General features: G+C 73.2%; 39 protein-coding genes (2 of these 39 cut by a window edge). 14 read left to right on the plus strand and 25 right to left on the minus strand.

The window, feature by feature from the left end; translation table 11 throughout:
• Window positions 1-2000 carry the 3' portion of a BTAD domain-containing putative transcriptional regulator gene (locus ACWV17_RS08175; protein WP_455359114.1) on the plus strand. The gene continues 1021 nt to the left of window position 1, outside the view, so the window shows 2000 of its 3021 coding nt (coding positions 1022-3021); its start codon lies beyond the left edge, outside the window; its stop codon occupies window positions 1998-2000.
• 65 nt (window positions 2001-2065) lie between these two features.
• Here the strand turns inward: ACWV17_RS08175 and ACWV17_RS08180 are convergent, their stop codons facing one another.
• Window positions 2066-2266, minus strand: a complete 201-nt coding sequence (locus ACWV17_RS08180) for a hypothetical protein (RefSeq protein ID WP_455353888.1) — start codon at window positions 2264-2266, stop codon at window positions 2066-2068.
• 200 nt (window positions 2267-2466) lie between these two features.
• Between ACWV17_RS08180 and ACWV17_RS08185 the strand changes: the two genes are divergently transcribed.
• From ACWV17_RS08185 to ACWV17_RS08210, 6 genes are all read left to right on the plus strand, one after another.
• On the plus strand, window positions 2467-4386 hold the full coding sequence (locus tag ACWV17_RS08185) for a BTAD domain-containing putative transcriptional regulator (RefSeq protein WP_455359115.1): 1920 nt from the start codon (window positions 2467-2469) through the stop codon (window positions 4384-4386).
• A gap of 87 nt (window positions 4387-4473) precedes the next feature.
• The gene (locus tag ACWV17_RS08190) at window positions 4474-7785 is read left to right on the plus strand and encodes a non-ribosomal peptide synthetase (RefSeq protein WP_455359116.1); all 3312 of its coding nucleotides are present in this window, start codon (window positions 4474-4476) and stop codon (window positions 7783-7785) included.
• Window positions 7782-9185 carry a serine hydroxymethyltransferase gene (locus ACWV17_RS08195; RefSeq protein WP_455359117.1) on the plus strand — a complete coding sequence of 468 codons (1404 nt, stop codon included), beginning with the start codon at window positions 7782-7784 and terminating at the stop codon, window positions 9183-9185. Before ACWV17_RS08190 ends, ACWV17_RS08195 begins: the two co-directional genes overlap by 4 nt.
• The gene (locus tag ACWV17_RS08200) at window positions 9182-9871 is read left to right on the plus strand and encodes a DUF2461 domain-containing protein (protein ID WP_455359118.1); all 690 of its coding nucleotides are present in this window, start codon (window positions 9182-9184) and stop codon (window positions 9869-9871) included. Before ACWV17_RS08195 ends, ACWV17_RS08200 begins: the two co-directional genes overlap by 4 nt.
• Window positions 9868-10962, plus strand: coding sequence for a threonine aldolase family protein (locus tag ACWV17_RS08205; protein ID WP_455359119.1), 1095 nt, complete (start codon window positions 9868-9870; stop codon window positions 10960-10962). The genes ACWV17_RS08200 and ACWV17_RS08205 overlap by 4 nt, the downstream gene beginning before the upstream one ends.
• Entirely contained in the window at window positions 10959-11540 is a 582-nt protein-coding gene (locus tag ACWV17_RS08210) for a GNAT family N-acetyltransferase (RefSeq protein WP_455353894.1), read from the plus strand. The genes ACWV17_RS08205 and ACWV17_RS08210 overlap by 4 nt, the downstream gene beginning before the upstream one ends.
• Window positions 11541-11768: 228 nt before the next feature.
• Here the strand turns inward: ACWV17_RS08210 and ACWV17_RS08215 are convergent, their stop codons facing one another.
• The 15 genes from ACWV17_RS08215 to ACWV17_RS08285 all read right to left on the minus strand — a co-directional run bounded on the left by ACWV17_RS08215 (window position 11769) and on the right by ACWV17_RS08285 (window position 37932).
• Window positions 11769-12893 carry an acyl-CoA dehydrogenase family protein gene (locus ACWV17_RS08215; protein ID WP_455359120.1) on the minus strand — a complete coding sequence of 375 codons (1125 nt, stop codon included), beginning with the start codon at window positions 12891-12893 and terminating at the stop codon, window positions 11769-11771.
• On the minus strand, window positions 12890-14080 hold the full coding sequence (locus tag ACWV17_RS08220; RefSeq protein WP_455353896.1) for an acyl-CoA dehydrogenase family protein: 1191 nt from the start codon (window positions 14078-14080) through the stop codon (window positions 12890-12892). The genes ACWV17_RS08215 and ACWV17_RS08220 overlap by 4 nt, the downstream gene beginning before the upstream one ends.
• 11 nt (window positions 14081-14091) lie before the next feature.
• Window positions 14092-15714: a condensation domain-containing protein gene (locus ACWV17_RS08225; RefSeq protein WP_455359121.1), complete on the minus strand. Its 1623-nt coding sequence runs from the start codon at window positions 15712-15714 to the stop codon at window positions 14092-14094.
• Entirely contained in the window at window positions 15714-19070 is a 3357-nt protein-coding gene (locus ACWV17_RS08230) for a non-ribosomal peptide synthetase (protein WP_455359122.1), read from the minus strand. Before ACWV17_RS08230 ends, ACWV17_RS08225 begins: the two co-directional genes overlap by 1 nt.
• Entirely contained in the window at window positions 19063-23580 is a 4518-nt protein-coding gene (locus tag ACWV17_RS08235; RefSeq protein ID WP_455359123.1) for an amino acid adenylation domain-containing protein, read from the minus strand. Before ACWV17_RS08235 ends, ACWV17_RS08230 begins: the two co-directional genes overlap by 8 nt.
• Before the next feature lie 128 nt (window positions 23581-23708).
• On the minus strand, window positions 23709-25007 hold the full coding sequence (locus ACWV17_RS08240; RefSeq protein ID WP_455359124.1) for an MFS transporter: 1299 nt from the start codon (window positions 25005-25007) through the stop codon (window positions 23709-23711).
• Window positions 25008-25097: 90 nt separating this feature from the next.
• On the minus strand, window positions 25098-26159 hold the full coding sequence (locus tag ACWV17_RS08245; protein ID WP_455359125.1) for a winged helix DNA-binding domain-containing protein: 1062 nt from the start codon (window positions 26157-26159) through the stop codon (window positions 25098-25100).
• Between the two features lie 12 nt (window positions 26160-26171).
• The gene (locus tag ACWV17_RS08250) at window positions 26172-26885 is read right to left on the minus strand and encodes a 4'-phosphopantetheinyl transferase family protein (RefSeq protein ID WP_455359126.1); all 714 of its coding nucleotides are present in this window, start codon (window positions 26883-26885) and stop codon (window positions 26172-26174) included.
• Window positions 26885-30823 carry an amino acid adenylation domain-containing protein gene (locus tag ACWV17_RS08255; RefSeq protein WP_455359127.1) on the minus strand — a complete coding sequence of 1313 codons (3939 nt, stop codon included), beginning with the start codon at window positions 30821-30823 and terminating at the stop codon, window positions 26885-26887. Before ACWV17_RS08255 ends, ACWV17_RS08250 begins: the two co-directional genes overlap by 1 nt.
• A complete protein-coding gene (locus tag ACWV17_RS08260) occupies window positions 30820-32046 on the minus strand; it encodes a cytochrome P450 (protein ID WP_455353904.1) in 1227 nt (408 codons plus the stop codon). Before ACWV17_RS08260 ends, ACWV17_RS08255 begins: the two co-directional genes overlap by 4 nt.
• A gap of 1 nt (window position 32047) precedes the next feature.
• Window positions 32048-32401, minus strand: a complete 354-nt coding sequence (locus ACWV17_RS08265) for an MbtH family protein (RefSeq protein WP_455359128.1) — start codon at window positions 32399-32401, stop codon at window positions 32048-32050.
• Window positions 32298-33053 carry a thioesterase II family protein gene (locus ACWV17_RS08270; protein ID WP_455359129.1) on the minus strand — a complete coding sequence of 252 codons (756 nt, stop codon included), beginning with the start codon at window positions 33051-33053 and terminating at the stop codon, window positions 32298-32300. The genes ACWV17_RS08265 and ACWV17_RS08270 overlap by 104 nt, the downstream gene beginning before the upstream one ends.
• A 3-nt stretch (window positions 33054-33056) precedes the next feature.
• Entirely contained in the window at window positions 33057-35300 is a 2244-nt protein-coding gene (locus ACWV17_RS08275) for an amino acid adenylation domain-containing protein (protein WP_455359130.1), read from the minus strand.
• The gene (locus tag ACWV17_RS08280; protein WP_455359212.1) at window positions 35297-36808 is read right to left on the minus strand and encodes an aldehyde dehydrogenase family protein; all 1512 of its coding nucleotides are present in this window, start codon (window positions 36806-36808) and stop codon (window positions 35297-35299) included. The genes ACWV17_RS08275 and ACWV17_RS08280 overlap by 4 nt, the downstream gene beginning before the upstream one ends.
• 185 nt (window positions 36809-36993) lie before the next feature.
• Window positions 36994-37932, minus strand: a complete 939-nt coding sequence (locus ACWV17_RS08285) for an AfsR/SARP family transcriptional regulator (RefSeq protein WP_455359131.1) — start codon at window positions 37930-37932, stop codon at window positions 36994-36996.
• Between the two features lie 241 nt (window positions 37933-38173).
• Between ACWV17_RS08285 and ACWV17_RS08290 the strand changes: the two genes are divergently transcribed.
• The 3 genes from ACWV17_RS08290 (at window position 38174) to ACWV17_RS08300 (ending at window position 41766) form a co-directional block, all read left to right on the plus strand.
• The gene (locus ACWV17_RS08290) at window positions 38174-39775 is read left to right on the plus strand and encodes a tryptophan halogenase family protein (RefSeq protein ID WP_455359132.1); all 1602 of its coding nucleotides are present in this window, start codon (window positions 38174-38176) and stop codon (window positions 39773-39775) included.
• A 97-nt stretch (window positions 39776-39872) separates the two neighbouring features.
• Window positions 39873-40508, plus strand: coding sequence for a flavin reductase family protein (locus tag ACWV17_RS08295; protein WP_455359133.1), 636 nt, complete (start codon window positions 39873-39875; stop codon window positions 40506-40508).
• Window positions 40495-41766 (plus strand): cation:proton antiporter domain-containing protein, encoded by a 1272-nt coding sequence (locus tag ACWV17_RS08300; protein ID WP_455359134.1) that lies wholly within the window; start codon window positions 40495-40497, stop codon window positions 41764-41766. Before ACWV17_RS08295 ends, ACWV17_RS08300 begins: the two co-directional genes overlap by 14 nt.
• 71 nt (window positions 41767-41837) lie before the next feature.
• Here ACWV17_RS08300 and ACWV17_RS08305 read toward each other — a convergent pair whose 3' ends face one another.
• The 4 genes from ACWV17_RS08305 to ACWV17_RS08320 form a co-directional block, all read right to left on the minus strand.
• The gene (locus ACWV17_RS08305) at window positions 41838-42431 is read right to left on the minus strand and encodes a Type-2Aa cytolytic delta-endotoxin (RefSeq protein WP_455353912.1); all 594 of its coding nucleotides are present in this window, start codon (window positions 42429-42431) and stop codon (window positions 41838-41840) included.
• Between the two features lie 83 nt (window positions 42432-42514).
• Window positions 42515-44983, minus strand: a complete 2469-nt coding sequence (locus ACWV17_RS08310; RefSeq protein ID WP_455359135.1) for a SpoIIE family protein phosphatase — start codon at window positions 44981-44983, stop codon at window positions 42515-42517.
• 2 nt (window positions 44984-44985) lie between these two features.
• On the minus strand, window positions 44986-47058 hold the full coding sequence (locus ACWV17_RS08315) for a SpoIIE family protein phosphatase (RefSeq protein WP_455353914.1): 2073 nt from the start codon (window positions 47056-47058) through the stop codon (window positions 44986-44988).
• 122 nt (window positions 47059-47180) lie between these two features.
• The gene (locus ACWV17_RS08320; protein ID WP_455359136.1) at window positions 47181-48392 is read right to left on the minus strand and encodes a saccharopine dehydrogenase family protein; all 1212 of its coding nucleotides are present in this window, start codon (window positions 48390-48392) and stop codon (window positions 47181-47183) included.
• Between the two features lie 122 nt (window positions 48393-48514).
• On the opposite strand from ACWV17_RS08320, the gene ACWV17_RS08325 reads away from it, so the two are divergent.
• Entirely contained in the window at window positions 48515-49219 is a 705-nt protein-coding gene (locus tag ACWV17_RS08325; RefSeq protein WP_455359137.1) for a TetR/AcrR family transcriptional regulator, read from the plus strand.
• A gap of 19 nt (window positions 49220-49238) precedes the next feature.
• Here the strand turns inward: ACWV17_RS08325 and ACWV17_RS08330 are convergent, their stop codons facing one another.
• Together ACWV17_RS08330 and lnt are read right to left on the minus strand one after the other, a co-directional pair.
• Complete coding sequence (locus ACWV17_RS08330) at window positions 49239-49718, minus strand: NUDIX hydrolase (RefSeq protein WP_455359138.1); 480 nt, start codon at window positions 49716-49718, stop codon at window positions 49239-49241.
• A 199-nt stretch (window positions 49719-49917) separates the two neighbouring features.
• Entirely contained in the window at window positions 49918-51570 is a 1653-nt protein-coding gene (lnt, locus tag ACWV17_RS08335; RefSeq protein ID WP_455359139.1) for an apolipoprotein N-acyltransferase, read from the minus strand.
• A 161-nt stretch (window positions 51571-51731) separates the two neighbouring features.
• Here lnt and ACWV17_RS08340 point away from each other — a divergent pair, with 161 nt between their 5' ends.
• Complete coding sequence (locus ACWV17_RS08340; protein ID WP_455359140.1) at window positions 51732-52808, plus strand: O-antigen ligase family protein; 1077 nt, start codon at window positions 51732-51734, stop codon at window positions 52806-52808.
• 81 nt (window positions 52809-52889) lie between these two features.
• On the plus strand, window positions 52890-54968 hold the full coding sequence (locus ACWV17_RS08345; protein WP_455359141.1) for a SpoIIE family protein phosphatase: 2079 nt from the start codon (window positions 52890-52892) through the stop codon (window positions 54966-54968).
• 4 nt (window positions 54969-54972) lie between these two features.
• Here the strand turns inward: ACWV17_RS08345 and ACWV17_RS08350 are convergent, their stop codons facing one another.
• Complete coding sequence (locus ACWV17_RS08350; RefSeq protein ID WP_455353921.1) at window positions 54973-55527, minus strand: hypothetical protein; 555 nt, start codon at window positions 55525-55527, stop codon at window positions 54973-54975.
• A 70-nt stretch (window positions 55528-55597) separates the two neighbouring features.
• Window positions 55598-56386, minus strand: a complete 789-nt coding sequence (locus tag ACWV17_RS08355) for a glutamate racemase (protein WP_455359142.1) — start codon at window positions 56384-56386, stop codon at window positions 55598-55600.
• A gap of 58 nt (window positions 56387-56444) precedes the next feature.
• Between ACWV17_RS08355 and ACWV17_RS08360 the strand changes: the two genes are divergently transcribed.
• Window positions 56445-57620, plus strand: a complete 1176-nt coding sequence (locus tag ACWV17_RS08360; RefSeq protein WP_455359143.1) for a glycosyltransferase — start codon at window positions 56445-56447, stop codon at window positions 57618-57620.
• Window positions 57621-57644: 24 nt separating this feature from the next.
• Here ACWV17_RS08360 and ACWV17_RS08365 read toward each other — a convergent pair whose 3' ends face one another.
• A protein-coding gene (locus ACWV17_RS08365) for a TerD family protein (protein WP_455359144.1) crosses the window boundary here: on the minus strand, window positions 57645-57671 show its 3' portion. It continues 1278 nt past the right edge of the window; the window shows 27 of its 1305 coding nt (coding positions 1279-1305); its start codon lies off the right edge, out of view — the gene reads right to left on this strand; it ends in the stop codon at window positions 57645-57647.

The following is a 57671-nucleotide window of genomic DNA, read 5'->3' on the forward strand; positions in this document are numbered from 1 at the left end:
CGGTCTCGCCGGCCGCCGTACTCGACCGGTTTCTGCGCGCGCTGGGGATGCCCGCCCCGCAGATCCCGGCGGAACCGGACGAGCGGGCCGCTCTGTTCCGCAGTCTGCTGAGTACCCGAAGAACGCTGATCGTCCTCGACAACGTGCGCGCGTTCGCCCAGCTCAGACCGCTCCTCCCGGGCGGTGGCCGCAGTGTGGTGCTGGCCACCAGCCGGGAGGCTCTCGACGACGTGACCGGCGACTACACGACGCTGCGGATCAGACTGCGGGTCCTGGCACCGCCCGAGGCGACCACCCTGCTGACGAAGATCGCCGGAGCCGACCGGTTCGGCAGTGATCCGGTGGCCGTGGAACAGCTGAGCGCGCTCTGCGACTGCCTGCCGCTCGCGCTGCGGATCGCCGGCGCGCGGCTGGCCGCCAAGCCGAATCTGAGCGTACGGAACCTGGTGGAACGCCTGCGGGACCAGCGGCGGCGGCTGGACGAACTGAGTCCCGGCGAGGGCGGGGTGCGGGCGGGCTTCCGGCTCACGTACCGGGACCTTCCCCCGGAGACGGCCCGGATGTACCGGCGGCTCGGGCTGCTGCGGACCGCCGACTTCGCCGCCTGGGCCGGCGCGGCGGTGCTCGACACCGATGTATGGCATGCGGAGGAGCTGATCGACCAGCTCGTCGACGCGCAGCTGCTCGAGGCCGTCGACACCGAGCCGGGCCGGGCCGCCCGCTACCGCTTCCAGGACCTGCTGCGGCTGTTCGCCCGGGAGCGGGCGGAGGCGGACGAGCCGGCGCAGGAGTGCGACGCGGCGCTGGAGCGCACCTTCGCCGCCTGGCTGTGGCTGGCCGAGGAGGCCCACCGGCGGATGGACGGGCGCGACTTTCCGGTCGGCCGCGCCCCGGCACCCGCGCCGCACTTCCTGCCGGGGCCGGCCGATGAGCTGCTGAGCGCGCCGCTGGACTGGTTCGAGTCCGAGCGCGCGGCCATCACGGACGTCGTCGCGCATGCGGCGGAGACCGGCCGGGCCCGGTACGCCTGGGGGCTGACCGAGAGCGCCGTACCGCACTTCGAGACCAAGAACTATCTGGAGGACTGGCAGCGCTGCGCCGAACTGGCCCTGTGCTCGGCCCGGCGCACCGGCGACCGGCCGGGCGAGGCGGTCACGCTGCGGCTGCTGGGGTCGCTCGCCATCTACCAGCGGCGGTACGAGCAGGCCGAGGGCTGGAACATCGCCGCGCTGCGGCTGCTGCGGGACACCGGTGACGTGCCCGGTGCGGCGCTGGCCCAGCGCAATCTGGCCATGTGCGCCCGGTTCCAGGGGGACTGGGACCGGGCACTGGAGTACTGCCGGGCGGCGCTGGACGGCTTCCACGCGTGCGGCGACACCGGGAACGAAGCCCATCTGCTCGGTTTCCTGGCCCAGATCGAACTGGACCGGGGCGAGGTGGAGCGGGCTCTGCCGCTGGCCGTCGAAGCCGTGGCGCTGAGCCGGCGCACCGGGTCCGTCCGTGCCGAGGCACAGGGCGTCTACCGGCTGGCCGAGGTCCGGCTGCAGGCCGGGGAACTGGACGAGGCGGCGGAATCGTTCCGGGAGGTGCTCCAGCTCACCCGCAAGGAGGGCGACCGGGTCGGCGAGGCCCACGCGCTGCGCGGGCTGGGCCAGACACAGTGGAGCCAGGGCCTGCTGTCAGCGGCGGGGGGCACGCTGCAGCAGGCCCTGGAGATCACGGAGGAGCTGGCCGACCGTTTTCTGAACGCCCGGGTGGAGACCGATCTCGGGTGTGTGGAGGCGATCGGCGGCCGGTGCGCGGCGGCGGTGGAGAGGTTCGGGCGGGCCCATGCCGCGTTCGGCGAGGTGGGGGCGCAGCCCTGGCGGGCGCGGGTGGCGCGGCTGCTCGCCGCGGTGCGTGGCGAGGGCGGCGGGTGCGGGAATGACGGCGGCGATGTGCCGCAACGTTCTTTCACCGCGGAGGAGTTGACTCTACTGCTGGCCGACCTGCCGGGCTGACCGCTCTTGGCGGCGCGTCGTGGCTGGGTGGCTGGTGTGGGTGGTGTGGGTGGGGCGCCGGGGCATCAGCCCCACGGCATGTCCCCCTGCTGACCGCCCGCGGGCGGGCCCGCCGGCTTGACGACACCCCACGGCATGTCGTCCGCGTTCGTAACCGTCGTCGCGTATGCGGAGGTTCCCGGTCCGCCGGCTGCTCCCACGAACAGACCCGCAAGCACGACCAGGCAGGCCGTGGTCGCTCTCTTCGCCGTACGAGTGCTGCGCATCTGGAATCCCCTCTTCGGTGGACCGTCATTGCCGCTGCTGCGGTACGAACGGAACAGTAGGGACGCCTCCTTTTGATTCTTTGTCCCTCCGATTTCATGCGCCGGGACCCCCGTGAAATCGTCACGATATCGAGAGAACAACGCGCTCCTCTAGCGTCGTTCGGAGATTCTTCCCATGAATCACGAACGGGGCTGCACACATGGAATTCCGAGTGCTCGGTCCAGTCGAGGTACGCCAGGACGGGCGCAGAGCCCCGCTCTCCGGGGCGAAGCTGCACACCGTGCTCGGGGCCCTCCTGCTGGCCCGCGAAGAGGTCGTTTCCGACGAACGGCTCAGCCGCCTGCTGTGGGGCTGGACCCCGCCGGCCACCGCCGGCGCCCAGCTGTACACGTATGTCTCGCGGCTGCGGAAAATCCTCGGCCAAGCGGTCCTGATCGACCGCAGGCCACCCGGATATGCCATGGCCATAGGCGATTCCACCCTGGACCTGATCGAATTCGAGCGGCTCGGCCGCGACGGCCGGGAAGCCCTGCTCGAAGGCGACTTCGAAAAAGCGGGAGATCTTTTGCGCGACGCCCTCGCGCGGTGGAACGGGTTCCCTTTCGCGAACACCACGGATTACCTCACCGACGCCGAGGCTCCTCGCCTCAACGAGGCCCGGGCGGTGACCCTGGAGCACCGGATCGCGGCGGATCTCGCGCTCGGCCGGCACGAGCAGATCACTATCGAACTCACCGGCCTGGTCGCCGAGTTCCCGCTGCGGGAGCGCATCCGCAGCCAGCTGATGACCGCCCTGTGCCGCACCGGCCGGCAGGCCGACGCCATTCATCTCTACCATCACGGCCGCGAGGTGCTCGCCGACGAGCTGGGCGTGGACCCCGGCGAGGAGCTCCAGGCCACCTATCAGGCGCTGCTCGAAGGCAGCCTCGACCGGCAGCCGGAGATCAGGACCGCCGTACGGGCGGCCGCCGCCCGCCCGGCACCGGACTCCGGCCGGCCCGCCCCCGTACCGGCGATGCTGCCTCCGGACACCGTGGACTTCACCGGCCGGGAGCGTGAGCTGGACCTGCTGTGCCGGGCTCTCACCCCGGTCGGCGGAGCCTGCGACCGGCCCCGCCGCGTCCTGGTCACCGGTATGGCGGGGCTCGGCAAGACCGCGCTCGCCGTACACGCGGCACACCGCTGCCAGCGGCACTTCCCCGACGGACAGCTGTACGCCGACCTCCGGGCGCCCGACGGCACACCGCGCCACCCCGGCCGCGTACTGGTCCATCTGCTGCGCGCGCTGGGCCGGCCGGCCGGGGCGGCCACCGCCGAGGATCTGGACGAGCTGGTCCGCCTCTACCGCGAACACACCGGCGGCCGGCGGCTGCTGATCCTGCTGGACAACGCGGCCGGGGCCGCCCAGCTCGGCCCGCTGCTGCCCAACACCCCCGAACCGGCCGTACTGATCACCGGTCGCACCGCGCTGCCCACGGTGGCCGGCGCGCACACGGTCGCCCTGGAACCGCTCTGCTCCCAGTCGTCGCTGGAACTGCTCGCCGCGGCCGCCGGGCCCGACCGCGTGACGGCCGCGCCCGGCGCGGCGTCCGTGATCGTGGAGCACTGCGCCGGGCTGCCGCTGGCCCTGCGGATCGTCGGCACCCGGATCGCCGCCCGGCCGCACTACGCGCCGGACCGGCTCGCCCGGCGGCTGGCGGATCCGGCCACCCGGCTGCGCGAGCTGCACTCGGGCGACCTGGACGTGCACACCGCGCTGCTGCTGTCCTGGCGGGCGCTGGAACCCGGGGCGCGGGAGGCGTTTCCCGTACTGGCGGGGCTGGGGGCCGAGCCGTTCCCGGCGGTGAAGGCGGCCGGGCTGCTGGAGGTGCCGGAGGGGGACGCCGAGCGGCTGCTGGAGGCGCTCGCCGATGCGGCGCTGCTGGAGGTCAGCGGCGCCGACGAGTGGGGACAGCCCTGCTACCAGTTCCACCCGCTGGTACGGCTGTTCGCCCTGTCCCTGCCCGGCCCGGCCGGCCTGCCCGGCCCGGCCGGCCTGCCCGGCTCCGGAGCCCTCCCGGCCCCCGGCGCGGACGCCGGCCCGGCGGAACGTAACCGGTGGCTAACCAGCCGCCCCTAGGTTCTGCCCGGCAGCGCGCACCTCCCGGCCCGTGGTACCGGCCCTGGCCCCGGCCCCTATTTCCCTACCTGCGAGCGGAGTTGGACCATGACCGACCTCTTGCACACCCGCGCGGACAGCGCCGCGTCCTTCCCGATGACCGAGACACAACAGGCGCTGATGATCGGGCGTGGCGAAGCCGTCGAGCTGGGCAGTATCGGCTGCTACGGCTATTTCGAGTGGGAGCGGGCTGACCTCGATCCCGAGCGCTTCAGTACGGCCTGGCGCCGGGTGGTCGCCCGCCACGACATGCTCCGCGCGGTCGGCCGCCCGGACGGTACCCAGCATGTGCCGGCCGATCCGCCCCCGTACGACATACCGGTCCTGGACCTGCGCGGTCTTCCCGAGGAGGACGCGCACAAGCAACTCGCCGAGCTGCGCGCCGAGATGAGCCATGTGGTCTTCCCGGTGGGCAGCTGGCCGCTGTTCGACCTGCGGATCATCCGGCTGCCCGGCGAGGGGAACCCCGTCCGCGTCCATCTCGGTATCGACCTCCAGGTGCTGGACGCCTCCAGCGCCTTCCAGGTGCTCTTTCCCGATCTGATCGACCTGTACGAGAACCCGGACGCCGAACTCCCCGATCCCGGCATCACGTTCGCCGAGTACGCGCACTGGCGCGCCGACGCGCTGCCGCACACCGAGGCCTTCCGCGCCGCCCGCGACTACTGGCTGGAACGCGTGCCCACCCTGCCGCCCGCCCCGTCCCTGCCGACGGCCGGCCCGCGCGAGGGCGGCGAGGTCCGCTTCGACCGGCGCGAGTACCGGCTGCCGCCCGCCGACTGGCAGCGGTTCGCCGCGCGGGCGCGCGAGGCGGGCCTGACGCCCTCGGTGCTGCTCACCGCCGCGTTCGCCGAGGTGATCCGGTGCTGGGCGGAGGAGGCCGACTTCACCCTCAACTACCCGGTCTTCCAGCGCCCTTCGGTGCACGAGGGCATCGGCGGGGTGCTCGGCGACTTCACCAACGCCGTGCTGCTGGCCGCCGACAGCTCCGGCGAGACCTTCCTGGACCGGGCGCACGCGCTGCGCGACCAGCTGGGCCGTGACATGGAGCACGGCGCGTTCAACGGGGTACGGGTGCTGCGTGAGCTGACCCGGCTGCACGGGGTGGGCGCGCAGGCCGGAATGCCCGTGGTCGTCACCAGTCTGCTCGACTACCCGGCCCGCCGCCCGGTGACCGATCTCGGCCGCGAGGTCTACTCGATCTCGCAGACGCCACAGGTCTCGCTGGACGTCCAGCTCCGCGAGCTGGCCGGCGAGTTGCGGGTCATCTGGGACTTCGTCGACGGCGCGTTCGCGCCCGGTTTCATCGACGCCGCCTTCGGGGTGTACGTGAGCCTGCTGCGGCGGCTCACCGACGACCCGGACAGCCTGCGCACCAAGCGCTTCGACCTGATCCCGCCGGCCGAGCGCGAGCTGCGCCGGCAGGTCAACGACACGGCCGGCCAGATCCCGTACACCACCCTGCACGAGCTGTTCGCCGAGCAGGTCGCGCGCACCCCCGACGCCGAGGCGGTCGTGGACGCGAAGCGCCGGCTGACCTACGCCGAACTGGCCGCCTACTCCTGGCGGATCGGGCGGATCCTGCGTGCGCACGGCGCGGCCCCCGGCGAGCTGATCGCCGTCGTCATGGAGAAGGGCTGGGAGCAGTACGCGGCGGTGTACGGCATCCTCGCCTCCGGCGCCGCCTATCTGCCGCTGGACCCCTCCGTACCGCCGGAGCGGCTGCGCCGGCTGCTCGCCGAGGCCGGTGTCGACAAGATCCTCACCCAGTCAGGTCTGGACACCCGGATCAGCTGGCCGCCCAGTGCCCGCCGCTACCGGGTGGACCGGGACTTCGAGGTCGGCGACGCCACCCGGCCCGACACCGCCCAGACCCCCGCGGATCTCGCCTACACCATCTTCACCTCCGGCTCGACGGGCGAGCCCAAGGGGGTGATGGTCGACCACATCGGTGTGGTCAACCTCGTCCGCGATGTCGCCGCGCGCTTCGGCATCGACGCGGCGGACCGGCTGCTGGCCATCTCCGGGCTGCACTTCGACGCCTCGATCTACGACGTGTTCGGTGTACTGACGCAGGGCGGCACCGTGGTGATCCCGCCGCCGTTCGAGCACGCGGAGCCGGACGTCTGGGCCGATCTGGTGGCGGCCGAGCGGGTCACCCTGTGGAACTCCGTACCCGTGCTGATGGAACTGCTCGTGGGTGAGGCGGAGGTGCGGGAGCGGCGCGGCGGCGGCCGGCCCCTGGAGTCGCTGCGGCTGTCGGTGCTCTCCGGTGACTGGATTCCGCTGACCCTGCCCGACCGGCTGCGCGCGCAGAGCCCCCGCATCCAGGTGGTGGGCTCGGGCGGCCCGACGGAGACGATCTGCTGGTCGCTGTTCCAGCCGATCGGCGAGGTGGACCCGTCCTGGACGAGCATCCCGTACGGCACACCCATCACCAACCAGCACTACTACATCGTCGACGGCACGGCGTGCGAGCGGCCCCTCGGCGTCGTCGGCGAGATGGCGGTGGCCAGTGACGTGGGCCTGGCGCTCGGCTACTGGAACGACGAGGAGCGCACCCGCAGCCGGTTCGTCAACCTGCCCGAGACCGGTGAACGGGCCTACCTGACCGGCGACCTGGGCCGCTATCTGCCGGACGGCAGTATCGAGATCCTGGGCCGGGACGACTTCCAGGTGAAGGTCCAGGGCCACCGGATCGAGCTGGGCGAGATCGAGGCGGCCCTGCGCCAGGACGAGCAGGTGGCGGCGGCCGTGGTGGTGGCCCCGGCCAGCGCCCACGGCGTCCGCCGGCTGCACGCGTTCGTGGTGCCCGAGGGCGAGGGCGACGACGCGGCCGAGCCGGTCCTGGCGCGGCTGAGTGAGCAGCTGCCCGCGTATATGGTCCCGTCCGCGCTCACCGTGCTGGAGGAACTGCCGCTCACCCGCAACGGCAAGGTCGACCGGCTGCTGCTGGCCGCCACCGCCGGACAGCAGCACTCCGCCGAGGACACCGCTCCCGCGGACGGTGACCAGGAGCCGGGCAGCGCCCTGGAACTCGTGCTGTGCGCGGCTGTCGCCGACATCCTCGGCCTCGACCGCGTGGCACCCGCCGACAACTTCTTCAAGCTCGGCGGCGATTCGCTCAGCGGCACCCGGCTGGCCGGCCTCCTCCAGGAGCTGCTGGGCGTGCCCGTGCCAGTCAAGACCGTGTTCCAGAACCCGCTGGTCCGCGAGCTGGCCGAGAAGATCGCCGCGGACGAGCAGCACGGCGACGGCGCCGTCGCTGCGGCCGAGGCGCTCAGCGAGATGGAGACGGACGACGCGGGCGCGCCGCGGAGCACGGACACACGGACCACTGACGAGAGGGGACAGTCATGAGCCTCACCCTGCCCGCGCCGGTCGCGGAGCCGTCCGACGGCGGCGCCCCGCTCGACGCCGGGGGGCCCGAGCCGGACGGGCCCGATCTGGTCGCGTTCGCCGGCGTCGCCGCCGCCAGGCTCCGGGAGGCCGACGCGTCGCTGTACGCCCTGCTCACCCGGGAGTCGGCGCGCCAGAACGACACCCTGATGATGGTCGCGGCCTCCAGCGTCGCCGACCCCTCGGTACTCGCCTGCGGGGGCAGCGCGCTCGGCAATCTCACCGCCGAGGGCTACCCCGGCGGCCGCTATCACGCCGGCTGCGGGGTGGCCGACGAGATCGAGCGGCTCGCGATCGACCGGGCCCGCGCGGCCTTCGGCGCCCAGGACGCCATCGTGCAGCCGCATTCCGGGTCCTCCGCGAACCTCGCCGTCATCACCGCGCTGCTCAGCCCGGGCGACACCCTCCTCGGTCTGGACCTCGACTGCGGGGGCCACCTCACCCATGGCTCCCCCGCCTCGGTGACCGGCCGCTACTACCGGGCCAAGGGCTACCGGGTCACCCCGGAAGGCCTCCTGGACTACGACCAGATCCGTTCCATGGCCCTCGCCCACCGGCCCAAGCTGATCGTGTGCGGCGCGAGCGCCTATCCGCGGAGCATCGACTTCGCCCGCTTCCGGGAGATCGCGGACGAGGCCAACGCCTACCTGCTCGCCGACATCTCGCACATCGCCGGCCTGGTCGCGGCGGGGCTGCACCCCAGTCCGATCGACCACGCCCATGTCACCACCACCAGCACCTACAAGCAGCTGTACGGCCCGCGCGGCGGTCTGATCCTGCTGGGCCGCGACGCCCGTAAGGCCGGTCCCGAACGCGGCACGCTGGCCGCGACGCTGCGCCGGGCCGTGTTCCCCTTCACCCAGGGCACTCCCGATCTCGCGTCGGTCGCGGCCAAGGCGCGGGCGCTGGACTTCGTGGCCGGCCCCGAGTTCGCCGAGCTCGCCAAGCGGCTGGCGGACGGCGCGCAGGCCATCGCCGAACGGCTCTCCGAGCGCGGACTGCGCCTGGTCACCGGCGGCACCGACACCCACATGGTGCTGCTCGACCTGCGGGGGACCGGACTGACCGGTGACATCGCCGAACAGGCCCTGGAATCATGCGGGATCGTGGTCAACCGCAACCGGGTACCGGGCGACACCACGCCCGTCCGGGTGACGGGCGGACTGCGGCTGGGCAGCAACACGCTGGCCGCCCGCGGGATGGACCGGAACGCCGCCGCCGCATGCGCCGACCTGGTCGGTGACGTCCTCGACGCGCTGCGCGCCGGCGCCGGAGTGCTCCCGGACGCGGTACGGGACCGGGTCCGCGCCCGGGTCTCGGAGCTGTGCGCCCGCCACCCCCTGCCGGGCTATCTGTCATGACCTTCAGCGGCTTCCCGCCCTCGGCGCTGCGCCTGTACGCGGATCTCGCGGCCGACAACACCAAGGAGGCATGGCGACTGCGCCACCGCGAGGTGTACGAGCGTGACGTACGGGCGCCGATGGACGAGCTGGCCGCCGAGCTGGGTGTCGCTTTCGGTGCGGGGGCCGGCCCGGACGGGGTGCGGGTGCTCGGCCCCGTCCGGGACACCCGGATGTCCCACGACAAGTCCCCGTACAAGACCTACCAGGGCGCCTATCTGGACCTGCTGCCCTGTCTGGGCTTCTGGCTGCACCTGGACCAGCGGGGGCTGTACGTCTCGGGGCGCTACTACCCGTACGCCGGTGAACACGTCGCCCGGTACCGTGCCGCCGTCGAGGACGAGGACGGCGGCACGGAACTGGCCGCGATCGTGGGGCGCTTGGTGAGCCACGGCTTCGTGATCGGCGGCGACCGGCTCAGGTCCCGGCCGCGCGGTGTCCCGGCGGACCATCCGCGGCTGGATCTGCTGCGACACCGCAAGATCGACGCCGGACGGTGGTACGGGCCCGGACCCGAGGTCCACACGGCGCGGGCCGGCGAGCTGGTCCGGGAGACCTGGCGGCTGGTGCGGCCGCTGCTGGACTGGTTCGCCGCGCGCGAGCTGACACCGAAGCGCCGCCCAGAAGGAGTTGACACTCCGTCATGACAGTCGAAACCGTCGATCTGCGCAGCGACACGGTCACCCGGCCGACGTCCGGGATGCGCGCGGCGATGGCGTCCGCGGAGGTCGGCGACGACCTGTTCGGCGAGGACCCTACCGTGCGCGCGCTGGAGGAGCGGCTGGCCGGCCTGTTCGGCTTCTCCGGCGCCCTGTTCGTACCGTCCGGGGTGATGGCCAACCAGATCGGCCTGCGGCTGCTGGTGGCACCGGGCGAGGAGCTGGTCTGCGACGCCGAGGCGCACATCCTGGCGCACGAGGAGGCGTCGCCCGCGCGGTACGGCGGGATCCAGACGCGTACGGTGTCGGCCGGGCGCGGTCTGGTCACGCCGGAGGCGCTGGCCGAGGTACTGCGGCCGGGGAACGCGTACACCGTCGGGACGCGCGCGGTGGAGGTCGAGCAGACCCACACCCGCGCGGGCGGCACGGTCCACCCGCTGGAAACGCTGCACGCCGTGCGCAGGCTGACCGCGGAGACGGGGGTCGCCGTCCATATGGACGGTGCCCGGATCTGGAACGCGCAGGCCGCGACCGGGACGCCTCTCGCGGAGTACGGATCGCCGGTCGCCGACTCGCTCTCCGTATGCCTGTCGAAGGGGCTCGGTGCACCGGTCGGCTCGGTGCTGCTGCTGGCGGCCGAACTCCTGCCGCAGGCCCGGAAGCTGCGGCACGGGCTGGGCGGTGGAATGCGGCAGTCCGGGATCCTCGCAGCGGCCGGTCTGTACGCCCTGGACCACCACCGGGAGCGGATCAGCGAGGACCACGCCAACGCCGCTCTGCTGGCGGCCGGGCTGCGGGACGCGGGGTACTCGGTCCGGCCGCCGGAGACCAACATCGTGCTGGTCGGAACAGCCGGCGCGCAGGACGTCGTGGCGAGGGCGGCCCGGAAGGGGGTGCTGGTGACCGCGCCAGGTCCGTCGGTGGTCCGGCTGGTCACCCATCTGGATGTAGGACGCAAGGCGTGTCAACGTGCGGTGGAGGTGCTCGTGGCGGCTATGAGTGAAGCCGGCCCCGGGATGCAACACGCCGCGGGCACGGGGCACATGGAGAAAGCGGAAGAGAGCGAAGAGGCAGCATGAGTTTAGAAGTGCGACCCGCCACGGCGGAGCGCTGGGACGATCTCCAGGCCGTTCTTCAGCCGAAGAAGAGCGCCCACACCTGCTGGTGCATGGCCTGGCGGCTGTCCACCGGTGACTACGGGCGGATGACCGCCGACGAGCGGGGCAAGCACATGCGCTCCCTCGTCGAGTCCGCGGACCCGCCGCCCGGAGTGCTGGGCTATGTGGGCGGGGAGGTGGCTGGCTGGTGCAATGTGGCACCGCGGGGGCAGCTCGACCGGCTCGCCGCCTCGAAGACGATCACGCCGGTGGACGAGCTGCCTGTGTGGTCGGTGACCTGTTTCGTCGTACGCAAGGACTTCCGCGGCCAGGGTGTCGCGTCGGGCCTGCTGGAGGGCGCGGTCGAACACGCCCGGGCGCACGGCGCGCCGGCCGTCGAGGGGTACCCCGTCGACCCGGAGGGCGGCCGGGTGAACCCGACGCTCGCGTACGTCGGAACGATGGAGATGTTCGAGCGGGCCGGCTTCCGCCGGGTGAAGAAGACGGAGGCGAAGAGCGACAAACGCCACCGCTGGGTGATGCGACGGGATCTGGCCTGACGGCCTTTCGGATCACCGGCCGGCGAAGGGGCTCCCGCACATGGCGGGAGCCCCTTCACGCCGAGCCGGGGTCCGCTCCGGCCCAGCGGTTCGGCCGGGCCGGCCTTGCCGCGTTGCCGTCGGGCCGGTCAGCGGGACCAGCACGGCGCGGCCGGCTCCGCCGAGGCGCGCCGGCTCGACGAGCTCGTCGGGCAACGGCGCCGGCCCAGCTGGGGGGGGGACCACCCCCTACGGTGTGTGCGCCGCCGTGTCCCACAGGTGGGCCGGGCGGCCGCAGCGCAGGGCTTCCCAGGCCGCGCGGCGGTAGCAGCCGGCCACCAGTCCGTCCCGTACCAGTCCCGACGCGCCGTGCAGATGGACCGCGTCCCGCGTGACGTCGAGGGTCGTCTCCGCCGTCAGCGCGATCAGCCCGGCCGCCTCGCCCGGCGTGAGGCGGCCCTCGTCGAGGTCGCGGGCGGCGTCGCCCACGGCCCACCGCACCGCGTCCAGCCGGGCCAGCAGCCCGGCGACCCGCAGCCGTGGCCCCTGGTGCTTGACCAGCGCCTGACCGAACTGCTGCCGGCCGCGGATCCGGGACACCACGGCCGTCAGTGCGGCGGCGGTGATCCCGGCCAGCAGCGAGGCCTGGTGGACCGAGGCCCGCAACCCCACCCGGGCCAGCGCCTGTTCCGCGGCGATCCCGCGCAGTACCACCGCCTCGGCCGGCACCCGCGCCTCGTCGAAGACCGCACCGGCGACCGCTCCCCCGCCGTGGTCGCGCAGCGGCCGCACCACGACCCCGGTGGCGGGCAGGTCCACGACCGCGACGCACGGCCCGTCGGGCCCGCTCGCCAGGACCAGTAGCGCGCCCGCGCCGACCCCGGCGGCGAACGGCCCGCCGGTGCCGGTCAGCAGGACGTCTCCGGTCGCCGGGTCCGGTTTCCAGGTGAGCCCCGGCGGAACGGCACCCCTCGGGTCCGGCAGCCGGCCCGGCACCGCGAGCGGATGCTCACCCGCCCGTACCCGGTCGAGCAGTACGTCGACCGCCTCCGGCGCGGAGGGCCCCAGACCGGAGAGCAGATCCAGCGCGAGCAGCGTGTCGGGCAGCGGTACGGGCTGCATCGCGTTGCCCGCCTCCTCGCAGACCATCGCGAGGACCGCCTGGCCGAGGTCGAGCCCGTCCTTGTCGATGGGCAGCGCGAACTCCCACGCGCCGACCTGCGTCAGCGCCTCCCAGGCACCGGCCGGCGTGTCCCCGTCGACCTCCAGGCCCTGGCGTACGGTGAGCCGCAGCTGCCGGAAGAGGGAGTCCTCGTCCTCCCTTTCCCGCCACCGTTCGGCTGCCGTCCTGCCGCCCGCTTCCGCTGGTGTCACGGCCGTACCTCCGCCCCTGAGTCGAGACGCAGCCGGGCCAGCGTCTCCAGCATCATTTCGGCGGTGCCGCCGGATATCCGCATCCCGGGGGCTTCCCGCAGCGCCGAATCGAGTGGGTGTGCCACCCCGTCGACCTCGGGGTCGTCGAGGGTCATGCTCCGGTCGCCGTCGAGTTCGGCGGCCCACCAGGCCACCTCCGCGGCCAGTTCGGTGGTGTACCACTTGGCGGCGGCCGCCTCGTCCTCGTTGAGTTCACCCCGGTCCAGCCGGGTCAGGACGCGGCGGACCAGCGTGCCGGCCGCGAGCAGCCGGGCGTTGAGCTTGGCCAGGCCGATCTGGTCGTGGGTGCCGGCCTCCAGCCGGTCGGTGTGGCCCTCCAGCCGCTCCACGGCGGCCCGGTACCAGCGCAGGGCCTTGACGTAGTAGTCAAGGCCGGTGCGTTCGAAGGCGAGGGTCTTGACCACGATGGCCCAGCCCTGGCCGATCTCGCCGACGACGTCGTCCGCGGTCACGGCCACCCCGTCCAGGGTGACTTCGTGGAAGGCGTCGTCCCCGATGCCGGGGATGGGCCGGATGCTGACGCCCTTCTGCGCGAGCGGCACCAGGAACAGGCTGAACGCGTCGTTCTCGCCGCGGGCCAGGCACAGTCCGTAGTCGGCGAGCCGGGCGAAGAGGGAGTGGACCTTGGTGCCGTACAGCTTGTAGCCGCCGTTGCCGTCCGAAACCGCGCGGGTGGAGAGGATGTTGAGGTCGGACCCGGCCTGCGGCTCGCTGAAGAGCACGCAGCCGAACGCCGTCCCGGCCGCGAAGCCCGGCAGGTGCCGGGCCTTCATCCCGGGGCTCGCGACATTGAGCAGGGTGGAGCCGACGATCTGCACGGTGAGGGTGTGCAGCAGATCGGGCACGTCGTGCATGGCCAGTTCCTCGACCAGCACGGCGGCCGCGACCTGGCTGACGCCCCGGCCCCCGTACTCCTCGGGCCACTGGGGCGCGAGCAGGCCCGCCTCGCCCAGGGCCCGGTGGATGGGCCGGGGGTCCCGGGTGCGCCGGGCCTCGGCGACCGGCGCGGTGACGAGGACGTCGTGGACCTCCTCGCGCAGGGCGCGCATCGGCGTACGGGGCACGTCGGCGCCGGTACGGACGAGCCCGCAGTCCGCGGGTGCGCGGTAGAACTCGGTAGTGAGCACGAATACCCCTCTCAGTGCCGGGTGATGGCCGGGGATGCGGGCGCGGCGACGGCCCGGTCCAGCACTTCTTCGATTCCGGTGAGCAGTCCGCGCACGTCGTCGGGCGTGGCCGCCTGCCGGTTGTACTCGGCGGTGCCGCCGATCTCGCCGTCGCGTTCGACCAGTCCGACGCAGGCGAGCGTGGCGGCGGGGTCGGGGCTGTAGAGCTCCAGATGGCGCGCGGGCGGGCCGGGCAGCTGGCTCACCTCGATGCCCGGCAGGCCGAAGGGGACGGCCGGATAGTTGTGCAGGGCGAACAGGACGTTGTACGGGGCCGGGTGGCCGGCGCCGAACAGCGCGTCCACCGGCAGCCGTTGGTGGCTGAGCGCGTCGGCCACCGCCGTACGGGTGCGGTGCAGCAGCTCGCGGAAGGGCGGTTCGCCCGCGAGGTCGAGCCGGATCGGTACGACGGTCGTGAACTGCCCTACGGCTCCTTCCAGTTGTCCGGCAAACCGGCCGGCGGCCGGCGTGCCGATCACCACCTCGGTACGCCCCTCCCGGCGCGCCAGCACCACGGCCAGCGCGGCGAGCAGGGTCATGAACGGGGTCGCCCCCTCGGCCGCGCCGAGCGCGAGCCCGGCGTCGACGGGCTCACGGGCCAGCCGGACCGGCAGGTGCCCCCGCTCGAACCCGCCGGGAGCCCGCGGTGCCGGCGGGTCACCGGCGAACACCGCCCGGCGCCGGGCCAGTTCGGCGGTGCCCTCCGGGCCGGCCAGCCAGCGGCGCTGCCAGTCGGCGTAGTCGGGGAACTGCAGCTCGGGCGGGATGAGGCCGGCCCCGCCGTCCCGGTAGCCGGCCGCGAGGTCGGTGAGGAACACGCCCGAGGACCAGCCGTCGAAGACCGCCAGGTGCGAGGCGAGGATCAGGACGTGTTCGTCCGGGGCGAGCCGCAGCAGCCGGAACCAGCTGGTGCGGCCCGACTCCAGGGAGAGGACGGTGCCGGCGCTCTCGGTGATCTGCCGCGCGACGCGGTCGGCTCTGGCCTGCGGCTCGTACCCGGAGAGGTCGGTCTGTGTCAGCCGTAGGCAGGGCTCGTCGTCCACGACCAGCCGGAGCCCGTCCCCTTCCTCTCCGGTGCCCGCCACCAGCCGGGTACGGAGCGCCTCGTGCCGGCGCAGTACGCCGGTGAGCGCGTCCCGGAGGCGCGCCGGGTCGAAGTGGCCCGTCAGCCGTATCGCGTGGGAGCCGGTGCCCATGCCGGGGTGGGCGTACTCCTGGCGCCACAGCCGGGTCTGCAGGGCGGTGGCCGGGACCGGCCCGGCGCCGGAGCGCGGGGCCGGCCGGCCGGGTACGGGCTGCCGGGCGGCGAGCAGGAGCCGGGCGAGTTCGCGTTTCGCCTCGGGCAGCGCGGCGAGCGCGCCCTCGATCGGGGCAGTGCCCTGAGGTGCCGCCGACGCAGCCGGCACCGCCTCACCCGGCGCCGGCGCGGCCAGTGCGGCCGGCGCGGCCAGTTCTGCCGGTGCCGTCGGCGCGGCCGGTGCCGCCAGTGCGGCCGGCGCCGGCGCGGCCGGTGTTGCCGCCGCCGGCGCCCTCTCTTCCTCCGGTGTCGGCGGCGCCGCCCGCCCCGCCGGGGCGGATTTCGCCAGGGCGGTCATCACTGGCCGTCCGGCGTCTGCAGCGAGCCGAGGAGTTCCGCGGCCTCCTCGTCGCTCATGTTCTCGATCTGCTCGAAGACCGCCAGCAGCCGGTCCTGCTCGCCGGCCGCCTCCGCCTTCGCGTTGCGGACCAGTTCGGCGAGGCCGGATACGGTCGGCCGGCTGAAGAAGTCGGCGAGGGCGATGTCGATGCCGAACAGGGCGCGGACCCGGGACACCACGATGGTGGCCTGGAGCGAGCTGCCGCCGAGGGCGAAGAAGTCGCCCTCCACGTCCGGTGTGGACCACTCCAGCAGCGGGGTGAGGATGTCCCGGCAGATCTGCTCCTCGATCGCGTCACGCGGCGCGGTGCCGCCCTCGCCGGCCTGGTCGACGGGCAGCGGCAGTGCGGCGACATCGACCTTGCCGTGCGGGGTGAGTGGCAGTTCGGGCAGGACGACGACGACCGGCACCATGTAGCCGGGGAGCCGGGCGGCGGCGTAGGACCGCAGGCCCTCGGCGTCGGCGACCTCAGAGGCGTACGCGCCGACCTGCTCGACCGTGACGTAGGCGGCGAGCATCCTCTCGCCGCCCGCCGCGGGCTGGGCGACGGCGACGGCCTGCTGCACGGACGGGTGCCCGACGAGGACCGCCTCGACCTCGCCCGGCTCGATGCGGTGGCCGCGCAGCTTCAGCTGGCGGTCGGTGCGGCCGAGGAAGTCCAGGTTGCCGCCGGGCAGCCAGCGGACCAGGTCGCCGGTGCGGTAGAGGCGCTCGGTCTCCGGGCCGTCGGCGTAGGGGTTGTCCACGAAACGCTCGGCGGTGAGATCGGGCCGGCCCAGGTAGCCGCGCGCCACACCGGGCCCGGCGACGCAGAGTTCGCCGGGCACGCCGGGCGGTACCGGGCGCAGCCGCTCATCGAGGACGAACGCCTGGTGGCCCGGCATGGGCCGGCCGATCGGCGGGTTGCGGTCGTAGCTGCCGGTGCAGTCCATCAGGGTGACGGCGACGGTGGCCTCGGTCGGGCCGTACCCGTTGACGAACCGCCGCTCGCCCGCCGTCCATTCGGCGACGAGCTTGCCGGGGAAGGCCTCGCCGCCGACGGACACCAGCCGCAGCGCGGGCAGTTGGGCCTGGCCCAGCAGCGGCAGCAGCGCGGGCGGGAGTTCGGCGACCGTGACCGCGTCCTCGCGCATCCGGGTCTGGAGCAGGGCCGGGTCGCGGCGCTCGTCGTCGGTGGCGACGACGAGTTCGCCGCCGGCCAGCAGGGTGGTGAAGACCTCGAAGACGGAGACGTCGAAGGTCAGCGGGGCGAACTGGAGTACCCGGTCGGCGGCGCCGATCTCGTACGCCTTGGCGATGGTGCGGGAGAAGTGGGTGACCGAGCGGTGCTCGATCATCACCCCCTTGGGGGTGCCGCTGCTGCCGGAGGTGTAGAGGACGTACGCCAGGTCGCCGGGGGTCGACGTCGGAGGGAGGGACGGCACTTCGCGGACCGGCGCGGTCGAGCCGGCCTGCACCAGTTCAAGCGGTACGGGCAGCTCCGCCCCGTCGTCGACCAGCGCGTGCCGGACCTTGGCGTCGGCGAGTACGGTCTTCGTCCGCTCGGCGGGCGCGGCCGGGTCGACCGGGACGTAGTGGGCGCCCGCCTTGAGGATGCCGAGCAGGCCCGCGACGGCCGCCGGGCCGCGGCCGAGGCAGACGGCCACCGGGTCGCCGTGCCGTACCCCGCGGTCGCGCAGCCGGTGGGCGATGGCCTCGGACCAGCGGTCGAGGGCGGCGTAGTCGAGCCGGGTGCTGCCGTGCCGGACGGCGACGGCGTCCGGGTGGATGGTGGCGCGCTCGCGGAACGCGCGGTCCAGGGTGGTGGTCCAGGCGGCCTCGTCGACCGGGCCGCCGCGGGACAGTTCGCGGGCGTGCCGGGACGCGGCGGGCTCCTCGACGAGGCTCAGCTCACCGACCGGGAGATCCGGGTTCTCGGCGACCTGCTCCAGGACCCGCTGGAAGGCGGCGAGGAGGGCGGCGGCCGTGCCGTGCCGGTAGAGGGAGGTGTTGTACTCCAGGGAGAGTTCCAGGCCATCGTTCTCGCCGACCAGGAAGCTCATGTCGAACTTGGCGGCCCCGTCGTGGAGCTGGTCCATGGCGAACTCGACCCCGGCGGCCTCCGCGCGATGGGTGCCCCAGCGGCCCAGCGAGGTGAACTCGATCTGGAAGAGGGGGTGCCGCAACGGGTCGCGGACCGGGCGGACCGCCTCCACGACCTGCTCGAAGGGCAGTTCGCTGTGGGTGAAGGCGTCCATGACCGTGCCGGCGGTGCGGGCGACCAGCTCACGGAAGGTGAGGCCGTCCGTGACCTCGGTACGCAGGGTGATCATCTGCACGAAGCAGCCGATGACCCGTTCCAGGTCGGGGTGCGGGCGGGAGGCGCTGGCGGTGCCGACGACGACGTCCTCGGTGCGTGTCCAGTGCCGCAGCAGGGCGTTGAACGCGGCCAGCAGCGTGGTGAAGACGGTGGTGCTGTTGCTCTCGGCGACCTCGTTCAGCCGGTCCAGCAGGTCCTGGTCCAGGTTCAGTGTGAGGCCGCGGCCGTCACCGCGCGTCTCGGGGCTGCGCGGGTGGTCGGGCATGACCTCGGTGGCCTGGGCACCGGCCAGGATCTGCCGCCATTTGTCGGCGAGGGCCCGGCCGTGCTCCTCGTTCTCCAGCTTGGCGCGCTGCCAGGCGGCGAAGTCGGCGTACTCGACGGCGAGTTCGGGGCACTCCGGGCGCCGGCCCGCGGCCGCCGCGGCGTAGCAGGAGGTCAGCTCCTCGGTGAAGATCCGGGTGGAGCCCGGGTCCCAGACGACGTGGTGGACCACCCAGAGCAGGACGTGCCGGTCTGCGGCCAGCCGCACCAGATGGGCGCGTACGGGCGGGGCGGCGGCCAGGTCGAACGGCGCGGAGGCGCAGGAGGCGGTGATCTCGTTCAGCTCGCGGTCGGCATCGTCGCTGCCGGACAGGTCGGTGCTCTGGATGCCGAGGACGAAGGAGGGGACGGGCTCCTGCCAGGGCACGCCGTCGACCTCGACGAGCTTGCTGTGCAGCACCTGGTGGCGGGAGACCACGGCGTTCAGCGCCTCGTGCAGCGCGGCCCGGTCGAGCGGTCCGCCCAGTCGTATCGCCAGGGCTATGTTGTTGCGGGCCTTGCCCGCGCCCAGCCGGTCCACGAACCACATCTGCTCCTGCTGGAACGAGGAGCGGGAACGCGGGCCGTGGTCGGTGCGCTTGAGCTCGATACGGCGGCCGACGCCGGCGGTCATCTGGTTGCGCATCCGGCCCAGCAGCCGGGAGCGCTGCCCCTGGGGCAGCCGGCCGAGCCGTTCGGCGAGGTCAGACATGGGTTCCTCCGTTGCGGTGCAGGTCGGCCAGCAGCGCGGCGAGCCGGTCGGGCAGATGCTTGGCGAAGTAGTGCCGGCCGCCGGGGATCACGGCGAGCCGCAGATCGGCGGCGTACCGGCCCCAGGCGCGGTGCCCCTGTTCGTAGCCCTCGGTCGCGTCGTCGGCGTCGCCGATGACGCAGGTGAGCGGGGTGGCCAGCGGCTGGTCGTAGCCGTCGGGGGTGCGGGCGAAGAAGCGGGCTGCCTCGGTCATGTCGTGCCGGACCATCCGGAGGACGGCGGTGAGGTCACTGTCGTCGAGGACCCCGTCGAAGCCGTCCATGGTGGTGAGGTAGGCGACGAGGTCGTCGTCGCTGGAGACGCGTTCCATCTCCAGGGCGTATTCGGGGTCCTCCTCGGGGAGGGCCGCGGCGAGGTGGAGCGCGACGGGCCGCTGACCGCTGCGCTCCAGGACGTGGGTGGTCTCCAGCGCGGTGACGACTCCGGCGCAGTGCCCGTACACGGCGTACGGTCCGCGTACGGTACGGGCGATCTCGGCGGCGGCGAGCTCCGCGAACTCGGTGACCGGCAGCATGGGACCGGGCCGCAGCGGATCGTGCCCGGGCGGTGAGACCGCCAGCAGCTCGATGTGCGGCGGGAGTTGGGCGGCCAGCGGCTGGTAGGCGATGGCGTCGCCGCCGCCGTGCGGGAAGCACACGAGCGTGAGGGCGGTGGTGCCGGCGGGCCGCTCGGGGGTCAGCCGGTGCAGCAGCCGGTGCGGGGCCGCCTGGTCGGCGGCGAGTTCGGCGGTACGGGCGGCGAGCCCGGCGGGGGTGGGGTTGCTGAACAGGTCCACGACCCTGAGCTCGGCCGTACCGAGCGCGGCGGCGACTGCCCGGACGGCACGGACGGCGGCGAAGGAGTCCCCGCCGAGGGCGAAGAAGTCGTCGTCGGGCCCGACGCCCGGCACGCCGAGCACCTCGCCCCAGACGCCGGCGATGCGCTCCACGATCAAGCCGCGCGCCCCGCCGCCCCCGGCCGCCCGGGCCCCGCCGGAAGCGCCCGACCCGCTGTACCCGGCGGCCCCGAGAGGCCCGGCAAGGCCGGTCGACTCGGCAGGGCCGGTAAACGCGGCGGTCCCGGTCGCTCCCGCGAACCCGTCGGATCCCACCGTCCCTCCGGACCCGGCGGGCCCGGAGGGCTCCGCGGACGGGGAAAGCCCCGCGGCTTCAGCGCGGCCGACGGCCCCCAGATCTGCGGTCCCGGCGGACCCCGCAGGCGCAGCGAGCCTGGCGCGGCTTGCGGCCGCAGGCACAGCGGGGCCCGTGCCGGCCGCCGGCCCCGCGGACGCGGCGGACTCCGTGGCCCCGGCGGGGGCGGCGGAGCCGGCGGAGCCGTGCGCGCCGGCCGGGGTGGGGGTCAGGGGCGCGGCGGGCCCGGCAGGCACCGGGTAACCGACGGACCCCGCAGGCCTCGCGGACGCGGCGGGCGTCCCCCGTCCGGTGGACCGCGGCGCGGGCAGGGCGTTGCGGTCTACCTTGCCGTTCGGGCTGAGCGGCAGCCGTTCCAGCGGCATCAGTTCGGCGGGCACGCAGTGCGGCGGCAGTACGGCGCCGAGTGCGGTCCGCAGGGCCGCCAGGTCCAGGACCGCCGCCTCCTCCGGCACGACGTACCCGATGAGCCGTGCCGAGCCGGCCGACTGGCGGGCGACCACCACCGCCTCGCGGACCCCCGGCCGGTCGCGCAGCGCGCTCTCCACCTCGCCCGGTTCGATCCGCAGCCCGTTCAGCTTGATCCGGAAGTCGGTGCGGCCGAGCAGCTCGATGGTGCCGTCGGCGCCATAGCGGGCCAAGTCACCGGTGCGGTACAGCCGTTCCGTGCGGCCGGGCTCCAGTTCGACATGGACGAACTTCTCCTCGGTCAGCTCGGGCCGGCCCAGATAACCGCGGGCGAGACCCACACCGCCGAGGTGCAGTTCGCCGGGGACGCCGACCGGGACCAGCCGGTCGTCCGGGTCGAGGATGTAGGTGAGCTGGTTGGCCATCGGCCGCCCGTACGGCAGCTTGGTCCAGCCGGGGTTCACCCGGCCCACCGGGTACTCCACCGAGTGGATGGACGCCTCGGTCGCCCCGCCGAGCGCCACGAACGCCAGCTCCGGGGCGAAGGCGCGGATCCGGTCCGGCTGGGCGACGGGGATCCAGTCGCCGCCGAGGAACGCGGTGCGCAGGCGCGGCAGTGGGGGCCCGCCCGCGTATTCGAGCTGGTCGACGAGCAGGTCGAGCAGGGCGGGCGCGGAGTTCCACACGGTCACGCCGTGCCGCTCGATCAGATCGGCCCAGTGCGCCGGATCCTTCGCGGCGGCCGGGTCCGGCAGCACCAGTGTGCCGCCCGCCGCGAGCATGCCCAGCGTCTCGTACACGCTCATGTCGAAGCTCGGCGAGGACAGCGCGAGCACCGCGTCGCCGGGGCGGATGCCGTACGAACGGTTGAGGTCCAGCAGGTTGTTGACCACGCCCCGGTGCTCCAGGGCGATGCCCTTGGGCGTGCCGGTGGAGCCGGAGGTGAAGATGACGTACGCCAGATCGCGGGAGGTGACCGGGACGGCGGGCCGCGTCGCGGGCAGCTCCGCGAGGGCCGGCCGGTCGGTGTCCAGCAGCACGCGCGTGGTGGCCGAATCGACGGGCAGCCGGCCGATCAGCTCCGAGTCGGACACGACGATCGGCGGCGCGGCGTCCCGCAGCAGCAGGGCGAGGCGCTCGGCCGGGTAGTCCGGGTCGAGCGGGACGTACGCACCGCCCGCCTTGAGTACCGCCAGGATCGCGGTGACCAGGCCCGGCCCCCGGCGCAGGCACAGCGCGACGGTCCGGTCGGGTCCGGCGCCCGCCTCGACGAGGCGGTGGGCGAGCCGGTTGGCGCGCTCCTCCAGCTCCCGGTAGGTGACGGCCCAGCCGCCCAGTCCACCGCAGACGACGGCCGGTGCGTCGGGGCGCCGGTCGGCATGCTGCTCGAAGAGGTGGTGGAGGCAGGCGTCCTGGGGGAAGGGCGCGCGGGTGGCGTTCCAGTCGTCCAGCGCGGCACGGCGCTCGGCGTCGGTGAGCAGCGGCAGGGCGGACAGCGGGGCGTCCGGCCGGGTCACGGCGCCTTCGAGGGTGGTGAGGAAGTGGCCGAGCAGCCGGTCGACGGTCGACGCCTCGAAGAGGTCGGTCGGGTACTCCACCAGGGCGCGGACGGCGGTGCCGGTGTCGTGCACGCTGATCATCAGGTCGTACTTGGTGGCCCGGGAGGAGAAGTCGATGGGCTCCGTGCCGAGCCCGGCGAGCGCCGGCGCGGTGTCGGGGGTCTCGTCCAGCAGGAACATCACCGAGGTCAGCGGTGGACGGCTGGGGTCCCTGGGCAGCCCGAGCGTGTCGACGATCAGGTCGAAGGGCAGTTCCTGGTGGGCGTACGCCTGGAGCGTGGTGCGGCGAGTGGCGCGGACCAGTTCGGCGAAGCCGGGGTCGCCGCCGGTCCTGATGCGCAGCGGCAGGGTGTTGACGAAGAAGCCGATGAGCTCGCTGAACGCGGGGTGGTCGCGTCCGGAGACGGACGTGCCGACGACGATGTCCTCCTGGCCGGTCCAGCGGCGCAGGGTGGCGGCGAAGCCGGCCAGCATCGTCATATAGAGGGTGGCGCCCTCCGACTTGCCGAACTTCCGCAGTTTCGCGATGAGTTCCGGCGGCAGGTCGATGTACCGGGACGCTCCGGCGTGGCCGAAGACGGGCGGCCGGGGACGGTCGGTGGGCAGGTCGACCGGACCGGTGATGCCGCCCAGTTCCTCGCGCCAGAAGGAAGTGAGCTGGTCCAGCCTCTCGCCGCTGATGCGCGTTCGCTGCCAGGCGGCGAAGTCCTCGTACTGGAGCGCCAGTTGAGGAAGCCCTTCGGCGGAGGCGCCGACACGGGCGGCGTAGGCACGCTCCAGTTCGGTGTAGAGCAGCCGCATCGACCAGCCGTCGGTCACGATGTGATGGAGGTTGAGGACCAGGACATGGTCCTGCGTTCCGAGCCGTCCGAGGGAGGCGCGCAGCGGTACCGCGCCCGCGAGGTCGAAGGGGGCGGCGGCGTCCGCGTCGTAGAACGGCCTGATGGCCGCCTCGTCGGGCAGCTCGGTGACGGGCAGCGGCAGCCGGTAGCCGTCCAGCACCCGCGGCACGGCTTCGGCGGCGCCCTCCTGGTCGGTGTACACGGTGCGCAGCACCTCGTGCCGGTCCACGATCTCCTGGAGCGCGGCGTGCAGAGCGGGGAGGTCCAGCGGGCCGCGGATGCGCGTGGCGACCGGCACGTTGTAGGCGGGACTGCCGGGCTGGAGCTGGTCGATGAACCACAGCCGCCGCTGGGCGAAGGAGAGCACCGCCGGCTCGCCCGGATCCCGGGGGGCCGGCTCAGGGTCCTCCCGTACGGCGGCGCGTCCGCCGTTGCGGCCCGCGAGGGCCTGGAACAGTGCCCGGCGGGACTTCGGCAGTGCGGCTATGCGTTCGGCGAGGGACTCGCTCACCTTGAGCCTCCGTGCGTCTTCGGGAGAGGGATACGGCGAGGGGTAGGAAGGGGGAGGGGGTACGGGTCGGAGTGGGTGCCGGCCGACCGGCACCCACTCCCCACGCACCAGGACCGGCCTGACACGCCCTAAGCGATGACCTTGGCGTCGTCCGGGCGGTCGTCCGCGGCGGACTCCGCCGCGGCGGCTCCGTCCCCGGGTGCGTCGCCGCCCGGCATCTCCTTGATTGCGGCGACCGGGCTCGCCAGCAGCGTCAGACCACCGATGATGGTGACCGCACCGGCCACCGCGAGGCCCGCGGTGAGACCGATCACCTCGCCCAGCGCGCCACCGGCGAAGTAGCCGAGGGACAGGGCGCCGTACACGGCGGACAGTGCGCTCCCGCTGACGCGGCCCATCTGCTCGTTCGGGGTGACACCCTGCACCAGGCTCAGGACGTGGATGTCGAACATCGGGGAGACGAAGCCGATGACGGCCTGGACCACGATCAGCCCGACGAAGCCGGCGACCGCGCCGCCCGTCGGTACCAGGATGTAGCCGGCGCCGAGAATCGCCGCCGTCAGGACCAGCGTGCGGCCGAGCGTGAGCACCTTGGCGACCTGCTCGGACAGCACCGCGCCGACGATCACGAAGACCGACATGACGGCGAAGGCCGCGCCGACCTGGCCGGGGCTCAGGTGCAGTGTCTTGTACGCGTACACGATCAGCAGCGCGTCACCCATCGCGGCACCGAGGTTGACCACGACGTTGGCGGTGAACAGGCCGCGCAGGACCGGGGTGCCGAAGAGGGTCTTCAGACCCTCCTTCATCTCGGCCTTGGCCGAGGCCTTCTTCTCCTCGGTGCGCTCCCGGAGGTCACGGTGCCGGATGACGAGCAGCGCGACCAGCGAGACCAGGAAGGTGAACGCGTCCATCGTGATGGCGCGCGCGGCACCGAGCACCTGGATCAGCGCACCACCGGCACCGGCGCCGACGGCTTCGGCGACGCTGCGGCTGATCTGGAGTTTGGTGTTGCCCTCGATGAGGTTCTCGGTGCCGATGAGCTGCGGCAGCCACGACTGGTACGAGACCTCGAAGAAGGTGGTGAGGCAGCCGGTGACGCCGGCCACGATGTAGACGTGCGTCATGGTGACGGAGTCGAGGGCGAACGCCAGCGGGATCGTGCCCAGGGCCAGGAAACGGCCCAGGTCCGCCACGATCATGACCGTGCGGCGCGAGACCCGGTCCGCCACCAGCCCGGCGATCGGGGCCAGCAGCAGGAAGGGGAGGAAGCGCAGCGCGCCGAGCACGCCGACCTCGAATGCTCCCCCGTCGAGAACCACGACCGCGAGTGTGGGCAGCGCGAGCAGAGAGATCTTGTCGCCGAAGTTGCTGACGGTCTGCCCGAACCAAAGGCGGTTGAAATCGGAATGCCGACCGAGTGCCATGTCGACGCCCTTTTCTGATTGGGGACGGAATTGTCGGACGGCACTGAAACTATGCGGCGCGGGTTATCGACCGGTTATGAATCCGGCGGATTATAGGCCGGTGGTGGACAGCGTAGGAGAACCGGCGTAGAAGCGTGCGATGTCCGCGCTCTCGCGGGCGACCGCGGCGGACACCGCCGGGTCCAGGGGCGCGGTGCCGGGGAACGGCTCGACCGTCACGTCCGACCCGCGCCGGCCGCCCGACCAGGTGCCGACGGCCCAGCCGTCGGCCATCACGGTGGGCCGGATCTGCCCGCCGCCGGGCCATACCCGGCGCTCGTGCGCCGCGGGTACCGACAGTTCGCGACTGCGGTAGCCGACCAGGTAGTTGTCGTAGGCGGGCAGCAGCCGTACGTCGGGTTTCTCGCCGGCGGTGACGGGAGGCCGGGCGGTCTCCGGTACGGCGGCCCAGGCGCTCTTGCAGGTCCCGAGTTTCAGCCCGGACCAGTGGGCGAAGTCCTGCACGGTGGCGGGCCCGTGGGCCGCGCGGTAACGGCGGGCGAGTTCGATTCCGGCCGCCGCTCCGGAAAAGGGCGGCGGGCCGGCCGCCGGCAGCCAGTCGTCGAGCAGGACGAAGGTGGGCTCACCGTCGCGCTGCGGCCCGTGGCAGATCCGGCCGGCCAGTGCGGTACGGCGGATCAGGTGGAAGGCGGACTGGCCCTTCGGCTCCACCCCGAGGGTGGTGAGCCGGTCGGTGAGCTCGGCGCGGGTGAGCGGCCCTTCACCGTCGATGGCTGTGGTGATCAGCCGCTCGGCGCGCTCGCACAGGGCCTCGTCCAGGCCGAGTTCGCGCAGCCGACGCGCCGCGAGTGCGAGGAAGACCGGGCCGAACAGGGCGAGCAGCCAGCGCGCGTCGGCGGCCGGCACCAGCTGGAGGGTGCCGCGCATGAACCAGCCGCGGACGGCGGTCCGTTCGACATCCGTGGCCCGGTGCACCTCGTCGGCGGTCAGGCCGCGGGCGCGCACCCGGAGTCCGAGCGCCGCCGCGGTGAGGTCCTGCGCCTGTACGGCGAGGACCCGGTCCAGGACGGCGGCGACCGTCGGCTCCCGCACCCCGCCGGCGATGGCCTGTGCGTGCGCCCTGAGCAGCCGGTCGGTCGATCGTTGTTCCACGCGCCCACTCTCTCACTGTGTCCCGCGGCCGAGCAGCCGCAGCCGTATTTGTTCCCGGGCCGCCACGCATCCGACGACCCCTGCGTCGCCACCCCAGTCGGTGAGCCGCCAGCCCTGCCACCGGGGCGGCTCGTCCCCGTACACCGGAAGGTCGAGGCGGGCCGGATCGTCGAGCGTGGCCACCCCGACCTTGACCAGGGATTCCTTGCGCACCCACTGGCGCAGGAACGCGCGCCGGGGGTTGGTGTGCGCCCGCAGGGCCGCCAACTCCTTCGCGGAGCAGGCATGTTCCGCCGTACGCCAGTCCAGCGGCCCGCCGTCGTCGGCCTCCAGGTCGACGCCCACCGGGCCGCGCGCAGCGGCGGCCGCGACCCAGCCCCGGGTGTGCGCGATGCTCACCCCGAGGCCGGGCGACTCGACGAGCCGCGGCCGGCCGTGCGGCCGGTCGCACTCGCCGCAGCTCTGTACGACGGTCAGGCTGTGCGCCGGGCGGCCGAGCAGCCGCCCGGCGCACAGCCTGACCAGGGCGTGGGCGGCCAGGAAGTCGTCGCGGTCGCCGGCCGACCGGAAGGCGTCGGCCCGGTCCCGTTCAGTGCGGGTCAGCAGCGCCCGTACGTCACCGGCCGCGCGCAGCACCGCTCCGGTCCGTCCGGCCAGCGCGAGCCCGCCGCGGCCGGCCGTCCCGCCCGTCCCGCCCGGCCCGCCCGGCCCGCCCGTTCCGCTCATCAGCGCTTGCGGCGCAGCACCGCGTAGTAGCCGGGCAGCCGCAGCGCGTCGGAGTCCGACTGCGGGTCGATGGCGTGCAGTTCGATCGCCTCGTCGTCGACGACCTCCCAGTCCGTCTCGGGGAACGCCTCGGTCAGCTCGGGCCGGGTGAAGCGGTGCGAGTGCCGGACGCCGGCGGCCTCCAGCGGGCCGACCAGGTCCTCGGCCCGGCCGCGCTTGCCGCCGACGAAGCCGAGGTAGCCGAAGGAGTTGCTGGAGTAGTCGGGCTCGTGCACGATCAGCACCCCGTCGGGGCCGAGCAGCCGGCCGGCGACGGTGGCGAGCCGGGCCCGGGCGGCGCTGTCCAGCACGTGGAACACCCCGCGGACGAAGATGTTGTATGGTCCGTCGCCCAGCGCCACGGCCTGCTCGGCGTCGGTCATGTCGATGGCCAGGTACTCGACGTTGGTCACGCCCGCCGCCTCGCGCCTGGCGTGCTCGATCGCGCTGGCCGAGACATCGACGCCGACGACCCGCGGGTAGTGCGGGGCGAGTTCGCGGCTGTAGCGGCCGTTGCCGCAGCCCAGGTCGATGACAGGCAGGCCGGTCGTGAAGTGCCGCTCGGCCTGGCCGAGCAGCCAGTGGAACTCCTCACCGCTGTCGGCGTCCCAGATGACGTCGCCGCCGCGGCCGGTCCGCTCGATGCCGGCCCAGTAGCGCTCCCAGGCGTCGCCCGTGTCGCGCTCCTCTGCCTGTCCGGGGGTGGCCGGCTCGTCGCCGGGCGGCGGCGAGAAGCGCTCCCAGATCTCCTCCTCGCCGAGCGCGTCGAGCAGCGCGAGGAACTCCTCGAACATGGAGTCGATGAGGCCGTCCGGGTAGACGGCGGGCAGGAAGTCCCAGTTGAAGGTGAGCCCGCCGGCCTTCTCGAAGACCTGGAAGTCCAGGGAGACCTGGGGGGTCTGGGAGATGCCGTAGACCGGTACGCCCAGCTCGGTCTCCTCGTACTGCGGCGGGTGTCCGGCCAGGCTCGTCATCACGATCGGCATGGCGGGCGCGAGGGAGCCGCGCAGCTTGGTCAGTTCACGCAGGACCTGCACCCCGCTGAAGTAGCGGTGCTCCAGGTCCGCCCACAGCCGGCGCTGGATGGCCTGCGCCCGCCCGGCGAAGGTGGTGTCCTGCTGTTCGACGGCGAGCAGCAGGGTGGTCGTGGTGTCCGCGAGCAGCGCGTTGACCTGCGGGTGCAGCGGCAGCCGGTTGAACAGCGGGAAGTTGATGGTGAACCGGGCCTGCCCGGCGGCCCGGCCGAGGATCTCGGCATAGGCGGCGGCCAGCACACCGGAGGGGGTCACCTCACGGGCGTGCGCGCGCTCCTGGATCCGGGTCCACAGCTCCGGGGCCACGACGTGGCTGCGCCGCTCGAACCGGACGGGGAGTACAGGTGCGTCGGCCGGGCGCTCCGGCAGCTCGGGGGCGGGCGGCAGGGTGGCCAGCCGGTCACGCCAGTACCACTCGGAGCGGCGGTACAGCTCGCTGTCGCGCAGCGAGTTCCCGACCGCGAGCACGTAGTCGCGGAAGGTCAGCTCCAGCGGCGCCGGGTCGGCGTCCGGCTCGGTGTAGAAGGTGACCAGGTCCGGGATCAGGACCTGGAAGTAGCTCCAGGCGTCGGCGACCAGGAAGTCCAGCGACAGATGGATCCGGGCCCGGCCGCCGCCGAGCAGGCTGATCCGTACGTCGAACAGCGGCCAGCTGTCGGCGTCCAGTACCTGGTGGGACAACGTCTCGCGCAGGGCCGCCAGTTCGCTCTCACGCGTCTGCTCGTCGAGGCCGCCGAAGTCGGTGACCGGGATCTCGTACGCCGGGATCTCCTGGTAGACCTGCTGGGTGCCGTCGGGGAGGATCCGGGTGCGCAGCGCGTCGTGCCGCTCGACGAGCCGGCGCCAGGCGCCCTCGAAGCGGGGGACGTCGAGCCGCTCGCTCTCCCACTCGAAGTAGCCGTGGCAGCCGACGTTGCCCAGCTCGACCAGTCCGCCGCGGCCGATCCACAGTGCCTGCTGGCTCTCGGTCAGCGGGAACGGCTCGAAGCGCCGCTCCGGATCGGGGACGATGGCGGGCAGCCCGCCGAACTCACCGCGTCCGGTGGCCCGTTCGGTGGTGATGAGGGTGGCGAGTTCGGCGACGGTCGGGCAGGTGGACAGGTCGGAGAGGCTGAGCTCGACGGAGTACCGCCGGCGGATCTCGTCGATCAGCTGGAACGCGAGCAGCGAATGCCCGCCCAGTTCGAAGAAGTTGTCGTGGATGCCGACGCCGCCGGTGCGGAACGCCTCGGCCCACAGCCGGACGAGTCCGTCCTCGACCTCGTTGCGCGGCGCCTCGTAGCCGGCGCTGACGCCCTCGCGGGGCTCCGGGGGCTCGGGCAGCCGGCGGCGGTCGACCTTGCCGTTGGGCAGCCGCGGAAGTCCGGGCAGTACGACGACCGTGCCGGGCACCATGTAGTACGGCAGGGTGCGGGCGACCTCGGCGCGGATCGCACCGGAGTCCGGCTGGGCGCCCGGCTCCGGCGACACGTAGGCGATGAGCCGCTTGTCGCCCGGGCCGCGCTCCTGGGTGACGACAACGGCCTCGGCGATGCCGTCCAGCCGCGCCACGTGCGTCTCGACCTCGCCCAGCTCGACCCGGAAGCCGCGGATCTTCACCTGCGCGTCGGACCGGCCCAGCAGTTCCACCGCGCCGTCCGCGCGGCGGCGGGCCAGGTCCCCGGTGTCGTACAGCACCGGGTGCGGGTCCCCCTCGACCGTGTTGGGGCGGAACTTCGCCGCGGTCAGCTCGGGGCGGCCGTGGTATCCGGCGGCGACACCGGCGCCGGACACATGGAGGCGGCCGACCTCTCCCGCCGGCACCTCGCGGTCGTCGTCGTCCAGCAGGTGCACCCGGAGGTTGGCGATCGGCACACCGACCGGCACCTGCCGGGTGGCGCGGATCTCCTCCGGCGTGGCCTGGCTGGTGAAGTCGATGCCGGCGCCGAGGTCGAGGCAGGACAGCACGTTGGTGGTCTCGGTGGTGCCGTAGGTCATCACCACGCGGAACGGGGTGTCGGTGAGCGGCCAGCTGTGCACCCGCTCGGCCGTGGTCACCAGGATCCGCAGCGCGGTGCCGGCCGGCCAGTCCAGGCCCCAGACGGGCTCGGCGAGCGCGGCGACCAGCATGGTGTGGGTGATCCGCTCGCCGACCAGCCAGTCCCGGATCTGCTCGGGGGTCTGTGCCTGTCCGGCCTCCGGGATGTGGATCGCGGCGCCCGTCGGCAGGTAGGCCAGCCACTCCATGATCTGTACGGCGAAACCGGGCGTCGACATCCACGAGGCGCGGTCACCGGGGCGGACCCCGTAGGCGCGCTCGGTCCAGTGCACCAGGTTGGTGAGCGCCCCGTGCCGCTCCAGGACGGCCTTGGGGGTGCCGGTGGAGCCGGAGGTGTAGATGAGGTGGCTGACGGTGTCCGGGCCGGTGGGGATCCCGGTGGGTGCGTCGGACTGGCCCCGGCCGGCCGTGGCGACCTCGGCCCGTACGACGCCCTCGGGTATCCGGGGGCCGAGTTCGGCGGGGGTGAGGACCAGCAGCGGTCCGGCGTCGCCGATCATCGCGGCGAGCCGGTCGTCGGGGTTGACGGGGTCGAGCGCGACGATCGCGGCGCCCGTCTTGAGGATGGCGAGCGAGCCGATGACGTACTCGGCGCTGCGCGGGTAGCACAGCCCGATCCGCTCACCGGGGCCGGCGCCGTGGGCGATCAGCGCGTGCGCCAGCCGGTTGGTGGCGGCCTCGAGTTCCGCGTACGTCCAGCAGCGGTCGCCCTGCACCAGGGCGGGGGCCTGCGGGGTGCGGGCGGCCTGCTGGGCGAGCAGCTCCGGGTAGCCGGTTTCGGGGAACGGGGCGTCCGTACGGTTGAAGTCGACGAGAGCGGTGGTCACAGCGCGGCCCTTTCTGCTTCTGCGAAGGCTCGGCTGCGCAGCAGCCGCACCGGGAGACTCTTGATCCCCCAGGTGAAGTTGGATGAGTTGAAAACGGCGGGACCGGTGAGTTCGAAACCGTCCAGCACGGCGAGCATCTCGGTGAGCAGGGCGCCGAGTTCGAACCGGGCCAGCCGGGCGCCGAGGCAGAGATGGCGGCCGTGGCCGAAGGCGACATGCCGGTTGGGGCGGCGGTCGATCCGGAAGGTGTGCGGGTCGGTGAAGACGTCCTCGTCGCGGTTGGCCGAGACGTTCCACAGGGTCACCCGGTCGCCGGCGGCGACGGGTGTCCCGTTGATCTCGGTGTCGCGGACCGCGGTGCGCAGCGCGTGCACACCGGGGGTGGTCCAGCGCAGGATCTCCTCGACCGCCGGGGCGATGCCGTCGGGGCCGAGGCGGCGCAGCAGCTCCCACTGCTCCGGGTGCTCGGCGAACATGTGCACCGCGCCGGCGGCGGAGTAGCGGGTGGTCTCGTTGGCGCCGGACAGCACGCCGTTGCAGTTGAAGACGATCTCTTCGTCGCTGAGCGGGCGTTCGGTCCCGTCGCCCTCGTCGACGAGGGTGTCGTGGGCGATCTGGCTGACCAGGTCGTCGCCGGGACGGGCCCGGCGCTCGCCGAGCAGCTCGATGAAGTAGAGGAAGATCTCCGAGTGCGCGCTGCTGCGTACCGTCTCGTCCGGCGAGTCGAAGGCGTCGGTGGTCAGGGCCCCGATCCAGGCCCAGTCGGCGCGCGGAATGCCCATCATGGCGCAGACCACCCGGTTGGGGAGCTGCTTGGCGAGGTCGATGAAGTCCAGCTCGTCGCGCTCGGCGGCCTCGGCCACCAGTTCGCCGACGACCATCTCGACCAGCGCCTCCAGGCGGGGCATCTGCTGCGGCCCGAACGCCTGGTACAGGGCCCGCTTGAGCCGGGTGTGCTGGGGTGCGTCGGAGACGATCAGCATCCGCTGGGTGACGGCGGCGACGGCGGCCGGGTCGCTGCCCAGCCGCATGCCCTGCCCGGAGCTGAAGGTGTCGCTGTCGGCGTAGACCTTCACGATGTCGCGGTGCTTGCTGAGCACCCAGAAGCCGTCGCCGCCGGGTTCGGGGTGCCAGTGGACCGGTGAGTGGGCGCGCAGCCAGGTGAAGGCGGACCAGAAGTCGTTACGGCCGAAGGGGGCCGGGTCGAGCAGATCGATCCGCATCTCAGGCTCCTCCGCGGGCCGCCGGGCGCCGCAGGCTCAGCGGGCGGGTGTCGGTCCAGTGCGCGTCCACATGGGCGGCGCACTCGTCCTCGGTGCCGGTGAACCCGGCCGGCGTCCAGCCGTCGGGCAGTTCGCGCGCGGCGGGGTACAGCGCGTACTGCTCCTCGTGGTTGACCAGGACCTGGTAGGTGGTGGGCACGGTGTCCTCCGGGCTCGGGCGGGGTGTTCGGGCCGGACTGTCAGCCGGGCTGTCAAGGGGTGCGGGAGAGCCGGGCGGCGTCGCGGTCGCCCCTGAGCAGCCCGGCCAGCTGCTCCAGTACGGGCTCGGGGCGGCGCAGTACGGCGTGGTGGCCACCGGTGGCGTGGTGCCGGTGGAAGCCGGCCGTGGTGACCTCGGCCCATCCGTCAAGCTCCGCGGAGGTGACGGTCTCGTCGCCGTCGGCGCCCCATGCGTGCACCGGGAGGTCGAGGCGGGCGCCGGGGGTGTGGGTGTAACTCAGCGACAGCCGGGCGTCCTTGCGGAGCATCTCGACCATCAGGGCGCGGGTGTCCTCGTCCAGGAAGGCGGGGTCGAGTCCGGCGGTGTCGAAGAGCTTGTCCAGCTCCTCGCCGTCGTCGACGATCCCCCGGCCGGCGCCGTCCCAGTGGCCGGGCGCCCGGCAGGCGCTGACGACCAGGGCGCGGGGTGGCACGCGGCGGGCGAGTTCGTAGCCGAGCAGTCCGCCGAAGCTGTGGCCGAAGACGACCAGCCGCCGGTCGGGGGCGACGGTATGGACCAGTTCCTCGGCGATGGCGTCGACGGTCTCGCCGAAGTCGTCCGGCATGGGCTCGCGCCAGCGGTTCTCCCGGCCGGGCAGCTGGACGCCGTACACCTGGGCGATGCCGGCCAGCGGCGGCTGCCAGGCGCGGAACTGCTGGCAGCCGGCACCCGCCGGAGGCAGACAGAGCAACGCGGGCAGGGCGGCGTCCTCGGGCCCGCCGGGCCAGGTGGAAATCCAGGTCCCCATGACTCAGGCCCCTTCGCTTACGGGGCCGGGGACGGCGGAGCCGTCGGGGACGGCTGCTGCGGCGTGGCCCGCCGCTCCGGCGCCGACCACCGGGCCGCCGGAGCCGGGCGGGACGGCAGAGCCGATGGAGCCGGCCGCGTTGGCGGGGCCGGCTGGGACGGCGGAGCCGTCGGGGCCATGGACGGCACGCACAGCGGAGCCAGAGGGCACCGCGGCGCCGGCGGGAACCGTCGCGTCGGCGTCGTGGACGGCGGCGGGCGCGGCGGCGACGGGCACCGCGCCATCGACGGCGGTGGCGGCGGAGCCGGTGGCGGGGCTTTCGGAAGGGCCCGGGTCCGCCGGGGCGGCCGGCTCCGTGGCGAGGCGGTCGAGTTCGGTGGCCAGGGCCGCCGCCGTCGGGCGGGCCAGCAGCGTGCCAAGGGTCGGGCGGAGGCCGGTACGGCGGCGCAGCTCCGCCACCGCGCGGGCCGCGGCCAGGGAGTGACCGCCCAGGTCGAAGAAGTCCGCCTCGGGGCCGGGCACTTCGCGCTCCAGCACCTCCGCCCACACGGCCATCACCTCGCGCTCACGCGCCGTGGCACCGACCGCCGGCGCCGGCTCCACCTCCGGCGCGGCCAGTTCGCGGGCCAGCGCCTCCCGGTCCGCCTTGCCGGTGGTCAGGGTGGGTATCCGGTCGAGTACCCGCACAGCGGCAGGCACCGCCGCCTCCGGCAGCAGCTTGCGGCAGCGGTCCGCGACCCGGCCGGCCAGCGTCACCGGATCGGTTCCCGGTGCGGCCACCACGGCGAGGCCCAGCGTCTGCCCGGACGCGAGCGGGCAGCAGGCCGCGGCGACCACCTCGGGCAGCTCGGCGGCGATCCGCTCCACCTCGCCGAGTTCGATCCGGTGACCACGGATCTTCACCTGGTCGTCGCGCCGGCCCCGGTACTCCAGTTCGCCGCCGGGGCGGCGCACCACGAGGTCTCCGGTGCGGTACATCCGGGCGCCGCCGCCCTGGAACGGGTCGGGCACGAACCGCGTGGCGGTCAGGCCGGGCCGGCCGCGGTAGCCGCGGGCGACGGCGGGGCCGCCGAGGTACAGCTCCCCCTCCGACCCGCCCGCCACCGGCCGCAGCTCGTCGTCCAGGACGTACGCCCGGTAGCCGGGCAGTGGTCGTCCGATGGCGCTCACGTCGTCACCCCGTTCACTGTCCGCCCAGGTCGCCGCGATGGTCACCTCCGTCGGCCCGTACACGTTGAGCAGCCGGCGGTCCCGCGCGAAACGCTCGGCGAGCGCGGCCGGACAGGCCTCCCCGGCCACCACGACCACCTCGGCGGAGTCGAGCCCGCCGCCGTGCGCGGCCAGCAGCGAGGGCGTGAGGGAGGCGGTACGCAGCCCGGCGGGCAGCGCCTCGCGGCCCTCGGCGGCGGCCTCGCGCAGCCCGGCGAGGGACAGGTCCACCAGGGCCACCCCCTGGCCGTGGACGAGATAGAGCAGCGTGCACCACAGCCAGCCGTCGAACGCGGGCGAGACGGCATTGAGTCCGAGTCCGCCGGGGGTCAGGCCGAGTCCGGCGAGCGCGTCGATGAAGGTGTCCAGGCCGCGGTAGGTGACCTCGACTCCCTTGGGGCGCCCGGTGGTTCCGGACGTGTAGATCAGATAGGCGCAGGTGTCGGGGACGGGGACGGTCACCGCGAGTGACCCGCCGGCGGACCGGCGGCACTCCGCCGGGGCCAGCGTGCGGATCCCGGTGAGGTCGAGCCCCGCCGGTACGTCCGCGGCGACGAGTACGCCGGCCCCGGCGTCCCGCAGGACGTGCCCGAGCCGCTCGACGGGATGCCCGGCGTCCAGGGGGACCGCGGTGGCGCCGAGGCTCCAGACGGCGAGGAGGGCGGGCACGCTCTCCCGCGACCGGCCCAGCAGCAGCCCGACGGAGGTCTCGGGGCCGACGCCGGCGCCGGCGAGCGCCGCGGCGGTCTTCGCGGTACGGGCGGTCAGCGCGGCATACGTCAGGGTGCCGTCGGCGGCGCTGACGGCGGTCTCGTTCGGCCGCTCGCGGGTCCACCGCTCCAGGACCGCGAAGAGGGGCGGGAGCGTGCGGTGTTCGGGTCCGGCGGTGCCGGGCGCGGTGGGCCGGGGCAATGCGCCGGGACGTCCGGATCCGCCGGCCCCGGCGCGAGGTGTCGCGCCGTCCTCGGCGTACGGCGTCCCGTCGGCCGGTGCGTCGGGGGCGGCCCCCCGCGCGGCCTCGGCGTGCTGGGCGGTCATCCCTCGTTCCTCTCCGCGTCCGAGGGGCGGACGGGGGCGGTCGCGCGCAGCCGCGGGCCGACCACCTGCCCGCCCGAACCCTGCGGCAGCTGCATCGACTTGGTCTCCAGGAACGCCTCCAGTCCGGCGGTTCCGCACTCGCGGCCGATGCCGGACTGCTTGAACCCCCCGAACGGCGCGGCGGGGTTGAACTGACCGCCGTTCACATCGACCAGACCGGTGCGGAACCGGCGCGCGATCCGCTCGGCGCGGCCGTCGTCGCCCGACCAGACCGCCCCGTGCAGCCCGTACCGGGTGCCGTTGACGATCCGTACCGCCTCGTCCTCGTCGTCGTACGGCATGACGCACAGCACCGGCCCGAAGATCTCCTCCTGACCGATGGTGGTCAGCGGGTCCACATCGGCGAAGATCGTCGGCTCGACGTAGTACCCGGTCGCCAGCCCGGCCGGGCGCTCCGGGCCGCCGCGCACCAGGCGCGCGCCGCCCTCGCCGGCGCCGCGCCGGATGTAGCCGGTCACCCGGTCGTGGGCGGCCGCGGAGACCAGCGGGCCGAGGTCGGTCGCCGGGTCGCGCGGGTCGCCGGTCACGTACCCGTCCATCGCGTCGCCGGCGATGCGTATCGCCTCGTCCTGGCGGTCGCGCGGCACCAGCAGGCGGCTCCACTGCAGGCAGGTCTGGCCGGAGTTGAAGAGCATCTGGTCGACGGTGGCGCGCACCGCCGCGTCCAGGTCGGCGTCGGGCAGGACCAGGCTGGCGTTCTTGCCGCCCAGCTCCAGGTGCACGCGCTTGACGCCGTCGGCGCCCAGCCCTGACACCTCGCGGCCCGCCCGGGTGGAGCCGGTCAGCGACACCACGTCGACCAGCGGATGGGTGACCAGGGCGGCGCCGACCGTGCCGCCGGTGCCGACGACCATGTTGAAGACGCCGGGCGGCAGATCGGCCTCGGCGATCACTTCGGCGAGCAGCCGGGCGTGCAGCGGGGTGATCTCGCTCGGCTTGTGCACGACAGTGCAGCCCGCCGCGAGCGCCGGGAGGATCTTCTGGACGGTGAGCAGCAGCGGGGTGTTCCAGGGCGTGATGCAGGCGGCGACCCCGGCAGCCTCGCGCACCACGAGCGAGTGACCGACGCGCTCCTCAAAGGCATAGGAGGCGGCGGTCTCGACACAGTGGGCCGCCATGCCGATGGAGAGCCCGACATGCGTCTGGCGCGCCATCCGGGCGGGCGCCCCGACCTCGGCGGTGATCACGTCGGCGAACCGGTCGGCGCGCGCTTCCAGCCCTGCGACGACCCGGCCGAGCAGGGCTGCCCGTTCGCGTACGGGGGTGGCGGCCCAGCCGGGGAAGGCCGCGGCGGCGGCGCGGGCGGCCCGGTCGGCATCGCGGGCGGTGCCCGCGGGCACGGTGGCCAGCGGCTGCTCGGTACTGGGATCGGTCACCACGAGGCGGCCGTCGGCGTCTGATGCGGTCCAGCGGCCGCCTATCCACTGGTCGTCGTAACGGGGCGGCAAGGGGGCCGCGTACGGCCCGGCGTGTGGTGCGCCGGAGTCCTGCGGCACGGTCAGCACGGTCACGGTGGGGTCCTCACTGAATCGCTGAATCGCTGAATCACTGAATCGTCTAGTCGCTGGATCACTGAGTCGCTGAACCACGCGCGGGCAGAGCGCGGGCGGGGCGAGGGGCCGGCCGCCAGGGCCTAGCCGGCCAGCCGGGCGAGGCCCGCGGCACGGGCGTCCGGCCTGGTGCGCCGTACCGGCCGGAGCCGGCCGGCCCGGGAACCGGCCGCCGGCGGCAGGGGCGCGGCCGTCCGCATCGCCGCGGCAGCGGCACCGGCACCGGCCGTACGGCCGCCGGCGGTCCCCGCAGCGGCACGGCCGGCCGGAATCATCGCGCGCAGCAGCCGGTCGGTCTCCGGGGCGGGGGCCACGGCGAGCTCGTCGCGCAGGCGCCGCGCGCACAGCTCGTACCAGCTGCGTACGCCCGCGAGTTCGCCACGCCGGCCGTGCGCCGTCATCAGCGCGCGGTACGTCTCCTCGTGGTGGCGGTCGATCTCCAGCGTGCGCCGGCAGATCGCGATCAGCTCCACGAAGTCCTCGCGCGCCTCGGCGTCGGTACGCAGGACGACCAGGGCGCGCAGCGCCAGGGACCTCAGGTACTCGCGCTGCTCGGCGACCCAGTCGGCGCTCTCGCCCCGCAGGAACTCGCCGCCGTACAGCGCGACGGCGGCCCGGAGGCGGATGCGGGCGAGCTCGGCGTCGTGCCCGGCAGCGGCGCGCAGTCCGGCGTGCACCAGTTCCTCGAACCGGTCCACGTCCGACCACAGGTCGGCCACGTCCAGGACATAGCCGAAGTCGCGGTAGAGCAGCCGCATCCCGGACTCGCCGGGGCGGTCGGGATGGGCGTCGAGCACCCGGCGCAGTGCGTGCGCCGCGACCTTCAGCGAGCTGCCGCCGGCGGAGCCGGCCGAGCCGGGCCACAGGGCCTCGTACAGCCGGTCACGGGTGAGCGTCTGCCCGCGGTGGATCACCAGGTACTGGAAGAGGGCGCGCGCCTTGCCGGCCCGCCACCGCTCGACGCGGCTGCCGTTCACGGTCAGCTCGAAGTCGCCCAGGAAACGGATCCGAACATTCCCCAAGCTCTCGGCTCCGCTCGAGCAGGGGAGGCCCCTATGCGCCGCTTCCTCGGTCACCGCGGTGGTCATCGCTTCCTCCGGAGGTCACTCGCTGCCGATCTGCCTGCGGCGAGTGTGTTCCCGGCCCCTACAAACGCCCTATACCGGCCACGACTTACGCGTGTAGCTCCGTGATAGGGCGGCTTCCCACACTGATGCCTCGACCACCCCGACCGGCGCCGTTCTCCGAAATGAGGGCTGTTACATGACCAGCACCGACACCCGGCTCCAGAAGGTCGTCATCCTGGGCGGCGGCACGGCCGGCTGGATGACCGCCGCGTATCTCGGCAAGGCACTCCAGGGCACCGTCGACATCACCGTGCTCGAAGCGCCGACGATTCCGCGTATCGGCGTCGGCGAGGCGACCGTGCCCAACCTCCAGCGCTCCTTCTTCGACTACCTCGGAATCGCCGAGGACGAGTGGATGCGCGAGTGCAACGCCAGCTTCAAGATGGCCGTACGGTTCGTGAACTGGCGCACCGAGGGGCAGGGCGAGGCCGCCGCACGTGAGCTTCCCGACGGCCGGCCGGACCACTTCTACCACCCGTTCGGCCTGCTCCCGGACTACGACCAGACTCCCCTGTCGCACTACTGGTTCAAGCGCAAGTACGAGGGCCGCACCACCGAGCCGTTCGACTACGCCTGCTTCCGCGAGCCCCCGGTGATGGACGCGATGAAGGCGCCGCGCTGGCTCGACGGCCGGTCGGCCACCCGCTACGCCTGGCACTTCGACGCCCAGCTCGTCGCCGACTTCCTGCGCCGCTTCGCGACCGAGAAGCAGGGCGTGAACCACGTCCAGGACGAGATGACGCGGGTCCAGCAGGACGAGCGCGGCTATGTCACCGCGCTGCACACCAAGAGCGGTCAGGTCCTGGAGGCCGACTTCTTCGTGGACTGCTCGGGCTTCCGGGGACTGCTGATCAACCAGGCGATGGCAGAGCCGTTCATCGACATGAGCGATCACCTGCTGTGCGACAGCGCGGTCGCCACCGCCGTCCCGCACGACGACGAGGCGAACGGTGTGGAGCCGTACACCTCCGCGATCGCGATGTCGTCCGGCTGGGCCTGGAAGATCCCGATGCTGGGCCGCTTCGGCACCGGCTACGTGTACTCGAGCAAGTTCACCGACCAGGACGAGGCCACGGCCGAGTTCGCCGAGATGTGGGGTCTCGACCCCGAGGAGACGAAGTTCAACCACATCCGCTTCCGGGTCGGGCGCAACCGCCGGGCGTGGGTGAAGAACGTCGTCAGCATCGGTCTGTCGTCGTGCTTCCTGGAGCCGCTGGAGTCGACCGGTATCTACTTCATCACCGCGGCGATCTACCAGCTGGCCAAGCACTTCCCGGACAAGACGTTCAACGACGGCCTGATCGACAGCTTCAACCACGAGATCGAGGTGATGTTCGACGACACCCGCGACTTCATCCAGGCGCACTTCTTCTACGCGCCGCGCAACGACACGCCGTTCTGGCAGGCGAACAAGAAGCTGACCCTCCCCGACAACATCCAGCAGAAGATCTCCGCGTACAAGGCGGGTCTGCCCATCAACTCGCCGATCACCGACGAGTCGACGTACTACGGGAACTTCGAGGCGGAGTTCCGCAACTTCTGGACGAACGGCAGCTACTACTGCATCTTCGCCGGTCTCGGCCTGGTGCCGGACGCGCCGCTGCCCGCCCTCGCGCACAAGCCCGAGTCGGTGGCCGGCGCCGAGCCGCTGTTCGAGACGGTCAAGCGCCAGCAGCAGAACCTGCTGGAGACCCTGCCCAGTGCGTACGACTACCTGCGGCGGCTGCACGGCGCGTAGGGACAACCGCCCCACCGCCGCTCTCACGGCCCGGCAGCACGGCTCACCCGCCGGCTGCCGGGCCGCACTGCTCCAGCGAACCCCTCAGGAGTCAGACATGTCCAACTCCGCGCCGCACCCCATGACGTCCGGAACCGCAGAGAACGACGGGGTCTCCGGGGCCGACGGGCCGGCCGATCTGCGCCCTTTCATGGCCGCCTTCCCCTCCGGTGTCTCGGTCGTCACCACCCTCGACTCCGATGCCTCCCCGCGCGGCCTGACGTGCAGTTCCCTGGCGAGCGTCGCGCTCGGCCCGCCCACCCTGGTGGTGTGCATACGAACCGCGAGCCCGACGCTCGACGTCCTGCTCGCCCAGGGGCAGTTCGCCCTCAACCTGCTGCACGAGCGGGCGCGGGCCACCTCGGACCTGTTCGCCTCGGGTGCACCCGACCGCTTCGAGCGCACCGAGTGGCGGCTGCCGCTGGGCGCGGGCGGCCCGCATCTGACCGCCGACGCGCACGCCGTCGCGGACTGCACGGTCGTGCACACCATCGGCTTCGGCGACCACACGGCCGTCTTCGCCGAGGTGGGCCGGGTGACGGTACGGGAGCCGGCGCAGCCGCTGCTCTACGGCCGCCGCCGGTACGCCCGCTGGTCCGACGCCGCAGCCGTACCGCCCCCGGCGGCCCCCGATCCGGCTCAGCCCGGCGCGCGGCCGGTGCCGTCCGAAGGAGCCGCCCGTGTCCCCCGCTGATCCGCTGCCCGCGCTGCTGGTCGCGGTGCCCGTGGTGATCCTCGCCTGCCAGGCGGGTGCGATGCTCTTCCGCCGGTTCGGCCAGCCGCCCGTGGTCGGCGAGATCGCCACCGGCATTCTGCTCGGGCCGTCCCTGCTCGGCTGGCTGTGGCCGGGGGCGCAGGCCTGGCTCTTCCCGGACGCGGTGCTGCCGTTCACCTCGGTGCTCGGCCAGCTGGGCCTGCTCTCGTTCATGTTCCTGGTCGGTCTGGAACTGGACCTGGGCGCGCTGCGCGGGCACAGCCGGATCGCGGTGGCCGTCAGCCAGGCGGGGATGCTGCTGCCGCTGGCCCTCGGCGCGCTGCTGGCGCTCGGGATGTACGGACAGCTCGCCCCGGACGGGGTCGGCCGGCTGCCGTTCGTCCTGTTCATCGCGGTGGCGATGAGCATCACAGCGTTCCCCGTGCTGGCCAGGATCCTCATCGACCGGGGTCTGTACGGCACTCCGGTCGGCGCGCTCGCAATGGCCTGTGCCGCCGTGGACGACGTCACCGCCTGGTGCCTGCTTGCCGTGGTGGTGGCGCTCGCGTCGGCCGGCTCCCCGCTGGACGCGGCGACCACCGCCGCGCTCGCCGTGGCCTTCGGCGCCTTCATGCTCTACGCGGTACGGCCCCTGCTGGCCCGGTGGGCGGCCCGGGCCGACCGGGCGAGCGACGGGCTGGTGCTGGTGGCGCTGTTCAGCGGGCTGAGCCTGTCCGCCCTGGCCACCGAGGCGATCGGGGTGCACGCCCTCTTCGGGGCCTTCCTGTTCGGCGTGGTCACCCCGCGCGGCGCCCAGCGCGTCGACGTGTCGGCCGGCCGGCTGCGGGCCGTCGCCGTGCCCGTACTGCTGCCGCTGTTCTTCGTCCATACGGGCCTGCGCACGGACATCGAGGTCCTGGTGGCCGATCCGGTGCAGTGGCTGTGGGCGGGCGCGGTCCTCGGTGTCGCGATGCTCGGCAAGTGGGGCGGCGCGGCGGGGGCGGCCCGGGCCTGCGGCCGGCCCTGGCGGGAGGCGCTGTCGATCGGCGCGCTGATGAACTGCCGGGGGCTGACCGAACTGGTGGTCCTCAACATCGGTCTGGAACTCGGCGTCATCGGGCCGGAGTTGTTCACCATGCTGGTGCTGATGGCACTGATCACGACGGCCCTGACCTCCCCGGTCGTCAGCCGGCTGCACCGAGCCCCGAGTACGAAGGTCCCGGCACCGGTGGACCTCGCCCCCGTCGCCGCCCCCTAGGGGGTGTCGGCGCGACCGTCCGGCCCGGCCCGGCCCGCGGCGGATCCGCCGCGGGCCGGTCTCTCAGGGCGTCACGACCGGAGCCGCTGCTGGACGGTGATGGCGTTGAGGCGGATCGAGTACGGCGCGACGTCCTCGATCGTCAGGGCCGCCGTGCGCGCCTTGTCCAGACCGACGGTCACATCGACGCAGAAGGCGATGGCGTAGATGAACTCCTCGGTTTCCTCGTCCTGGAGGGCGAACAGCAGGTCGCGGTAGTAGCTCGTGCGGTCCGCGGCCTCCTGGTAGAAGGAGAGGCCGGGCTCGCCCTCCTGCTCGACGACGTCGAGGAACACGCCGGTGAGGGCGAGTTCGGCCCTGTCCCAGAACGCCGTGTTGGTGAACGGGTGCGGAAGCGCCTGCCGCACCGCCTCCTTCAGCGAGAGAACCATGACATGGACCGGCGCGGTCTCCTGAAGGCCCCAGCCGCGCACGATCTTGACGATCGTGCTGTCGGGTATGGTGCTCGCCGCCTGACGGATGTTGCCGAAGTCGAAGTTCACGGTCGCCGGGGCGATCGCCTGCTGGAACTTCTCGTCGATGCCGTGCGCCTGGTCCAGGTGGGAGGGCCCCACCTCGAAGACGGTCTTGAAGCTGGCCTTCTTGGTGGCGACCTGGTCAGCCATAACAACTCCTCGTGCCTGAAGTGATCGCGCCCGGGGGTCAGTATGCCGCCCGGCCGTCCGGCGCCTGCGACACGGTCCCGGTGTCACGACCCCGGCGTCACGGTCCCGGCGGCGAGGGGCAGCGGCTGCTCGGTCCAGATGGTCTTGCCGTCGCGGGTGTACCGGGTGCCCCAGCGCTCGGTGAGCTGGGCCACCAGGAAGAGCCCGCGGCCGCCCTCGTCGGTGGTGCGGGCCCGGCGCAGGTGCGGCGAGGTGCTGGTGGCGTCGGACACCTCGCAGATGAGGTGGCGGTCACGGATGAGCCGCAGTCCGACCGGCCCGCCGCCGTACCGGTAGGCGTTGGTGACCAGTTCGCTGACGATCAGTTCGGTGGTGAAGACCATCTCCTCCAGTCCCCACGCGCTCAGCTGAGATGCCGTCAGGGTCCGGGCGCGGCCGGCGGCGGTGGCGTCCCCGGGCAGCTCCCACGCGGCCACCTTCTCCGCGGCCAGCACACGGGTCCGGGCGAGGAGCAGCGCCACGTCGTCGGCCACGTCGTCGGTCGGCCGGTCGAGCAGCAGCGCGTCCTCCACCGCCCCGCACGTCTCCTCCAGCGAGCGGGCGGGCACGCTCAGGGCGCCGCACAGATCTGCCAGACTCTCCTCGACGTCCCGTTTGCGGGCCTGGATGAGACCGTCGGTGTAGAGGGCCAGGAGACTGCCCTCGGCCAGCTTCAACTCGGCCGCCTCGAACGGCAGCCCGCCCAGGCCCAGCGGCGGACCGGCCGGAACGTCGAGGAGGCGTACCTCGCCGTCCGGGTTCACCACGACCGGTGGCGGGTGGCCGGCCCGGGCGAGGGAGCACTGCCGCGAGACCGGGTCGTAGACCGCGTACAGGCAGGTGGCGCCCACGACTTGCGGCACATGTCCGTCGGCCTGCTCCTGCTCGGCGGCCAGGCGGTCCACGAGATCGTCGAGGTGGGAGAGGACCTCGTCCGGGGTGAGGTCGAGGTTGGCCAGGGTGTGTACGGCGGTGCGCAGCCGGCCCATGGTGGCCGCCGCGTGGATGCCGTGGCCGACCACGTCGCCGACGACGAGGGCGACGCGCATCCCGGAGAGGGGGATGACGTCGTACCAGTCACCGCCGACGCCGCTCGTGGCGTCGGCCGGCCGGTACCGCAGGGCGACGTCGACCGCGGGGTGGCCGGGCACCTCGTGCGGGAGCAGGCTGTGCTGGAGGGTGAGCGCCGTGTCGTGCTGCTGGGTGTAGCGGCGCGCGTTGTCGATACAGACCGCGGCGCGGGAGGCGAACTCCTCGGCGAGCTTGAGATCGTCCTCCTCGAACGGATCGGAACGTCGCCACCGCCAGAGGCTGAGCAGGCCCAGTACGAGTCCCCGGGCGACCAGCGGCACCGCCAGCAGCGAGAGGTCACCCAGGCGCAGAGCGCGCTCCGCCCGGTCGGGGTCCAGGGAGAGCCATCCCTTCACGCCCTCCTGGTTCACGTCGAGGACCGGGCGGCGCTGGGCCAGGCAGCGCGCCTGCACGCTCTCCGGCGGGATGTGAACGGTGTGGCCCACCGGATACATCACGTCCGCCGATTCCGACGGGATCGGGATGCTGCGGGTGGCCGCCCGGCGCATGGTGGTGAAGGTGCCCTGGACGGGCTCCTCACCGCGGGTCACCGCCTGCAGCAGGTCCACGGAGACGCAGTCGGAGAGGCCGGGGACCGCCGCCTCGGCCAGCTCGTGTGCCGTCTTCGAGACGTCCAGGGTGCTTCCGATGCGGGCGCCGGCCTCGTTGAGCAGGGCGAGCCGCCGACGGGCCCGGTAGCGCTCGGTGACGTCCTCGATCGTCTGCGTCACGCCGAGGATCCGTCCGGACGGGTCCTGCATCCGGAACGCCGACACCGACACGACCAGCTCCCGGTCGGGATCCGTCAGCAGCCGGCAGCGCTGCTCGGCGGAGAACGAGGAGCGGCCCGTCTCCAGCACCTCCCGCAACTGCCTCTCCACCGTGTCGGTGTCCTGCTGCATCAGGAAGTCGCTGATCCGGAACCCGCGGAGCTGCTCGACCGGCAGTTCACTGAACCCCGCGACCGCCCGGTTCACCCGCAGGATCCGCAGGTCCGGGTCGTGGACGGACAGACCGATCGGGGAGCGACGGAACAGCCCGTCCAGGACCGACCGGTCCGTCTCCCACTGGACCACCTCCTCGGCGGGCGCACCGACGAGAAACCACTCGCGGCGGGAGTCGCCCCGCGTGATCACCCGGGCCCGGCAGCCCAGTTCCACCCGGTGGCCGCTGCGGTGCAGGACCGGCACGACGCCGAACCACCCCTGCTCGCGTACGCATGACCGTACGGCTTCCATCACGAGGCCGCGGTCGCCGGGACCGAGCAGGAATCCGGCCGCCGGACGGCCCAGCGCCTCCTTGGGCGAGTAGCCGAGCAGCACCTCGGCCCGCGCGCTCCAGCCGACGACCCTCCCGCTGTCGTCCAGTACCGCCGAGGCCGCGCGCGCTACCGCGAAAGGGTCTTCCGGCCCCTCGCTGAAGGCGGTCACCGGTGTGTCCATCGCTACCCCCGTCGCCCTTGGCGCGGACTTCTGGCGAGGAGCACCGCGACATCGTCCTGGGCCGCGGAAGGCAGCAGCCGGCCGAGGATGCGGTCGCAGATCTCCTCCAGCGGCCGGTCGAGGTGGCCCAGTGCCCCGGCCAGCTCCTGCATGCCCTGGTCGAGGTCCCGGTCGCGGGCCTCGATGAGCCCGTCGGTGTACAGCACCAGCAGACTCCCCGGCGGCAGCGGCACCCGCTCGGTCAGGAAGTCGTGCCCGCCCGCCCCCAGGGGCGTACCGGAGGGGCCGTCGAGGAACGCGACCGTCCCCTGGACGTCCGCCACGGCCGGCGGCGGATGGCCGGCTCTGGCGATCAGGCAGTCGCCGGCGGCCGGGTCGTGGACCGCGTAGACACAGGTCGCCATCTCGTTCTCCCCCAGGTCGGCGACGACGGCGTCCAGGGAGCGGAGCATCCGGGCCGGCGGGACGTTGTGCCGGGCCAGGGTGCGTACCGCGGTGCGCAGCTGGCCCATGACGGCCGCCGCGTGGATTCCGTGCCCCATGACGTCCCCGATGACCAGCCCGGTCCTGCCGTCGGACAGGGTGATGGCGTCGAACCAGTCGCCGCCGACCTCGTGGTCGCTGGCCGGGAGGTAGCGCCCGGTGAGTTCCAGGCCGGGCACGTCGGGGAGCGCGTTGTTCGTCAGGCTGCGCTGCAGCGTGAGGGCCGCCCGCCGCTGGCTGGTGTACAGCCGGGCGTTGTCGATGTTCAGCGCCGCCCGGGCGACCAGCTCGTCCATCAGCAGGCAGTCCTGCTCGTCGAACGGCTCACGGCTGCGGGTACGGGTCACCACCACGGCGCCGAGGACCTTGCCGCGTGCGACCAGCGGGATCAGTCGCGCCGCGCCGATACGGGTACTGAGGTACGTGCGCAGGCGCTCGGCCTGCGGATCGGTGATCAGCGCGGGGATGTCGGTCTGGTACAGGTTCATGGGCCGCCCCTCGGCGATGACCTGCTCGTACACCGAGCCGAGGGGGACCTGGAAGGTCATGCCCACCGACAGGTTCGCGGTGGGGGCGGACGGATCGGGGAAGGCGGCGGCGATACGGCGCACCACTCCGTGGGTGGACGCGGCGGCCTCGTCGGGGTCGAGGACCTCTGCCAGCAGTTGTACGTCGGCGGAGTCGGCCAGGCGGGGCACCAGTACCTGCACCACTTCCTTGCCGGTCTGCCGCAGGTCCAGGGTGGTGCCGATGCGCGTGCCGGCCTCGGCCAGCAGGGCGAAGCGCTGCCGCGCCTGCTCCGCCTCGATCTGCGCCTGCTGCCCGTCGGTGATGTCGAGCAGGGAGGCGATCAGTCCGAGCCGCCGGCCGGTGCCGTCGAGCAGCGGAGCGCAGGAGCAGGACCAGGTCCGGTCGTGGTCGGGATCGACCGGGGTGCGGCCGGTGCCGCGTACGTCGACCACCGCCTCACCCCGGTCCAGCACCTGCCGCATCACTGTCTCCAGCGCGTTGGCGTTGACCCCCGGCGCGACTTCGGACGGCAGCCGGCCGAGGTGCTCGGCCGCCGGCACGCCGTTCATCCGCGCCAGCGCGTCGTTGACCCGCAGAAAGCGCAGATCGGGGCCGAGCATGCCCAGTCCGATGGGGGACTGGGTGAACAGGCCTTCCATGGCCGCGAGTGAATCCCGCATGTGCTGCACCGCGGAGGTCTCCGCCCCGATGCCCAGGATGCCCGTTCTTCCCTGCGGGTCCGGGGTGGGGCAGATCCACATCTCCATCGCCAGGACGTGTCCGTCGCGGTGCCGCATCGGGAGGGTGCCGACCACCGCCTCACCCGCCAGGACCTTCCGCGTCAGCTGGTCGGCCAGCTCCCAGTTGTGTTCGGGGACCAGGACAGGCGTTGCGAACCGGCCGAGCAGTTGCTCCGGCGCGTAGCCCAGCAGCTCCTGGGCGGCGAGCGACCATTCGACGACGCGCCCCTGAGCGTCGATCCTCCAGAGCGCGATCGGCAGCAGGTCGCGGAGCACGCCCGCGTACCCGACCGCCGACGCGGACTCATGCGGCACATCACTCGTCGACTCGTGTGTGTCCAACGCAACGACCTAACCCCGGCGTGTGGGGCGCTCTGTTCGCCGGCGATGCAGCGTTCTGGTGCAGCGTTCTGGTGCAGTTCCTATCAAATCATTCGGTCCCTGAATCGGCCCGTGCGACGTGGTCACTGCTCCCGCAGGCCCCACGGCGAGCCGTAGTCCTCCAGCAGGTCGAGGAAGGGCCCCGGCGGGAGGGCTTCCGGGCCGCTGACGCCGGATCCGGCCCACACGCCACCTGCGACGAGCTCCAGGGCGACGACCGGGTTGATCGCGGTCTGCCAGACGACCGCCTGCGATCCGTACTCGCTCATCGACCACTGGTTGTCGACCACGTGGTACAGGTACACCTCGCGCGGGGCGCCGTCCTTGGTGCCCTTCACCCAGGTGCCGGCGCAGGTCTTGCCGTGCATCCGGTCGCCGAGCGTGGCGGGGTCCGGCAGGCAGGCGGCGACGACGTCGCGCGGGGACACCTGCGCCCCGCCCGCGACGGTGACCTTCTCCGTGCGGTCGAGGCCCAGCTTGTGCAGCGTCTTCAGGGTCTCGATGAACTCGTCACCGAGGCCGTACTTGAAGGTGACCCTGCCGGCGTCCACCCAGCGCGGAATCAGCAGCACCTCCTCGTGTTCCACGTTGACGCACTCGACCGGGCCGATGCCCTCGGGAAAGTCGAAGACCTCGGGCTCGCTGAAGGGCGGCGTGGTGAACCAGCCCCGGTCCTTCTCCCAGATCACGGGAGGGTTGAGGCATTCCTCGATGGTGGTCCAGATGGAGAAGGACGGGGCGAAGTCGTAGCCGTCGACCGTGAGGTTCGCGCCGTCGCGGACACCGATCTCGTCGATCGTGTCGAACAGTTCGTCCGCCGCGTGGCGGGCGAACACGTCGGAAAGGCCCGGCTCGACCCCCATGCCGACGAGCGCCAGCCGCCCGGCCTTCTCCCACTCCGCGGCACGCTCGAACTGCGCGTCGCCGAGCTTGACCCCGCACTCCTCGAAGGGGCGCTCACCGTGCGGATACGACAGTGACATCGCCATGTCGACGTAGTGCGCCCGCGCCTCCAGCGCGGCCTCGAACAGCGGCATCACGAATCTCGGATCGGTGGCGTTGAGCAGCACGTCGCACCGTTCGGCCGCGAGCAGCGCGGTGACCGCTGCCCCGTCGGAGGCATCGATCCGGGCCGCGCTGAAGCGGGTCTCGTCCTCGCCGAGCGCGGCCACCGCGGCCTCGGCCCGGGCCACGTCGTAGTCCGCGACGACGATGTGGTCGAAGAAGGAGCGGCGGGCGGCGATGCGGGTGATCGCGGTGCCCACGCCGCCCGCGCCGACCAGCAGTACTCGCATGGGAAATGCCTTTCGTCGGGGGCTCTGAGCCCTGGTGCCGTCATGAAACGCGCCCCCGTCATGACACGTCAATCGCGTTGGCATAAGCTCGGGAGCTCGGGGGAGGATCGGAAAGGAGCCTGGTGGCCAAGCAGGTGGTGGCGGAATCGGCACGCCGACGCAGGCGGCCGACGAAGAACGGCGTCGTTCTCTCGGAGCACCTCATCGTGGAGACCGCGCTGCGGATGCTGCAGGAGCACGGGCGGGAGGGGCTGACCGTACGACGCCTCGGCGCCGCACTGGGAGCCGACCCGAGCAGTCTGTACCGGTACTTCCGTGGCACCGACGATCTGACACTGGCGATCGCCGACGAGCTCATGGGCCGGGCGATGCGGGGCTGGCAGGCCACCGGTGACTGGCGTGCCGACCTGAGCGCTCTGGGTTTGCGGATCCACGCCGCGTATCTCGCGCACCCGCAGGCCGCTGTGCTCACGGCCAGCCGGGTCAGCGGCCGTACGAACGAGATCGCCGCGGACGAGACCATCCTCGGCGTCCTGCGCTCCGCCCGTTTCCCGGATCCGGAAGCGGTGCGGATCTACCAGGCCTTTATCGACCAGACGCTCGCCTTCGCGGCGCTCGACGCCGCGAGTCTCGCCCTTCCTGAGGCCGCCAGGACCGCTGACGAGACGGTCTGGCGGGCCACCTACGCCAGGTTGCCCGCGCGGACTCACCCGAACATCGCCGCAACCGCGCCGCTGCTGGTCGCCCGCATGAACCAGAGCGCGTATCCGCACGCTCTGGCCATGCTGCTGGACAGCGCGGAGGCGACGCTCGCTGATCCAGCCTGATCGCCCGGACAGGCCTGGTTCAGAGCTGAACCGTGGGGTCGAACCAGGTGGGTTCGTCGGTGAGGGCCTGTTTGATCCGCTGGAGCGAGGGCGCGCTCAGTTCGGGCAGTGCGTCCAGCGGGAACCAGGCCACGTCCAGCGACTCGTCGTCGTTGACCCGCGCCCGGCCGCCGACCGACCGGCAGCGGAAGGTGATGTCCATGTACTGGCAGACATCGCCGTTCGCGTAGGTGACCGGCTTCAGCGCCTCCACGAGGACGACCCGCTCCGGCACGCACCGCACGCCGGTCTCCTCGTACACCTCGCGCACCGCGGTCTGCGCGGGCTGCTCACCGGGATCCGGGATCCCGCCGATGACCGACCACTTCCCGGTGTCGGCGCGACGGCCGAGGAGCACCTGTCCCTCGTCGTCGAACACGATGGCGGTCACGCCGGGCAGCAGAAGCAGCTGGTGGCCTGCCGTGGCCCGGATCTCACGGATGAACTCGGGGGTTGCCATGCGCCGACCCTAGAGGTTGCCCCAGGGGGTGTCAGTTCCGCGCGCGGCGACGCGCGCGGACCGCGAGGGCCTGTCCGGCGGATCAGGGCCGGATAGGACGCGGCGTCTGGTGCACTGCGCTGCGCTCCGTCTCCGCTCTTGTCCAGGCCCTTGGATGCGGAGCTGCATCGCAAGGCGCCGGAGTGCCCTAATAGCGGAGCTATTCGGGCATTTCGGCAACGCGGCGAGGTGCCGTGCCAGACGTCGTGGCCCCGGCCCTGGTCCGCCGGACAGGCCCTAGGGCCCAGCCGGCGCCGCCTGCGGCCAGGGCGACGAGTACGCCCTCCGGGATCGTCCCGAGCCGGGTCGCGGGGGTCAGCGACGAGCGCAGCGGCACCTCGGCCACGAGCGCGCCGGGGGTGAACATTCCCGTCTTCTGCGCCACTTCGCCGTCGGGCCGGATGACCGCGCTGACGCCGCTCGTGACGGGCACCAGGACGGCCCGCCCGTGCTCGACCGCCCGCACCCGGGACATGGCGAGCTGCTGGTAGGTCATCTCACTGCGGCCGAAGGTGGCGTTGTTGCTGGGCACGGAGATGACCTGGGCGCCCTCGGTGACCGTGTCGCGCACGGCCCAGTCGAAGGCCGCCTCGTAGCAGGTCGCGAGGCCGACCTCGGTGCCCGCCATGTCGAAGACGCCCGGCTCGGTGCCGGGTCCGAAGTCGCGCCGGACCCGGTCGACGTCGGAGCTGAACACACGGGCGACCGCGCGCATCGGGATGTACTCGCCGAAGGGCTGGATCCGCCGCTTGTCATAGGTGTCGGTCGGCCCGTTGTCCGGGTCCCAGAGGATCTGCGTGTTGCGCAGCGGTCCGGTGTCGGGAGCGACCACGGCGCCGACCGAGACGGGAGCGCCGATCGCCTTCACGGCCTTGTCGATGACGTCGTGCGCGTCGGGGTTGGCGTACGGGTCGAGATCGGAGGAGTTCTCCGGCCACACCACGAAGTCGGGCTGTGCCACCTTGCCGGCCCTGACGTCCTCGGCGAGCTCGACCGTGCGGCGGGCGTGGTTGTCGAGCACCGCACGCCGCTGCGCGTTGAAGTCGAGCCCCAGCCGCGGCACGTTGCCCTGGATGACCGCGGCGGTCGCGGTCCCGTCCTCCGCGCCGGCGTCGACGAGGGGCCGGGCCGCGAGAGCAGCCGTGACCGGGACCAGGACGGCCAGAGCCGCTGCGGCCGCGGCGGGACGCGGCAGTTCGCCGGTGCGCCGATACGTACGGAACTGCCGTACCGCCTCGAAGAGGCCGAACCCGCACAGGGCCACGGCGAAACCGAGCACGGGGGTGCCGCCCACCGCGGCGAGCGGCAGGAAGAAGCCGTCGGCCTGCCCGAACGCGATCTTGCCCCAGGGGAAGCCGCCGAAGGGGGCGCGGGCGCGGGCGGCCTCGGCAGCGATCCACACCGCCGCTGCCCACAGCGGCCAGCACGGCAGCCGGGAGACCAGCGCGGTGCCCAGGCCGGCCGCGGCGACGAACAGTGCCTCGATGGCGGCGAGGGCCAGCCAGGGCACCGGCCCCACCTCCTCGCCGGTCCACACCAGCAGGGGCAGCAGGAAGCCCAGCCCGGCCAGGTAGCCGAGCCCGAACGCGGCCCGCGGCCGGCGCCCGTACACACACCAGCCGAGGAGCCCGAAGGCGGGCAGGGCCAGCCACCACAGGGGGCGGGGCGGGAAGCTCAGGAAGAGCAGGGCGCCGGAAAGCGCCGCCGCGCCGGCCGGTACGAGCCGCCTCAGCAGCGCGGTGCCGCGCGAGGCGCGGGACGCCTCGGGGGCGAGTTGGTCCGGCTCGTCTACGGAGGTGGTGGTGGCGCTCACGTGCCGGAGTCTACGGCGGGGCGGCGGCTCCCCTCCATTCCCGGCCGCTGCGGTCCCGGCCGGGCCCGCTCGCGCATCGCAGCAACGTTCCTGCACAACCGGTCCACAAAGCGGTTAACAGTCGTTACCGTGTGCCCAGTCCTATTGCGGGGGGTCTTGGGATGACGGCACCGGCAGGCCCTGCCGCCGTGCGGGAGCGCGGCGTGCCCGACGCGGCGGGAGTCATCGTGCTCGGCGCCTGTGCCGTGTGGTCCCTGCTGAGCGCGTACGGCCGGGAGGCGCGCCCGGAAGGCGTGCTGCTCGCCGTCCTGGCCGTCGCCGCGGGCTACGCGTGCGGGCGGATCTGCGGTTCCCTGCTGCCGGTCGCCGCCGCGGCCACTGTCGCGGTCGCCGCGCTCGGGCTCGCTCTCGCCGCCCCGGGCGGCATCCCCGGTACGACCGGTACGACCGCCGCCCCGCCCCTGGGGCACACCGGCGCGGACGCCGCCCTGTCGGCCCTGGCCGCGGGCGCGGCCTGCTGTGCTGCCGCGGCGGCAGGGCCGCCGGCCCTGCGGTTCGCCCTCCGGCTGCTCGCGCTGGGTATCGCCGGGGCGGCGGCCGCCCTCGGCTCCGCCGCCGGATGCGCGGCGGCGCTGGCGGTCCTGCTCTGCTCGCTGGCGGCGTCCCGGATGCGGTCCCGGCTGCTGGGCCTGGCGGGGCTCGCGCTCGCCACCGGGCTGATGGCCGCACTGTCCTGGGGCGTGGCGGAGGACGCCCTGCCGGACGGTCTGTCGGTGTCCCTCGAAGGACTGCTGACGCAGCACCGGGTGCTGCTGTGGGAGGACGCGGCCGGTCTGGCGAAGGAGTATCCGGTGCTGGGGGCGGGACCGGACCGGTTCGGGGTGCTCAGTCCCGCCGCCCAGCAGTCACCGGGGTCGGACGGCAAGCCGCACTCGGCCGTGCTCCAGCAGGCGGCGGAGCAGGGCGTCGTAGGGGTGGCCCTGCTGGGCGCCGCGTTCGGCTGGATGCTGTACGGGCTGTGGCGCTCGCCGCGTCCGACGCCCGTGGTGCTGACCGCGGGGGCGGCGCTGACCGCGCTGGCGGTGTTCGCGAGCGTGGGGAACGCGTTGAGCTTCACCCCGGTGACGGCGGGCGCGGGCCTGCTGGCGGGTCTGGCGACGGCCCGGCCGCTACGCGAGGACGCCCTGGAACCCGTACCCCCCGCACCGGCCCGGCGCACGTCCGCTCCGCACATCTAGACCGCCTGTCCGGCCGTGCCGGTACCGGGACGCGTGCCCATACTGAAGAGACGGTCGAGCGAGGCAGCGCGGGTGCCAGCGATGAACAAACAGGTACCGATCGAGGACATGACCGGCGGCAACGACGCCGCACGGGACGCCGGCGGGTGGATGGGTGCCCTGCCGGTGGCGCTCATGGCCACCGGCGCCGACGGCACGATCGTGCGCTGGGACCCCGTGGCGGAGGAACTGCTCGGCTACGCACCTCCGCACGTGGTGGGCCGCCACATCGCGGAGCTGCTCCACCCCGGCGCCGACCGGAGCCTGGGGCGAGCGCTGTGGGAGGCGACCGCCTCCGGCCGCGGGGTGATGGGGACGGTCACCGCCTGGCACCGCGACGGGCATCCGCTCGAACTGGAGATCTGGGCCTGCCCGGTTCCCGGCCGGCGCCGGGGCGGCACGGTGCTCGTGTTCGCCGCCGATGCCCACGGGGCCCGTCGTATCCGCGGGTCGTCCGCCGTGTGGGAGGGGCTGTTCTCCCGCTCCCCCGTAGGCATCGCCATCTTCGACACCCAGCTGCGGTTCCTCCAGGTCAATCCCGCCCTGCAGGCCATGAACGGCATTTCGCAGTCCGGGCACCTCGGGCGGCGCCTGGCGCAGGTGCTGCCCGAGGTGAACACGGCGGAGATGGAGAACGCCATGCGCCGGGTCCTGGAGACCGGCGAGCCGGTCATGGACTTCCACCGCACCGGCCGGACCCCGGCCGACCCGCACCGGGACCGCGTGTGGTCCTGCTCCTACGTGCGCCTGGAAGACGCAGCTGGGAACCCGATCGGACTCACCGCATCCATGATCGACATCACCGACCAGCAGCAGGCGCATCTGGAGGCCGAGGCGAGCCGGCGCAGGCTCGACCTGCTCAACGAGGCCGGCGTCCGTATCGGCAGCACGCTGGACCTGGAGCGCACCGCGCAGGAACTCGCCGACGTCGCCGTGCCGGTACTCGCGGACGTGGTGACCGTCGACGTACTGGACTCGCTCGCCTCCGACTCCGATCCCGGCGTCGGGCTGGTCGGCGGCGCGGCCCTGCGGCGCCTGGGCAAGGCCCCTCTCAGCGGTTCGAAAGTCGCCGACATCCTCGCCCCGCTCGGCCGCACCCTGTCCTTTCCCGCCACCGCCCCCTACACCCAGGCGCTCGCGGACCGGCAGCCCTATCTGCTGGCACGCCTGGATGAGCGGACCATCGCCCCGGCGGCCCGTTACACGACCAAGCCCGAGCAGCTGCTGAAGACCGGCGTGCACTCCTTCATGATGGCGCCGCTGATCGCCCGGGATGTGGTGCTGGGCCTCGCCACGTTCTACCGCTCGAGCCCGGTGGGGCCGTTCAGCGCCGACGACGTCTCGCTCGCCTGCGAACTGGCCGGCCGAGCCGCCGTCTGCGTCGACAACGCCCGCCTGTACCACCGCGAGCACGACAACGCGGTGATCCTCCAGCGGAGCATGCTGCCGCAGCACATCACCCCGCCCCGCGGCATCGAAGTCGCCCACCGGTACCTGCCGGCCAGCGATGTCAACGAGGTCGGCGGCGACTGGTACGACGTCATCCATCTCCCGGACGGCAAGGCGGCGCTGCTGATCGGGGACGTGATGGGCCACGGCATGGCAGCGGCCGCCGTGATGGGCCGGCTGTCCAGCACGGTACGGGCGCTGGCCCGCCTCGATCTCTCCCCCGGCGACCTGCTGCACCAGCTGGAGGCCACCCTGGCCGACCTCGCCGAGCCGATGCTCGCCACCTTTCTCTACGCCGTCTGCGACCCCGCCACCGGCCACTGCAGCATCACCCGGGCCGGGCATCCGCCGCCGGCCGTCGTGGACCCCGACGGCACCGCCCGTCTGCTCCAGCTGCCGCCCGGCGCTCCCCTGGGCATCGGCGGCATCGATTTCACCACCACCGACGTCCAGCTCGCCCCGGGAAGCCTGCTGGTGCTGTACACCGACGGCCTCGTCGAAGCCCGCGGGACCGACATCGACGAGCGACTGGGCGAACTCACGCACCTGCTGACCCAGCAGGGCCATCCGCTGGCCCACCTGTGCGACACGCTCATCACGCACCTCGTGCCGACGTCCACCGACGACGACATCGCCCTGCTCATCGCCCGGATCGGCACCGCGCACCGGTGACCGGTCACACGGTTCTGCCGCCCGGTGCCATCCGCAGCCGGGCGCGGATGACCCGTACCGCGGCCTCCGCGTCGTCGACCGTCACCGTGAAGTCCCGGCCGTCGCCGAGCCGGAGCACCAGGCCCTCGCCGCGGCGTACGACCACGGCCGTACCCATGCCGGGCCGCCAGCGGTAGCCCCAGCCGCCCCACTGCCGGGGGGTGACCTGGGGGGCGAAATCGGCGCGCACCACATGGTCGAGCAGAATGCGGCGGCGGGGCAGGCCCATATGGCCGCAGCGCACCTCGAACGCGTCCCGGTCCACCCTCACCGCCACATGGACGAAGGCCAGGGTGCCGTACAGCATGATCAGTCCGGCGGCGATACAGCCCACCACCGACATCACCAGAGGTGCCAGGCCGTTGGTCCAGCTGGAGGCGACGGCCAGTTCGATGCCGAGCGCCACGCATGCGGCGCCGACGGCGGCGAGCAGCCATTGCACCCGGTTGGTGGCGCGGCCGCTCCAGAGCGCGGGCGGGGGCTCGATGATGCCCCCCTCGACGCGGAGGTGGTGCTTCATGGCAAGCAGCGTACTCAGGTTCCCGTTCGGCGGCAGCTCGTCGCGGAGCGTGACCGGACGGGGCGTGCGCTCAGTGCACGGGAGTCTCCGCGCCGGCGAGCAGCCGGCCTTCCGCGTACGTCAGTGCTTGGTCCGGAAGGTTCGCCACGCGCCCGCTGAGCAGCACCGTCAGCCGCCGGCTGGGGTCCGCGTCCGGGGCGGGCAGGGCGCCGATACGCCGCAGGGCCTGGGCGGCGACGGCGTCCGCGGAGCCGTGCAGGACCACCGGCGGCAGCGCGGCCGGCTGGACGGCCGCCCGGATGCGCTCGGCGACCAGCTCGTAGTGGGTACAGCCGAGGACGACCGCCCGCACGTCACCGGGAGTGAGCGCGGCGGCGGCCGCGACGGTCCGGTCGATGGCGGCTTCGTCGGCCTCCTGCACGGCGTCCGCGAGTCCGGGGCAGGGCACCTCGGTGACCTGGACGCCGTCCGCGAACGCGCTGATCAGCTCGCGCTGGTAGGGGCTGCCGGTGGTGGCCGGGGTGGCCCAGATGGCGACCGGGCCGCCACCCGCGGCGGCCGGCTTGATGGCCGGTACGGTCCCGATGACCGGGATGTCCGGTTCCAGCTCGTCCCGCAACGCGGGCAGGGCGTGCACCGAGGCGGTGTTGCACGCGACGATCAGTGCGTCGGGGCGGTGGGCCGCGGCGGCCCGGGCCACCGCCAGCGCGTGCTGGGTGATGTCGGCGGGTGTACGGGGGCCCCAGGGCAAGCCGTCGGGGTCGGAGGAGAGCACCAGATCGGCGTCGGGCCGAAGCCGGCGCACCGCGGCAGCTGCCGGCAGCAGGCCGATTCCGGAGTCCATGAGCGCGATCTTCACCCGGTCACCATAGTCGACAGCCCTTGCGTTCCCTCGACGGTGGGGCAGACTGCGGCGGATGAGCGCCGTTACCTGGACCGCCCTCGGCTCGCTGGCCGCATGGCTGTGGTTGCTGCTGGGGCAGGGGATGTTCTGGCGTACGGACGTACGGCTGCCGCCCCGCACGGACCCGCCCCGGTGGCCGTCGGTGGCCGTCGTGGTGCCGGCCAGGGACGAGGCGGAGGTCCTGCCGGTGAGCCTGCCGTCGCTGCTCGCCCAGGACTACCCGGGGGACGCGGAGATCTTCCTGGTCGACGACGGGAGTTCGGACGGCACGGGCAAGCTGGCCCGGGATCTGTCCGCACGGTACGGGGGGCTGCCGCTGACGGTCTCCTCGCCCGGCGAACCGGAGCCGGGCTGGACGGGGAAGCTGTGGGCGCTGCGGCACGGCATCGCGCTCGCCCGCGCGGCCGGGGAGCCGGACTATCTGCTGCTGACGGACGCCGACATCGCGCATGAGCCGGACAGCCTGCGGGAGTTGGTGGCCGCTGCCGGGTCGGCCGGGCTCGACCTGGTCTCCCAGATGGCGCGGCTGCGGGTGACCAGCGGCTGGGAGCGGCTCGTGGTCCCGGCCTTCGTCTACTTCTTCGCGCAGCTCTATCCGTTCCGGTGGGTGAACAGCCGGCGTGGACGGACGGCGGCCGCGGCCGGCGGCTGTGTGCTGCTGCGTACCGAGGCCGCCGTACGGGCCCGCGTCCCGGACAGCATCCGGCAGGCGGTGATCGACGACGTCTCGCTCGCCCGGGCCGTACGGCGCGGTGGCGGCACGATCTGGCTGGGGCTCGCCGAACGGGTGGACAGCGTGCGTCCCTATCCCCGGCTGCACGATCTGTGGCGGATGGTGTCCCGGAGCGCGTACGCACAGCTGCGGCACAATCCGCTGCTGCTGGTGGCGACCGTCGCGGGGCTCGCGGTGGTGTACCTCGCGCCGCCGGTCGCCCTGTGCGCCGGTCTCCGGTCCGGTCACGCCCCCGCCGCGTGGGCCGGGGGCCTGGCGTGGGCGCTGATGGCGGGGACGTACATCCCGATGCTCCGCTACTACCGGCAGTCGCTGTGGCTCGCGCCGCTGCTGCCGGTCACGGCGGCGCTGTATCTGCTGATGACCGTCGACTCGGCCGTGCAGCACTACCGCGGGCGCGGGGCGGCCTGGAAGGGGCGGACCTACCCCCGGCCGCAGGCCGCCCCGGACCGCTGAACCGTCACCGCGCCCGTCGGACCGTCACTTCCTGCCGGGCGTCCAGTTCAT

This window comes from Streptomyces mabaensis, assembly GCF_053763515.1.

What these genes read in the sequence shown, in the direction of transcription:
- ACWV17_RS08180 (WP_455353888.1), bottom strand. Translation starts at nt 2,266, where the DNA reads ATGCGCAGCACTCGTACGGCGAAGAGAGCGACCACGGCCTGCCTGGTC.
- ACWV17_RS08185 (WP_455359115.1), top strand. Translation starts at nt 2,467, where the DNA reads ATGGAATTCCGAGTGCTCGGTCCAGTCGAGGTACGCCAGGACGGGCGC.
- ACWV17_RS08190 (WP_455359116.1), top strand. Translation starts at nt 4,474, where the DNA reads ATGACCGACCTCTTGCACACCCGCGCGGACAGCGCCGCGTCCTTCCCG.
- ACWV17_RS08195 (WP_455359117.1), top strand. Translation starts at nt 7,782, where the DNA reads ATGAGCCTCACCCTGCCCGCGCCGGTCGCGGAGCCGTCCGACGGCGGC.
- ACWV17_RS08200 (WP_455359118.1), top strand. Translation starts at nt 9,182, where the DNA reads ATGACCTTCAGCGGCTTCCCGCCCTCGGCGCTGCGCCTGTACGCGGAT.
- ACWV17_RS08205 (WP_455359119.1), top strand. Translation starts at nt 9,868, where the DNA reads ATGACAGTCGAAACCGTCGATCTGCGCAGCGACACGGTCACCCGGCCG.
- ACWV17_RS08210 (WP_455353894.1), top strand. Translation starts at nt 10,959, where the DNA reads ATGAGTTTAGAAGTGCGACCCGCCACGGCGGAGCGCTGGGACGATCTC.
- ACWV17_RS08225 (WP_455359121.1), bottom strand. Translation starts at nt 15,714, where the DNA reads ATGACCGCCCTGGCGAAATCCGCCCCGGCGGGGCGGGCGGCGCCGCCG.
- ACWV17_RS08230 (WP_455359122.1), bottom strand. Translation starts at nt 19,070, where the DNA reads ATGTCTGACCTCGCCGAACGGCTCGGCCGGCTGCCCCAGGGGCAGCGC.
- ACWV17_RS08240 (WP_455359124.1), bottom strand. Translation starts at nt 25,007, where the DNA reads ATGGCACTCGGTCGGCATTCCGATTTCAACCGCCTTTGGTTCGGGCAG.
- ACWV17_RS08250 (WP_455359126.1), bottom strand. Translation starts at nt 26,885, where the DNA reads ATGAGCGGAACGGGCGGGCCGGGCGGGCCGGGCGGGACGGGCGGGACG.
- ACWV17_RS08260 (WP_455353904.1), bottom strand. Translation starts at nt 32,046, where the DNA reads ATGCGGATCGATCTGCTCGACCCGGCCCCCTTCGGCCGTAACGACTTC.
- ACWV17_RS08270 (WP_455359129.1), bottom strand. Translation starts at nt 33,053, where the DNA reads ATGGGGACCTGGATTTCCACCTGGCCCGGCGGGCCCGAGGACGCCGCC.
- ACWV17_RS08275 (WP_455359130.1), bottom strand. Translation starts at nt 35,300, where the DNA reads ATGACCGCCCAGCACGCCGAGGCCGCGCGGGGGGCCGCCCCCGACGCA.
- ACWV17_RS08290 (WP_455359132.1), top strand. Translation starts at nt 38,174, where the DNA reads ATGACCAGCACCGACACCCGGCTCCAGAAGGTCGTCATCCTGGGCGGC.
- ACWV17_RS08295 (WP_455359133.1), top strand. Translation starts at nt 39,873, where the DNA reads ATGTCCAACTCCGCGCCGCACCCCATGACGTCCGGAACCGCAGAGAAC.
- ACWV17_RS08305 (WP_455353912.1), bottom strand. Translation starts at nt 42,431, where the DNA reads ATGGCTGACCAGGTCGCCACCAAGAAGGCCAGCTTCAAGACCGTCTTC.
- ACWV17_RS08310 (WP_455359135.1), bottom strand. Translation starts at nt 44,983, where the DNA reads ATGGACACACCGGTGACCGCCTTCAGCGAGGGGCCGGAAGACCCTTTC.
- ACWV17_RS08320 (WP_455359136.1), bottom strand. Translation starts at nt 48,392, where the DNA reads ATGCGAGTACTGCTGGTCGGCGCGGGCGGCGTGGGCACCGCGATCACC.
- ACWV17_RS08330 (WP_455359138.1), bottom strand. Translation starts at nt 49,718, where the DNA reads ATGGCAACCCCCGAGTTCATCCGTGAGATCCGGGCCACGGCAGGCCAC.
- ACWV17_RS08340 (WP_455359140.1), top strand. Translation starts at nt 51,732, where the DNA reads ATGACGGCACCGGCAGGCCCTGCCGCCGTGCGGGAGCGCGGCGTGCCC.
- ACWV17_RS08345 (WP_455359141.1), top strand. Translation starts at nt 52,890, where the DNA reads ATGAACAAACAGGTACCGATCGAGGACATGACCGGCGGCAACGACGCC.
- ACWV17_RS08350 (WP_455353921.1), bottom strand. Translation starts at nt 55,527, where the DNA reads ATGAAGCACCACCTCCGCGTCGAGGGGGGCATCATCGAGCCCCCGCCC.
- ACWV17_RS08360 (WP_455359143.1), top strand. Translation starts at nt 56,445, where the DNA reads ATGAGCGCCGTTACCTGGACCGCCCTCGGCTCGCTGGCCGCATGGCTG.